Origin of the sequence: uncultured Thiodictyon sp. (assembly GCA_903837595.1) — a bacterium.
Classification (GTDB): domain Bacteria; phylum Pseudomonadota; class Gammaproteobacteria; order Chromatiales; family Chromatiaceae; genus Thiodictyon.
Map to the genome: position 1 here is coordinate 1 of CAILVI010000327.1, position 47,689 is coordinate 47,689.

A 47,689-nucleotide genomic window follows, 5' to 3' on the forward strand; every position below is an offset into this window, starting at 1 on the left:
ACATCCGTCCAGGTCCCGCCCGCCAGGTATTGCCAACGACCTTCGCTACCCGCATTGGCGCTGTTGCCCACGATCACCACACCCGCCAGGGCGTTGGCGCTGGAGCCGCCCGTACCGGCCGTCACCGTATCCGCCGTATCGACAAACTTGGCCGTGAACAGGCTGGCCACCGTGGCGCCCGGCGCCGCCGTCGACACATCCTCCAACACCGCCGCCAGACTCGCCGCCGTCGCATCGCTGCGCGTCGGCGCGTCATTGACTGCGGTAATCGACGTACGCAACCCAAGCGTATCCGCTGACCAATGCTGGGCGCCGCCGGTCAATCCGGAGAGGTCACTGCTGGCAGCATAGGTCACGATGGTGTCCGAGAAGCGAACGGTGAGGTCGCCCGGTATGCCGTTGTAGTTGCCCGCCGGCTGGAAGCGCAGCTTGGCGTTTGTCGGGAGCAGCACGGCGGTCAGATCGGAGATACCGGTGCCGATGCTGGTCCAATTTACTCCGTTGTCGGTCGAATAATCCCAGGTCCCTTGCGCGGCAGTCGCGGCATTACCGATGATAGCGACTCCACCGAATGCGCCGGCCGCATTGCCGCCGCCGGTGATGGCGCTCTGGTTGTCAGCGGCATCGCTGTAACGCCCACCAAAGAGCGAATTAACCGTGGCCCCCGAATTTGTCAGTACATCTTCGAGAACCGGACCCAGCGGCTGAGCGCCGCCAACGGTGATGGTCGGTGCGTCGTTCACGTTGGCCACGGCGGCAGTCAGGGTCAGCGGATTCTGTGCCCAAGACCCGGTCGCCGGCATTGCGCCAAGATTTTTCAAATCCGCCGCGTTGGTACTGGTTACCAGCGTCTGACTGTTGTCCGCCACGCGCACGGTCAGCGAACCAGGGGTGCCTTGGAAGTTGGCCGCCGGCACAAAATGCAGCTGGGCATTGGCTGAAATCAGGATGGCATTGGTATCGCTCAACAAACCCGAGGTGGGCACTGGTATCCAGCTCGAACCACCGTCCAGTGAGAACTCCCAGGTGCCCTGCCCCGCCACGGCCGCATTGCCGGTGATGGCGACATAGGTCAAGGCGGTCTCGGTATTGCCACCGCCAGCGGCACTCTGGTTATCGATCGAGTCGGTATAGCGAGCGTTTAACAGACCGATGAAGGTGGCGCCCGACGTGGTCGTGTCCTCAGTCACGGCGATGCCGATGGCCGAAGCATTATCGGCCGTCGGACGATCATTCACCGGCGTCACAGTAATGGCGACAGTACGGGTATCCGTATTGTCGACCGCGCTGCCCGACACCAGTCCCTGCGCCGTGTTGGGCGCGACATTGCCACGGTCATGCACGGTCACGGTCAACTGGTCGTTGCCGTGATAGTTGGCAGTCGGCGTGTATTTCAGCAGATCCAGTGCGGCATCAATGTCGGCCCGCGTACCTTGGACATGGACGGTCGCCGTGCCGTTCGTTGTCGAGTCGACAAAGGTCAGGCCCGCGACACTGCTGAAATTCAATGTGCCATGGGTCACCGACACATCCGCCTGCATAATGTAACCGGCGATATCCGGGTCGGTAATCGTAAAGGCGCCGACAGTGGAAAGGGTGCTGTCTTCCGCCACTGTGAGCGAAGCCGGCGCAGTAAGCACCGGGGGATTGTTGACGCCCGAGACGGTGAACTGTAGGGTCTTCGTATCCGTCAGGTTGACAGGCACCGTACCCACATTGCCATGGTCGTTGACCGTCGCGGTCAGGGTCTCAATACCGGAGAAATTGCTGCTGCCGGTGTAATTGAAATTGTTGGCGAGCGCCAACAACGCATTGATATCGGCAACCTTGCCTTGCACCACCACAGACGCTGAGTTGTTACCGCTGATGACCGCAGCAGTACCTGAACTGGTGGTAAAGAAGCGCAGGTTGCCGCTGGTGACGGACAGCGTCAGCGTGGTGGTGGCGGCCTCCGCAGCGTTACCACTGTCAGGGTCAGCGATACTGATGCCGGTGATGAACTCAAGCGTGTTTTCCGGAATAGCGGCGATGCTGGCCGGCAGGGTAACAGTGGGGGTGTCATTGACATTGACCACGCCCACGGTGGAGGTAATCGCGACCGTGGTCGTGTCCACACCGCTGTTCAGCACACCGCCACTGTCCTGGATCTGCGTCAGCGTAAAGACCCGGTTGCCGGCGCTCGGTGCGTCGACGTTCGTGTTCTGGTAGGTGATCCCATCGATGAGGCTGTTCACGTTCGCGGACGCGACGCCCGCACCCTTGGTCAGCGCCACCGTGGCGGTGCCACTGGCAATGCTCACCGTGTAAGTCATCCCATTGGTGGCCGTCGTACCCGTGCTATTGCCACCCAGCGTGATCGTCGTGCCATCCACCACCAGCGATTCATTCACACCGTCTTGCAAGCCGCTGACGGTGAAGGTCAGAGCGATGACGCTCTGGGCCGACTCGATGGTGCCCGCCGCGGCACTACTGAAGACCGCGACCGGGAGCGCCTGCGTGCCAACCCCCGCCGCCTCGGTAAAGGTCGGGTTGCGGCCCGTGGCCGTCAGCGTCGGCGCGTCATTCACCGGCGTGATGGTGATGATGCCAGTCAGGGTATTGGAGTCGAGCGCGGTGGGACCGCCCGCCAGGGCGTTGTTGTTGCCGTCATTGACCTTGATGCTGTAACTACGCGTGGCACTGAGCGCCGTCGGGTCTTCCGACGTGCTGCGGTAACGCAAGGCGCTGAGCACATCGCCCAGGTTGGTCTCGGTGGCACTGGCATTGAGGTCAATCACCAGCGGCTTGCTGCCAACGCCGTTGTTGGTGGCGTTGACGGTACCGACCGTGACCCAACTGGTGCCATTATGCCACTGCACGTTGCTGCCACTGAGCTGGACCGCATTGGCGGCCGGCGTGACACCGCTGGCCAGGTCCAGTACGTCACCGCTCGTGTAGGCCGCCAGACTCAGTGTGATACTACCGCCGCCGAAGCTGGCGCCGACAAAATCGACATCGCTGACGCCGCTACCGGAGAGCAGCGTCACCGCCGGGACACCCGTCCCCGGGGCCACGTTCTCCTGCACCGTCGGATTCGTGATCGTCGCCGTCAGTGTCGCGGCATCATTCAACTTGACCACGCCCACCGTCGAGATGCGCGTCACCGCGGTCGTATCCGCACCGCTGTTGAGTACGCCGCCGCTGTCCTTGATTTGCGTCAGCGTAAACACCCGGTTGCCGGTCGTCGGCGCGTCGACATTCGTGTTCTGATACGTGATCGCATTGATCAGGCTATTTACGTTCGCCGGCGCCACACCGGCACTGGTCAACACGACCGTCGCCGTACCGCCGCTCACGGTGACCGTATAAGTCATCGTGTTGGTGGTGGTCGTCCCACTGCTATTTCCACCCAACGTAATCGTCGTGCCATCCACCACCAACGACTCATTGACGCCGTCCAGCAGTCCGCTCACCGTGAAGGTCAGACCAGTGATGTTCTGTCCAGCCTCGATCGTCCCCGCCGCGGCACTGCTGAAGACCGCCACCGCCGCCCCCTGCGTGCCAACCCCCGCCCCCTCGGTAAAGGTCGGGTTGAGGCCCGTCGCCGTCAGCGTCGGCGCGTCGTTGACCTTCACCACATCGACCGTCGAGGCAATCCCCAGCACGGTCGTGTCCACCCCACCGTTGCTGGTCCCGCCGCTGTCCGTCACCTGCGTCAGCGTAAACAGCCGCCCGCCGGCCGTCGGATCGTCACGGTTGGTATTCTGGTAGGTGATCCCGTTCACCAGGGTATCGACCGCCGCCGCGGCAACGCCGCCGGCCTTCGTCAGCACCACCGTCGCCGTGCCGCCGGACAGGGTCACCGTATAACCCATACCATTGGTGGTCGTCGTGCCGGAACTGTTCGCACCCAGCGTGATCGTCTTGCCATCCACCACGATCGATTCACTGGCACCGTCTTGCAGACCGCTGACCGTGAACGTCAGACCGGTGATGGTCTGACTACTCTCAATCGTCCCGGTGCTGGCACCCGTGAAGACCGTCACCGCCGCCGCCTGCGCGTTCAACCCGGCCGCCTCGGTAAAGGTCGGATTCGCCCCCGTCGCCGTCAGCGTCGGCGCGTCATTCACCGGCGTGATGGTAATGGTACCGCTCAGGGTATTGGAGTCGAGCGCACTCGGACCACCGGCCAGCGCGTTGTTGTTGCCGTCATTGACCTTAATGCTGTAGCTGCGCGTGCCACTGACCGCCGTCGGGTCATCCGAGGTGCTACTGTAGCGCAGGGCGTTGAGCACATAGCCCAGGTTACTCGCACTCGCGCTGGCATTGAGGTCGATCACCAGCGGCTTACCGCCAACGCCGTTATTGGTGGCGTTAACGGCACCAATGACGGTCCAGCTCAAACCATCGCTGGAGTACTCCACCGCCGTGCCGTTCACTCGCACCGCGTTGGTCGCCAAGCCGGTACTTGTCGGCAGGTCCAGCACGTCGCCCGCACGATAGGTCGCCAGGCTCACCGTGATACTGCCGCCGCCAAAGCTCGCGTTGACAAAGTCCACATCGCTGACCGCGCTACCGGAGAGCAGCGCGACCGCCGGGACGCCCGTCCCAAGCCCCACGTTTTCCACCACCGTCGGACTCGCCACTGTCGCCGCCAACAACGGGGCATCGTTGACCTTCACCACGGTGACGGTGGCAGTAGCAACAGCGCTCGTCAATTTGCCATTCGCAACCACGCCGTCGTCGGTACCGGCGTCCGTGACGCTCACGGTCAGGGTGCGGTCGCCATTGGTCGGGTTGTCGGTGGCATTGTTGTAAGTGGCAGCCTGAAGCAGACTCTGGAAGCCGCTGACCGCAGCGAAGGTCACACCATTAGGGACAATGGTGAAGGTGCCAGTGGCGGCAACGTAGGTCACACGGTAACTACCGCCGACCAAGACACTGCCGACATCGGTGGCCAACGCGAAATCGGTGCCACCGATGTTGATCTTTTCGTTGTCGCCGTCCTGCACGCCGGTAACGACTAACGTCATTTGCGTCAGGTTGGTGTTGTCCGCGTCGCTCAGGGTAGCGCTCGGCGCGATGGCCACCGCAACGTGCGCCGTATTGGCGCCTTCGGTCCAGGTTACCGCGGTATCACTACCGAGCCCGGGGCCGTTCAGATCGACCACCGGGGCATCATTGAGTTGGCTGATCGTGATCAGGCCTGAAAGGCTGTTAGAGTCCAGCCCGGCGCCGCCGCCGGCCAAGCCGTTGTTGTTACCGTCGTTCAGGACGATGGAATACGCCCTGGTCGCATCGCTCCCATTCGCGGTCGGGTTGTCGCTGGTGCTCTTGTACTGGATCGACTCGAGGATTGCCGCCAGTACGGCGCCCGGGGTCGCCGAAGCATTGAGATTGATGACCAGCGGGCCCACGATGCCGCCGGATACCGAGGCGACACCGGTCGGCAGGCCGCTCAACAACAGGGTATCGCCAGCCCGATAGTGGTCCAGCGAGACGGTGATGGTGCCGCCCCCGAAGTTGGTCACCCCGGTCGTCGTACCGATATCCGGATCGGTCGCCCCGGCGGTCCCCGCATTGATGAGGATCGTGGTCGCCGTTCCCGTGCCAAGCCCACTCGCCTCTGAGATCGTCGGGCTTGCCGGAGTACCAGTGATGACTGGATTATCGTTGCGCTTGTCAATCTGCACATCCACATTGACACTGGCGGCGGACACCCGCGCCTCCACCGTATCGGTGGTCGTGTCATAGGTCTGCGGCGCGGCAAGATCGGTCGTCACGGCCACGACCGGGGCGGCGGCCGAGGACGCGCCGGAGGGAATGGCGTTCTCCACCGCAAAGACGACCAACCGCGGCGGGGTCCCCAGACCAGAGGTATTGGCATTGGTATTCGCGACAAACTCGATCTGGGTCGCGCTGGAGAGCACGAGCGCCTTGGCTGTTGAGATCCCACCACTGACCAGGGCATTGATATCAGAAAGCTTTACCCAGGTAGTGCCATACAGCGAGACTTTCCAGTCACCGAGGCCGGCATTGTCAAAGCCGCCAATGGCCACGCCGGCCATATTGCCGCTGAGACCGTCCGGGTCGGTGAAGTTGCTGCCGCCGAGCAGCGCGCCTAAGGTGGTGGGCGTGGCCGGAGTGGTCGCGATGCTGCCATTGGCGTTGAGGGTATCCTCAACACCGTTCAAGGTGGCGCCAGCGCTAAAGGTCGGCGCATCGTTGGACGGCTTCAGCGTGATATTCACAATGGCGGTGGTCGACAAGGCGCCACCAACACCCTGCGCATTGTTCGGCTGGGCGCCATTGCCGTCCATGAAGGTGATGGCAATCGCCTTGCTGCCGTCCGTCAAGGCATCCTTGTTGTTGGAGTAGGACAGGTTATGCAGAATCGCATTGACCGCGTCACCCGTGGCAGCGGTGTTGAACGTCAGCAACAGCCGTCCGCCCACGCTGTTATCGGTGATGGTGGCCACCGCCGTGCCGTTATAGGTTAGCGATGCACCGCTATCAAAGACCTTCAGACCCGAAACCAAATGAAAACCGCCGAGGATACCGATACCGTTGACCCCGTTCTGGATCACAAAGAAATCGTTGGCATCCTGACCCGCGTTATCCACTACTGTCAGGGTGGCACCATTGAAGCTGGTTTCCCCCGGGGTGGGGACCAACTCCACGTCCGCCAGGGATGCATCGGCAAAGTTGTCGAGCAGCAGGGCGGGAGGGGCCGAATTGACGCCAACCGCCTCGGTGAAAATAATACTGTCGCTATTCAGGTTAGAGATGATCGGTGCATCGTTGACCTTGGTCACGGTGGTCGAGAGCGTCACCGTCGCAGCCGTCCAGCCGCCGGTACCGCCAATACCAGCCGAAATATTCTTACCGCTGCCAGCCACAAAGGCCGTGCCATCGGATAGCCGAACCACCAAGGTACCTGGGGTACCATTATAGTTGGCCACGTCCGGGTTGAAGCGAATCTTGTCGCTGGTCGTCAATACCAGGGCATGAGCGTCGTCGAGACCGCCGTCAAGGCCACCGTTGGTCGTGGTCGGGGGGATGTTGACCCAAGCACCGCCGGTGTAATACTGCCAATGCCCCTGGGTGCCGGTCGCCGCATTGCCGACGATGGCAACCCCGGCCATCGTGAAATTGGTATTTTGCGAATCGACGTCGTGGAAGTTGGCGCCAAACAGATGGGCGACCGTGTCGCCCGTCGGCGCTGGATTGACGAAAAGCGCATTGGGAATAGGATAGGCCTGCCCCGCATCCTCGTTCACCGGCGCCAGCGTGGCGCTGCCCGTGGCCGTCGGCGCGTCGTTCAGTCGGCTGACAGCGACGCTGATCGAACCGCTGGCCGTCAGGGCCGTCGTCGTACCGGTGCCGTTATTGCCGAGGTCACTGAGCACCACTGAAATCACTTCGGTGGCAAGCGGATTGTTCCCGGCGGTGTAGGTAACGCCGTTCACGGCGTTCAGGGTATTGCGAACGTCAGTCAGCGTACCGGTGATCGTCACGCTCCCGGAGCCATTCCCACCAATGGATGCAGCACCGCTGGAGACGACGTTGATGATCCCGTCGGCATTGGCTAGGGTGACTTGGACCATGCCCTGGTAGGCGCCGGTCCCCTCGTTGCGGCTGGCCTCAATGTCGTCCAGGGTAAAGCCGGCCGTACTGAGGTCAATCGGGGTCCCTTCAGTCGCCGCAAATCCAGCGGTCGTGGCGATCGTCAAGCTCGGCGCATCATTGATCGCCGTGACGCTGGTACCCAGCGCGACTGCATTCGACCAGCCACCGGTGCCACCAATATTGCCAGTCAGTGGCAGTAGGTTTGTCACCGAAGTACTGGCGGTAAAGTTGGTGCCATCCGACAGGCGTACCGTCAGGCTCCCGGGCGTGCCGTTATAATTTGCGACGTTGGGGTTAAAGCGGATCAAGTCACTGGCCGCCAGGACCAGCGCATGGGCGTCGTCCAGCCCCCCATCAACACCACCGTCGGTAGTCGTCTTGGGGATGTTGACCCAAGCGCTACCGTTGTAATACTGCCAATGCCCGTTAGCCCCCACCTCGGCATTGGCGGTGATCGCCATTCCGGCCAATGGGGCACCGCTGGAGCCGCCGCTGACGGTGTCGGCGCTATCTGAATACTTAGTGCCGCTGAACAAGCTGCCCACAGTGGCGCCGGTGGGCGCAGCAAAGCCGCCGGAGTTGGGCGGATTGGCCGCGCCAGCGTCCTCATTGACCGCTGTCAGGGTAGACGTCGCTGCGACCGGCGCGTCATTCACCGCGTCGACTGTAATCGCAACGGTACTGGTCGCGGTCAAGGGGCCGCCGGTGCCGGTGTTGCCTTGGTCATTGGTGACCAGGGTCAGGGTGTCGGCGCCGTTGTAGTTGACCGTCGGGCTATAGACCAAGCCAAGGAGTGCGGCATTCACCTGGGCCGCGGTCCCGGCAATGGTCACACTGGCGGAATTGTTCGCGGTGATGGCCGCGCCGCCGCCAGTGACGGCCTGCAGCGTGCCATGCAGCACGCTGACCGTGGTACTGAGATAATCGACCCCGCCAACACTGGTATCGATGAGGTCGTTGACGCTGATCGTGTTGGCCGCGCCAAAGGTCAGCGTGCCGTCCTCGTTCACCGTCTGCGCCGCCGGCACCTGGTTGACCGGCGCATCGTTGATCGGCTGCACCGTGATGGTGACGGTCTTGATATCAAAAAGATTGTCGGCGCCGGGGGCCGCTGCCGTACCAGTGGTCACAATCCCGTCGCGGTTGACATCGCCGGCGTGGCCGAGGTCATCGGTGCGCACGGTCAAGGTATCCGTGCCGGCGTAGTTCAGGGCGCCCTGGTAACTCAAGGTCCCCAAGGCGGCATTGAGTGCGCCCAGGTTGCCGGTGACGGCGACCGTGGCGGCACCATTGGAGGTGCCATTGGCAAAGGTCAGTCCGGTCGTGCTGCCAAAGGTGACGGTGCCGTGGCCCACCGTCAGGGTCACCAACAGCGGGCCGAAATTGGGATCGACCGCCAGCGCGCGGTTCACGCTATCGGCGTCGGCTATGCTGATCCCGCCGATGGCCAGGGGCTGTTCCTCAACCGCAATACGTGCACCCGGCACCGTGATGACCGGCGGATCATTGACCGGGATAATCTCGATATTGAAGATGCCGGTCGGCTCCCCACCGCCACTGCCGTCGGACAGGGTAAAATTGAAGGCGTCGGCCGTCCCCTCCAACCCGTCATGCCGATAACTGACGCGATTATTATTGAGGTCGTCCTGGGTAAAGGCGCTGCCCACCCCGAGGATGGCGCCATTGAGCAGCAGTTGACCGTACTGCACATCCGTCGTGATACGGAACTGGATCTGTGGATCGGTATTATCCGGGTCGGTCCCCTTAAGGTCCGCCGCGGTAATGATCCGCGTGTCTCCCTCATAGAGGGCCTTAGCGCCGGTCAGGCCGGTATTGTTCAGAATCACCGGATCGAGGGTGCCCGGCACCACGTTCAGGGTCACGGTCCGCGGCGTACCGACGCTCAGTTGACCCGGGATGACAACGCCTTTACTGTCATCGGGGGTGAGCTGGAAGCTGTCGTGGAAATTATTGGTGCCGTTCTGAATATATCTAAAGTTGCCGGCCGCCAGATCGGCCTGGCTGACGAGCGTCGTGGCCATGTTGGTGGCGTCGATGGTCACCCATTGGGTGCCGTCAAAGCGCTGCAGCGTACCGTAGGCCGCCAGCGCGGTGACATGAAAACCGAGTTGCACGCTAGTGGATTGGTAAGCCAGGGCGCCGGTCTTGTCGCCGGTGCCATCGACATCGGTCAGGACGATGGCCAGGTTGCCCGCAGTGTTGAAGACATAGGTCGCACCCAGGCCCATGGTGCCGGCCGCGCTCACACTGGCGGTCGGGGTGTCGTTGACCGGGGTGGCGTCGATGCTGAAGATCGACTTGGTCAACACAGTGCCGCTGCCGTCGGTCAGCGTGAAGCTGAAGCCGGAAATGAAGTGCTCACTGCCGTCGTGGGTAAAGGTGATTCTGCCGGCGTCAATGTCGGCCTGGGTGAAGGTGCCGCCGAGGGTGAGTGCTACGCCACTCTTGTACAGCGTCCCATTGCTCGGCATGGTCCCGCTAAGGGTAAAACGGCAATCGGCAGCGGGAGCCTGCAGGATGGTATTGGTGATTGTCGCCGCCGTGCCTTCATTCAGCACCAGGGGCAGATTCTGGCCAAGTGGATTATTAGAACCCACCACATGTACAATTACCGTGCCGGTGGCTGTATGACCATTCGAATCGGTCACGGTGTAGTTGAAGCTGCCATCGCCGACAAACGCGTTTTCCGGCGTAAAGGTAATCGTGCCGTCGCCGTTAATCGTCGGCAGACCGTGTCCGGTCCCGGCAATGGGAGCCACCGCGGTAATGCTTAGGGTTCCCACGCCACTATCGTTGCTCAGCAACAGGGAGGGATAAACAGTGACTGCCGTATTCTTGTCGGTATACAACACATCGGCTATGGCAGCAGGGGGGTTACCGTCACCGCCGACGGTTACGGTACCGCCGCCGTAACCGGTATTGGTATTTCCGTTGCCACCTTGGGCACCCGTGTTCGAGGTCAAGCTGATGTCGACCTGGACCGGCCGAATGGCACCGCCCGCGTCGTAGACACCACCGGGCCGGTTCAACTGGATGTTGTAGGCGCCATCGCGCACCGTGACGACAAAACTGTCAGTCCCCGGGGGGCTGTTGAAGTAGTTTTGATAGGTTAGCGCGCCGCTGTTAATGTCGGCCTGGGTGAAGATCGAGCCGGTACCCAGCGGCGTACCATTCAGAAGCAGCCAGCCATAGGTGGGCCTGGACTCCAGGCGGTAGGTGATCGTGTCCAATTCAACATCGGTGGCCGACAATTGCGACACGGTAATGGAGGCGGTATAGACCCCGGCGCCCAGGGTCAGCGTGTTGGGCGTTGCCAACACCGGGTCGTCATTCACGGCGATGACGTCAATGCTGATGGTATTGAGGTTGCCGGAAATGGCCGACGAGCCGCCTTTGTCCGTCGTCCCGAGTGTCGCGCGCGTCTCGCCGCTGCCATCGCTGACCGAGACGCTGCCGAGATAGGTGTTGTCCAGCGCGCGCACCGACAGGGCGCCGGGATTGCCGTTATAGTTCAGTACCGGGACAAAGCGGACCAGTGCGCTTGGCGAGAGGACCAAACCGCCGCCGGCATCATCGACGGTGCCGATGGCCGCCCAGTGGGTGCCATCAGTAGAATACTGCCAGGTACCCTGGGTCGCCGCGTTGGCGCTGTTACCACCGACAATGGCAATGCCCTTGACTGAGGCACCTGGGTCCGTATCCACAAAGCTATAGCCGGAGAAATTGCGAATGGCGGTACCGGTATTGGCGGCGCCCGGGTCCTCGTAGATGCGGGCACTCAGGTTACCGATGCCGATGGGTGCCGTGTTGGGTATGCCGATCGTCAGATTGATCGTCGTCTTATTGACCAGCCCGCCCGCGCCGTCGCGCAAGGTCACGCTGAAGGTGTCACTCGACGCCGCGTCGTTGTTGTGGACATACTTCAAGCCGCCGAGTGCGGCATAGTTGAATACAGTGCCGATCCCGACCGCATTGCCGTTATAGGTCAGGGTCCCGTGCGTAGGGAGGGGCCCCTCGATGCGGAAAACCAGTTGTTCCGCGGTATTATCCGGGTCAGAGACCTGAATATTGCTGGTGGAAAAGGTGAGCGAACTCCCCTTCTGGACATTGGCGCTCAGGACCGAAAGGTCCGGGGCGGTCGCGCCAGGAACATACAATACCGGGGTGTCATTAACCGGGCTGACCTTGATGGTCAAGCTGCGGTTCGCCGAGGTGCCGGCGGCACCGCCCTCGGCCACGGTGTAAGACAGCGTTTGGTCGGAACCGCTGGGCTCGGCACCGTTGTGGACATAACGCAGGCGATTGTTATCGATATCGTCCTGGGTAAAGGTCGTGCCAACGCCGACGGTCGTCGCAAAGGTCGCGTCGTGGTTGCTGTCAAACTGCATCACCCCATTGCTGAAGCTGGTGCCGGTGATGGTGTAAACGATCGTGGCCGCCGTGGCCTCGACGTTGGTGATCTTGAGGATGCTGTTCGTCAAGACCGCCGTGGCGCCTTCATCGACCGCGAGGTAACGGTCGTTCACATAGACAAAGGGGTCGGCCACGGACGTAATGCTGGTGCCCAGTTGCACGCCAGTCGCCGCGATGTCGGTGCTGCCGCTGGCCACATTGGTGGTGGACCGGCTGACGCCGCTGGAATATGTGCGGCTCACGTTGTCACCGGCCACACCGCTGTTATCGATGGCATGGATGGTCAGACTGCCGGGGGTGCCGTTCCAGTTGGCCGTCGGCACAAACCGGAGCAGGGCCGCCGAATCCAAGAGCAGGGCCGTGCCGGGCGTGACGGTGCCCACGGCCTGCCAGGTGCTGGCCTGGTTGACCGAGTATTGCCAGATGCCTTGGCCGGCGCTGCTGGCGTCCAAGCTGATGGCGATACCGGCCAGGGTGTTGCCATCCACATCGGAGAAATGGCCGCTCATCAGGTTGGCAATGGTGGCGCCGGCCGGGTCGAGCGTGTCCTCATTCACCGCGAGCAGGGTCGCGTCGGTGGCCACCGGTGCGTCGGGGACCGGATTGACGGTCACGGTGATGGTCTTGGTGTCGGTCTTTGCCGACCCGCCGCTGTTGCCCAGGTCATCGACCACGACGGTAATGGTATCGGTCTTTGCAGACGTGGCATTCGGATAGTTCAAGTCGGGGCGATAGGTCAGGTTTGAACCTGCCAGTGCCGTGTTGATGGCGGCCAGCGTGCCCTGCACCGTTACACTGTGACTGTTGTCCGCGCCGGCCGTGACGGTCAGTCCGGTGATCGCGGTAAAATCGAGATTGCCGTGCGCCGCGCTCAAGGTCGCCTGGACCACCGCGGCGCCGGCGTCCGCGTCAGTGAAAGAGATGCCTGACAGGGTGAGGCTGGTGTCTTCGTTGACCGTCTGAGCGCCCGGCACGACCAGCACCGGGGCCATATTGACCGAGTTGACCGTGATGTCGACGGTGCTGCTCGGCGTACTGGGAGCCCCGGCCGCGTCGATCGCGTGGAAGGTAAAGGCGGTGGTACCGACGAAGTTGCTCGTCGGGGTAAAGGTCATCCCGGTGGCCTCGGCCACCGTCACGAAGTCGCCGGCCTTGAGTAAGGTACCGCTATGACTCTTCAACACGCCGTCGGCCGAGATCGTGTCGATTTGGTACTGGTTGACCCTCGCGTCGGTCGTGTTGTTGGTGCCGCCGTCCACATCGGACGACACTAGCGAAAAGGTCTGGGTCCCGTTCTTGTCCACCGCGATGGCGGCATTGACCGTGGTCGGGGCATCGTTGACCGGCGTCACATTGATGGTCATCGTCTTGGCCGACGGATCGGTATTGATACCACCATTGGCAATGCCGCCGTCGTCCTGGACCTGGAAGGTAAAGTTACCGTAGCCGGTGCCGTTAGCATTGGCGACCGGCGCGAACACCAGCTTACCGGCAGCGATGTTGGCCGCGCTGACGGCATCGCCCGCTGACAGCGCGATCCCGTTATTGGTCAGGGTGCCGTGCAGCGGCAGCGAGGTGATCACGACGCCGCTGAGTGCGTTGCCGTCTATCGCATCGCTGAAGCCAAACTCGGCCGCGGTAAAGGTGTGAGAGCCATCTTCGGCCACGATGACGGCATTATTGGCGCCGGCGGGGGCGTCATTGACCGCGGTGACAGTGATGGTGAACGCCGTGGGCAGGGTCTCATTGACGGACCCGGCGTAGCCGCCATTATAGCCATTGATCGTGACATCAATGGCGACCGTACCGTTATAGTTGGCCGCCCCCTGAAACTTGAGTTGATCCAGAAAGGTCTTGATGCCGGCGAGGTCGCCTTGATAGAGTATTGCGGGGCCGGTATAGCCGCTGGTGACCAGATTGCCACTGCCGGGCGTTTGAACGGTAACCACCGCTTCATACAAGGTACTGCCGCCACCACCGACAGTCCATCCATTGAAGGCAGGGCTGGTGACATCCTCAAGAATCAGCGGTGCCGTCGGCGGGGTGACGACTAGTGGTACCAGCAAGCCGTCATAGCCCGCCAGCGCGCTGTCCGCAAAGGCCAGTCGCGTGTCGATCAGGCCGGTGCTGACCTCCAGTACCCAATCGCCCCCCTTGGCGGCACTGCCGGTCGGGTCGGTGGACGCGGCCAGGTCCGCCTGGGTCAGCCGCGCGAACTGATTGATCAGCAGTGAGCCGTCCGTCCCCGCGCCGATGCCGCAACCATAGAGCAGGACGTCGGCATTCGCACTCAAGTGGTCCTGCCATTGCGTGAGCAGGCCCGCCTCGGCCAGCAGGTCTTGACCGCCCGCGCCATAGGCGGTGCCGTTGAGGATGATCTGACCGTCCAGGCCATGTGAGACCAAGTGCACGGCATCCAGGTTCTGGTGCCGGCTGATGACATCGGTCATTTGCTGCCAGGGGTCGCCCTGGGTGTCGAGCAGGACGATCTCGACCCCGGCGCGGGTGCCGGCGATCAGGGTTTGCTGGTCGACGACGGCACTGTCGATAAAGAGGATTTCATGTGCGTCAGGCACCGAACGCACCACGCCGCCGAGCGGTTCGACGCTGGTGGCGGCGGTGTCGGTGGCCACCGCGGTCAAGTCGCTCAACCTGGTGCCGTCCGCCACCGTGACGGTGCGCGGGTCGGCCGCCGCAAGGTCGGTGCCCGGCAATGGCGGCTGGTCGCTATTCGTCAGGCCGGTCAACACGGGGTGGTCGCCGGCGGGCGCATGGGTGTCGACGGCAGCGGGGGTAGCGGGGGTAGCGGGGGTAGCGGCGGCGCCCGCCGCGGCGGCCGGATCGCTGACGACGGGGGCGGCTGGGGTGGCCACGGCGCTCGGCGGCGGCCCGGCGTCGGTGGTCCGGTCGCTGCCCGCGGCTGGGGTCGCCGGGGCCGCGGCGTCGGCCGGGTGTGCACCGGTGTTGCTGGGCGGAGGCACGTCTTGGACGGGCGGCTGCGGGACCGGGGCCGGGGCCTCCGGCAGGGGCGCGGCGGCGGCCGGGGCAGCGCCATCAGTAGCGGCGTGCGGGGCGTCCGGTGCCGGGGCGGGAGCGGCGGCAGCCGCCGCCGCGCCGTCGGGTGCGTGGTTGAGGTCCGGCACGACGGCCTCCGCGCCCGCGACGGCGGCAGCACCGTCGAACATAAAGCGCGGTTCGAGCTTGAACATGCGCAGACGGGATGGCTGACGGGCGTTGCGGGTGCTGTGCGTGGCGGACATGATCTTCGACCTACCATCTTAGTGATTTGGGCGTAAGCATAGCCCATCACACTTTGCACGTTAAAGCCTCTTTACAAAATATTCTTGAGTTGTGTACTAGGACGTATCGGGCGCCCCCCCCGGCGCCGCGGCCGCCGCGCGGCTGGGTCATGTTCTTGGGCGGGCCGAGCAGCGGTTCGCGGCCGTGCTGTTGTCACTGTAAGGCGTAACGACTTGCCGGCAGGGCCAACTCGCTGCCGAGATAGGGCTCTTGCACCAGCAGCGTGATCAGTGCCTCAATCAAGGCCGCGCGTGCACCGGGGCGAGCCGTGCCTGCGCCACCCAGGCGAAACCGACGGCGTGACCGGCCGCGCAGAGTGTCGCCCAGGCCAGCTCACCGGCCGGCAGCCCGGCCAGCAGCGGTGCGGTCCAGGGTTGGCCGGCCGTCCAGGCCGCCGGCAACTCAGGGCGCAGCGCGAAGAGCAGCCACAGCCCCGGCAGGTAGATCAGCGCATAACCAACCGCACCGCTGGCGGCAAGGCCGAGCCGCCACGGCTGGCCGGCGCCGGCCACCAAGACCAGCAGGGCGGCGGCGTTGACCGTCGTCATCGGCGAGACGCCGGCTGATGCGGCAAGCAGCAGCGCCGCGAACATCGGCAAGGTCAGCGCCGCCGCACGCCGCAGCAAGGCCCCCGGGACCAGTACCAACGACAGCCGATGCCGCCAGGGCAGGCTGCCGGCCGTCCACACCACGACCCCCATCTGGGCATTGAACAGCACGTCCTCGAAGCCCCAGACACCGCCGGACAGACGCTCCGGGCTCCAGTAGCAGCCGGCGAAAAAGCCGCCAAAGAGACCCCAAGCGCCGAGCAGCGCCCCACTCCAGGCCGCCGCCCGCCGCTGCGTCCCGGCCAGCGCCAGCACCAGCAGGGTGACCGGGATGCCGGCCAGGATGCCGGCCGTGTAGGCAGGCAGGTCCGCCATCATCGGGCCAGCCGCACCCAACACAGCACCGACCCCATGGCACTCAACCCCGCCGCATGGCCGCGGCCGGGCTGATGCGGGTCGCGCGCCAGGCTGGCCACAGGGCGCCCAGTACCCCGGCCAGGAGCCCGAAGCCCAAGGCCGCCGCGAGCACGCCGGGGCCACTGACCGCGCGGGTACCGCCCCCCGCCAGGACCAGCCGGTTGAGCACCGTCAGCGCCACCTGCCCGAGTACCGCGCCCAGCACCCCGCCCGCCGCCGACAGCACCGCGCCCTCGCCCAGGATCAGTCGCAGGATGCGCCCGCGCGACCACCCGATGGCGGCCAGTACACCGATCTCGCGGGTGCGCTCCTCCACCGACATGGCCAGGGTATTGAGCACCGAGAGCCCCGCCAGCACCAAGGCCGCCAGCGCCAGCGCATCGGCGAGCGCGTTGAGCATCGCCACCGAGCGGTTGCCGCTCAACACCTCGTCGCTGGTCACCACCGCCAGATCGCGCCGCAGCGCCTGGATGGCGGTGCGTACCGCGGCCTCCGCGGCCCGGTCGCCCGGTCGCTCGATACGCAGGTGGAACAGGGTCACCTGGCCGTCGCGGCCGAGCAGCCGCTGGAGTTCCGGCAGGGGCAGCATCGCCATGCCGCGGTTGAGCGCCGCGCCGAAGCCGGCGATCCCCAGCACCGGGAAGGACTCCAGGTTGAGTTCCACCACGGCGCCGACATCGGCGTGCAGCGCCTCGGCCAGGGCCTCGCCCAGCACCAGGCCGTGTTCGCCCGGATCGGGTAGACGCCCGCGCAGCAGGGTGAGGCGCTCCCACTGGAAGCCGCCCGCCGGCCAACCCGCCACCAGTGCGTGGGTATCCTCACCGATCGGCAGCAGGTTACTGAGCTCAGGCGAGACCGCGACGACACCGGGAATGGCGGCGATCCGCTCGCCGAGCGTCTGCGGCAGGATGGCGGAGAAAAACTCCACCGAACCGCGCCGGATCACCAGCAGATGCACGCCCCGCTCGTCCAAGCTCTCGCGCGCCGCCAACTGCATGCCGCGCGCCAGCCCGGTCAGGGCAATGAAGCTCGCGAGCGCGATGGTCACCCCCAGCAGGGTGAAGAACGAGCGCCCCGGCCGCCGCCACAGGTTACGCAACGCCGGGCCGAACCAGTTCATGGCTCACCCGCCGGGCCGAGTTGCCCGTCGGCGAGCCGCAGCCGCCGCGTGAAACGGCCCAGCAACCCGCGGTCGTGGCTGACGACCACCAGCGCCATCCCACGCTCGGCGTGCAGACGCAGCAGCAGTTCAATGGTGGCGGCGGCGCTGACGCTGTCGAGATTCGCCGTCGGCTCGTCGGCAAGCAGCAGCGCGGGGGCATTGGCGAGCGCGCGGGCGATGCCGACGCGGCGCCGCTCACCACCCGACAACTCGGCCGGCCGCCGGGCGGCGCAGTCGGCCACGCCGACCTCGGCCAAGCGCTCCCGGGCACGCCGGCGGCGCTGCGCGGTGCCCGGCACCTGTCCGAACATCGCCAACTCAACGTTCTCCACCGCGGTCAGGGTCGGCACCAGTGCATAGTCCTGGAACACGATACCGATGCGCGCCGCGCGCAGCCGGGTCCAGGCCGCGGCATCCGGCACGTCCTGGCCGTCGAAGCGCACGCGGCCGCACGACGGGCGGTCGAGCCCGGCCATCAGCCCGAGCAGGGTGGTCTTGCCGCCGCCGCTCGGCCCCTCGATCGCCAGCCCCTCGCCGGGGGCCAGCTCCAGGCTGACGTCGCGCAGCACCACGATGTGACCGCCATCGAAGCTGTGCCCGACACACTCCAGGGTGAGCAGGGGTGGGCAGCGCGGCACGGCGCGGCCGGAGGGCGTGTTCATGGCCTGGCCGCCCCCTCAAGCACCGCCGTTTCTTCCGCCACGAGCGCCGCCTCCAGCCCGGAGCTACGCACCAGCGAGGCGAACTCCGCACGCCGGGCGCGCATCCCGGACACCCCGTCGCGCAGCAAGTCGACGATCCGCGCGCCGCCCTCGCCCGCGCGGACCCGCCAGGAGAGAACCTGGGCGTCGCCCTGCGGGTCCGCTATCCGGGTCAGCACGAGCCAGTCACCGGGTCCGAGCACCCGGTCTTCGATCCAGGTCATGGTCGGCGGCAGCGGCGGGCGGCGGCGCAACTCGCGTTGCAGCCGCCGCCCGAGCGCGGCGGCGAGGCGCGCCTCGGCCTGTGCGTCGGCCCCCGGCAGCCCAGCCAGGATGGCGTGCGCGGTGCGCCGCAGATCGAAGCAGTCGGCGATCAGGCGCGCCAGCGCCGCGTCGTCCGGCGCCGCCGCCAACCCCGCCTGCAATTGCACCAGGGGCGCGCGGGGCCCCTGCGCCCCGGGCGCCGCCGGCGCCAGTGACCAGGCAAAGACCAGGGCGAGACCGGCCACGGCCAGGCGCCGGCCGGTCACGGAAAGGTCCAGGAACGCGCGTGCGGCGCCAGTCATCTGGGATCTCCAAGCTGATCTGAAGCAGGCGCCAGCCGCGGGCGCAGCGCGCATGGCCATCGCCCACCGCGAATAATCGTGATGATCGTGCGCCGGCTGGAGCTGGAGCCCGGCGTCGCTGGCGGATGTTAGCCGCGCCGGGGGTTACGGGCAACTGCCTGACGCGTCATCACCCCCATCCCCCAGCGCGCGCGCAAACGCGTCCAGATCGAAGTTGTAGGCCCAGGTTGCCAGCACGGCATGCAGCGGCGGGTCCTGGTCGCGGACCCGCTCCGCCAGAGCGGTGATCAGCGTGAAATCACCCAGTTTCAAGGCGGCTTGCAACTCGCTGCGCCACCCGCTGGGGCAGGCGGCCAGGCGGGCCACCACCGTGGCGCCAGCGAGCGCGCACAGCGGCTCCCGAGGGTCCGCGCGATCGTCCACGATCAGAACGCGGCAGACCGGTTGGCCCGGCGCCAGACGCAGGACCGGGCGCACGGTCTGATCGGAAGCCGGTGCGGCCGTGTCGAGCGGCGGCAGCGCCAGGGTGAACGAGAAGCGGCTGCCCGCGCCGGGCGTGCTGTCCGCCGTCAGTTCACCACCCATGAGTCGGACGAACTGGCGGCACAGGGCCAGACCGAGGCCGGTGCCCTCCTGCACCGCACGGCCGCTGGCGGTCTGGGTAAAGGGCTCGAAGAGCCTCGCCATTTCGTCCGCTGCGATGCCCATCCCGGTGTCCGTGACGTCAAACCGGACGTCAGCCCCGTCGCTGGCCGCGACCCGGAGTGTCACCGCACCCTGAGGGGTGAATTTCACCGCGTTACCGACCAAGTTGATCAGTACCTGCCGCAGTTTCATCGCATCACCGGACACCAGCCGCGGCAGCCCAGCCGCGTGGACGCTCAGGACGAGTCCGCCATCGCGCGCACGCTGCCGGAACAATGACGCCACGTCGTCGATCAGCCGCGGCAGGTCGAAAGGTGCGGTCTGGGAGGTCATCCGCCCCGCCTCGATCTTGGCCAGGTCGAGGACGCCGTTGATGAGTGTGAGCAGGTGCTCGCCGCTGCGTTTGATGGTCGCCAAACCGTCGCGCTGCGACGCAGTGGCGGCGGGATCGCGCTCCAGCACCTGGCTGAACCCCAGGATCGCGTTCAGCGGGGTGCGGATTTCGTGGCTCATGTTGGCCAGGAAGATCGATTTGGCGCGGTTGGCCGCTTCCGCCCGCTCTTTGGCGAGGCGAAAGCGCGACTCGCTCGCGGCCAGTTGCACGGCATGTTGCTCGGCTAGGTCCCGCGCCTGTTTCAACTCGGACGTCCGCTCCAGGACACGCTGCTCCAGCCGGGTGCGCTCCTGCGCCAGGGCACCGAGCGCGCTATTGCGCTGGCGCATGACCGTGATCAGTACCGCGATCAGGATCGTCTCCAGCGCCAGGACGATGAGCGTGGCAGTGATCTCCCAACGGTAGATGTCCCACACCGATGCGGGACGATTGATGACGACACTCCCGCGCGGCAGAGCCGTATGCGCAATACCAAACCGCTGCATCACCCGATAGTCAAAGATATCGCTGGCCGGGGAGGTCATGACGACCGGCAGGTCGGCGACCGGCGTCCCGCCGAGGATACGCAGCGCGAGGCTCCCCGCCGCCCGCCCCTGGTCGGCACCGGTCAGGATATGCCCACCCAGCACACCGGTGGCGAGATGAAAGTTCCAGAAGGTATAGACCGGAAAGGGGCTGGCGGACGCAATCAGGCGCCCGTTCTCCTCCGGTGTCAGGGCACGACCCTCGCCCTGATCCCGGGTCTGACCGGCCAGAAAGACGACAGTCGCGCGTGGGAGTGGCACCAGGCCGGCGCGAATTTCGGCCAGTGAGGCGTCCTTCAGGGTCACCAGGTCAAAGCGGCCACGGTAGCGGGGCGCGACTTCCGCGTCGGCGATCTCGGCGATGCGCTTACTGCTGGCGTCTCCGGTGGAGGTGATGAAAACCAGGGTGCGGGTCGCGGGCTGCACCCGCAGCGCGAGATCGACGGTCGCGCTCATGTCGGTCTCCTCATTGACCCCCGTGACATCGGCGCTGCCGCGCAGCACCGCCGGGCGGAAATTGTTATAACCGCAGAACACGATGGGGCGGCCGGGGAACAGCCGTTGCCGCTGACTGAGGGCGAAATCGAAGGCCGCGTTGTCGGAGACGATGACCAGGTCTGGCCGATAGGCGTGGTACTTGGCGGCCATGGCAGTGGCCAGCGCGTCGGTGATGGCTGGGTCAGTAAAGCGGCGACTGTCGAGGTATTCAACCGACAGCTCGATGGCCCGGTCCGGGTCCGCCAGCCGTTCCCGCAGCCCCAGCTCCACATCATCGCTCCAGGAGTAGCCACGATGGTAAGAGTTGATATAAAGGACGCGGGCCGTCCGCTCGCTGGCGGTCGCGGCACTCGCCCCGACGGCGAAGCAAGACGCCAGCATGATCGTCATGAACAGGCAATACCCACGACGGGGAATGGCGTGCCGCTCGGCCACCCTCACCGCAACACCTCACGCGGTGCGCCGTTGGCGGTTTTCACCATCTGGTGCTCAGTCACCGGCACTCAGAACCGGGGCCGAATACCGAGCCCGGCCAGGACCGAGTCGGTGTCGGAGAGATCGCCGATGACGCGGCGCACCGGCAGGGGCCAGCGGCGGATCAAGGTCGGGTTCGCCATAATCTGGTACTGCTCGGCGCGGTCCGGGCTTTCCAGCACGTCGATGACCTCGACCCGATAGCGTCCATGAAGCCTGTCATCGCAGAGCTTCTTGAGGTTTATGACGGCGTCCAACGAGCGTGCCGTATGCCCCAGTATATAGAGCTGCAAATCCCAGAACTCGCCTGGGTCGTCGCCACACCCGGCGACCTCTTCGCGCAGACCATTGACTGCCATGGTTTCCTCTGCTGGATGATGCGAGTCTCACGCCCGCTCAAACGCGGGGCCGGGTGCGCTGATACTGTTCGGCAAGCAAGCCGATACCCACTATCAATGAGGGGCAAAAAGCTCCGCGTCAGTCCTCCAAGACCCCGGGCTTGGGTAGACCGGGCCTGAGGTCGATATCCAACGCACGCCCCAGTGCTGCCAGGGTTTCCTGGGCGCAGTCCCACTCGAAACCGTCGATCTGGTGCTCCAATTGGGCCACCAGGGGGGACCAGGCGCCGGCTCCCAGTGTAACCTTAAGACCGGCGAGGCACGGCGCGGCCGTCATGTCACAGTGACGCAGCAGCGTCGCCAGTTGACGCAGGACCGGCCCGAGGCGACCGGGGCTCAAGACCTTGGGGGCGTCCGCCACGGGTGCGGACGGCAGCCGGGCCAGCCCGGCCAGGACCGGCGTCAGGGCGGACTCCAAGGCCTCCAGGCGGGTGGGTATAAGGTCCCGCGCCTCCCGCTTCAGCACCTCCTCCAGCGCCGCCGCGGCGCGCGTCACCGCGGCCATCGCCCGGGCGATGCCGCCAATGTCCGCGACGGCGCCGGACCCGAGGGCTCCCGCGTTGGGGTCGAGCAGTTCGGTCAGGGTAGCGATCAGGGTTGGTTCATTGACTGGTTTGATGAGAACGCCGTCGACCCGGGCGTCCCCGGCCAAGGTCATGGCATCTTCCCGGTCATGGGCCGTAACCATGACGACGACCGGGGTCTGCGCCAGCCGGCTGTCGGCCTTGAGCCACCCGGCCAACTCGATGCCGTCCAGGCCCGGCACCCGCCAATCGGTGAGGACCAGATCGAAGGGGGTGTCACGCGCGGCCGCCGCGGCCAGCACGTGCCGGGCCGCCGTGCTGGAGGGCACCGCCACGGCGGCTACATCATGGGCGCCGAGCATGGCGGTCAAGGCCTTGCGGATCGCCTGGTCGGCGACCACCACCAGCACCCAGGTGCCGGCCAGCGGCCTTAGTCCCAGGCGCACCGCCGGGCCGTCCACCGCAGCGATCCCCAAGGGCACGGTGAGGGTCACGGTACTACCCCGCGCGGGCGCGGTCTCCAACTCGACCCCCCCCCCCCATCAGCTGCGCCAGCTGCCGGCAGATGGCCAGCCCCAGACCGGTCCCGCCGTAAGGGCGGGTGAGCGAGCCGTCGGCCTGGGAGAAGGCCTGGAACAGCTGCTCAACCTGTTCCGGAACCATGCCGATGCCGGTATCACTGACCGCGAGCCGCAACCGCACCGTCCCCGCCGCCACCACGGCCGGCGCCACGCGCACGACGATCTCACCTTGCTCGGTAAATTTCACCGCATTGGCGGTCAGTTTCATGAGAATCTGGCCCAGTCGCAGGGCGTCTCCCACCAGGAAGCGGGGCGTCTGCGGGGCCACGCAGACGCGAAAGGCCAGACCTTTCTGTTCGGCCTTCAGCGCCATGACATCGGTGAGATCCGCCAGCAGCGCATCCAGTGAAAAGGGTGCCGGTTCCAGTGCCAGGGTGCCGGCCTCGATCCGCGAGAAGTCCAGGATGTCGTTGATGATGCCCAGCAGCGCACGGGAGGCGGCGTCGATCCTGGCCAGATAGTCTCGCTGTTTGGCGCTCAGTTCGGTGCGCAGGGTGAGGTAGGTCATCCCCATGATCGCATTCATAGGGGTGCGGATCTCATGGCTCATGTTGGCGATAAACTCGCCCTTGGCGCGATTGGCAACCTCGGCCTGCTCCTTGGCGATGGCCAATGCGTCCTGGAGTTGCTGGCGTTGCGTTCGCAAGCGTTGCTCGGCCGCCCGCCACCGTTGGTCATGGCGCCGATTCAACCACAGCACCGCACCAGCGGCCCCCATCAGCAAGCACAGCAATTGCAGAACCATCATGCTACCCACATCACAGTCAACCGAAATCAGACCCTATTCAGCGCATCGGCTGATCCCACCCGTCGGCCAGGCCGATCAGGGCCACGAAGGCATCCAGATCAAAATTGTACGCCCAGGCCGCAAGCGCCGTGTGCAGCACCGCATCAGCGTCGCCGAGCTGCGCCGCCAGGGCGCCGATGCGACCGAAATCGCCCAGCATGACCGCTTCACTGAGACTTGCGCGCCATTCTGCGGGCAGCGCGATCAAGCGGGATGCCATTTCTTCTGCGGACACCGCAACCGCGGCTGCCGGGGTGTCCCCGGCGCGAATGAACCGCAAACCGGCCCGGTGCTCCAGGATCGCGAACAATTCTTCGGCGCGCCACGGTTTGCCGGCGAAGTCGTCGCAACCGCAGGAGAGGAAGCGGTCGCGGTGTTCATTGAAGGCACTGGCGGTGAGCGCCACGATGATGGTGCCCACCGCCCCGGGACGGACCGCCATGCGCGCCCTGATCTCCCGGGTCGCCTCCTCTCCCGACATGACCGGCATTCGCATATCCATGAAGACGACGTGCGGTTGCCAGTCTTCCCAGAGTGCCACGGCCTCCCGGCCGTCGGCCGCCTCCCGCAACGCAAGCACCGGCGGTTGCGGATTGAGCCCCTCCAGCAACGAGCGCAGCGGCGCCCGGTTGTCCGCCAGGTCGTCCACGATGAGAATCCGGCAAACCGGTTGGCCCGGCACCAGGCCAACCACCGGGAGTTCGGTAGCCTCGGCCTTTGGTGCGACGGCATCGGTCGCCGGGAGTGACAGGGTGAAGGAGAAGCAACTCCCCTGCCCGAGCCGGCTTTCCGCGATCAGTTCCCCGCCCATGAGCTGCACAAACCGGCTGCTCAGCGCCAGGCCGAGGCCGGTCCCGCCCCGCACTTGCCGGCCGCTGGCGGTCTGACTGAAGGGCTCGAACAGCCGCGCCATCTCGTGCGGAGCAATCCCCATCCCCGTATCGATAACGCTGAAGGCAATCGCGTCATCCCCAGCCGGCGCCACCCGAATCATCACCGACCCGGAGGCGGTGAACTTGACTGCATTGCCGATCAGGTTGATGAGGACTTGGCGCAATTTCACCTCATCGCCTGACACCATCCGGGGCAGGGCCGACAGCTCCTCGCCCAGAGCGAGCCCCCGCTCACGGGCGCGTTGCCGGAAAAATGCCTGCACCTCCGTCACCAGCGCGATGAGATTAAAAGGGGCGACTCTAACGGTCATCCGGCCGGCCTCGATCTTGGCCATGTCGAGGATGTCGTTGATGAGGGTCAGCAGGTGTTCGCCGCTGCGCTGGATGGTGGTCAGGCTGTCGCGCTGGGTGGCATTCAGGCCGGGATCACGGCCCAGCACCTGGGCAAAGCCGAGAATGGCGTTCAACGGAGTGCGAATCTCGTGGCTCATGTTGGCCAGGAATTCGCTCTTGGCCTGGCTGGCCGCGGCGAGCTGGGCGGTGCGCTCCGCCACTTTCTGCTCCAAGCTGGCGTTGAGCTCGCGCACCGCCTGCTCCGCCTGTTTGCGCAAGGTGATATCGCGTGCCGCGGCGAACACGCCGGCGATCTCACCCGCGTCATCGCGATAAACGCTGGCGTTGTAGAGGACGTCGGTCACATGGCCATCGGCATGACGGATCGCCAGCGGATAATCGGTGACATAGCCTTCCGAGAAAACCTGACGGTAGCCAGCGGCAGCCCGCTCCGGCTCCGTGAAATAGTCGGAAACATCGCTGCCGATCAACTGCTCACGGGGACGACCGGTGACCGTTTCGGTCGCGGCGTTGACATCCATGATCCGCCCATCGGGACTGATCGTCACCAACGGATCGAGGCTGGCCTCGATCAGCCGCCGGGAGTAATTCGACAACGCGCGCAACTCGTTCTCGGCCCGCTTGCGCAGGGTGATATCGCGCGCCGCGGCGAATACGCCGGCGATCTCACCCGCATCATCCCGATAGACGCTGGCGTTGTAGAGCACGTCGGTGACATGGCCATCGGCATGACGGATCGCCAGCGGATAATCGGTCACATAGCCTTCCGAGAAGACCTGCCGGTAGCCGGCTGCGGCCTGCTCCGGCTCCGTAAAGTAGTCCGAAAAATCGCTGCCGATCAGCTGTTCACGGGGACGACCGGTGACCTTTTCGGTCGCGGCGTTGACATCCATGATCCGCCCATCAACACTGATGGTGACCAGGGGGTCCAGGCTGGCCTCGATCAGCCGCCGCGAGTAATTCGATAAGCTGCGCAGTTCGTGCTCCAGATCAGTCGTGTTAACGGTCACTGCCACTGCTCCAGATAACTATCATGACGTCAACCCGTGCTCCGACGTGCCCGCGACGTTGCGCTGGAGCAGAGAGACAAAGGCCTCCACATCGTAATTGTAGGCCCACTGCTCCAGTGCCGCGCGAAGGGCCGCGTCACCGTCACCGAGCTGTTCCACGAGCGCGGTGATCCGACCACAATCACCCAGATCGACCGCGTCACTTAGGGCGGTACGCCATTGCTCAGGACGGGCGGCCAAACGGCCGGCCAGTTCATCCGCAGAGAGAGACAGACGGGGCGGCGGCACTGCTGCGGCACGGACGAACCGCAGCCCGGCGCGGCGCGCCAAAAGATCGAACAGCGCGTCGGCCAGGAACGGTTTACAAACGCATTCGTCACAACCACAGGCCAGAAAATCGTCGCGATTTTCATCGAATGCGCTGGCGGTGAGCGCCACCACCAGTGAGCGCACCGTCGCGGGCCGGGCCGCCATCTGCGCCTTGATCCGGCGGGTCGCATCCTGCCCTGACATCACCGGCATCCGCATGTCCATGAGCACGACATGGGGCTGCCAGACCTCCCAGAGCGCGACCGCCTCCCGACCGTCGGCCGCCTCGCGGACTTCAAGCACCGGCGGCTGCGGATTAACCCGCTCCAGCAGCGCCCGCAGCGGCGCCCGGTTGTCCGGCAAGTCATCGACGATGAGGACCCGGCACACCGGCTGCCCGGGCTCCAGGGCGACCGTGGGAAAGACGCCCCGATCGGTCTGCGGCGCACCCGCGGTCACTGACGGTAGTGGTAGGGTAAAGGAGAAGCAACTGCCCTCGCCCGGCGTACTCTGTGCAGTCAATACGCCGCCCATGAGCCGGACAAACTGGTGGCTCAAGGCCAGGCCGAGACCGGTTCCACCCGCCACCGCCCGACCACTGAGGGTCTGACTGAACGGCTTGAAGAGCCGGGCCATCTCCGCCGGGCTGATCCCTACGCCGGTGTCACTGACGCTGAACCGGATCGCCGCTGCGGCAAACGGCTCGACCCGCAGCGCCACGCGCCCGGCTAAGGTGAACTTGACTGCATTGCCGACCAGATTGATGAGGACCTGCCGCAATTTCATCTCGTCCCCCGCTACCGTCCGCGGAAGTCCCGACGCCTCAACGCTCAGGGCCAGCCCCCGGTCGCACGCGGGCTTGCCGAAAAACGCCTCGGTCTCGGCGATCAAGCGATGAAGATCAAAGGGGGACTCCGCAAGCGTCATCCGCCCGGCCTCGATCTTGGACATGTCGAGGATGTCGTTGATGAGGGTCAGCAGATGCTCGCCGCTGCGCGCAATCGTGGTCAGGCTGTTACGCTGGGCGCCCTTCAGGTCGGGGTCGCGCGCCAGGACCTGGGTGAAGCCGAGAATGGCGTTCATGGGGGTGCGAATCTCGTGGCTCATATTGGCCAGGAACATCGATTTGGCCCGATTGGCGGCCTCGGCCGCCTCCTTGGCCGCAGCGAGTTTCTCTTCCGCTTGTTTGCGCTCGGTGAGGTCCCGGGTGACGCCGCGCACCTCGACCTGGCCGGTCCGCTCATTGCGGCAATAGGTGGTGATGACTTCAGTCCAAACCGTGGTCCCGTCTTTGCGCGGTTGCTCGACCTCGTCGATATAGAAATGGTCAGCCGCTTGCTGACCGGACAAGAGCGCCGCGGCGCGGTCGCGCAGGAGCGCCTTAAGACTATCGGCCGCCGCCGGAGTCAAGGCCGCGTCCACCGGCTCGGCCATGACTTCTTCCGGGGTAAAGCCCCGCAGCCCTGTCACTGATGGGCTACAATAGAGGAAACGCATGGTGGCGATATCGAGCGCCCAGACCACGTCCTTCATGCTTTCGGTGAGCAGGCGATATTTCTGCTCGCTCTCCCGCAGTGATTGTTCGCGTTGGGCAATGGCTTGTGCCATCGAGCGAAAGCGATTGTGGATACTGATCAATTCCGCGAAGCGGACGTTCTGGTCATCGTCTTGCCCCGGCCATCGGCCCTGTTCGAGGTCACCCATTTTTTCGGCGAAGGCGGCCATGGGTTGCATGACCAGTCGGTTCAGTCGACGATTCTTGACGACCACCAGGAGGATCAGGCCGCCCAGAAAGGCGCCCATGAAGATCAGCAGCGCGTTACGCTGGGTATCCAGCAGCTCGGTAGGGATGAGGATGGCGATTTTGGCCCCGATCGTGTCGACTGCGACAATCATCGGTATCCAGCGCCGGTTTCCCGCTGACAGGGTGCTGCCACTGTTGGGTGTCTCCTCCCAGTACTTGAGATCGAGCGTTGGAATGTGCAGTGTGGGGTCGCCGGAGAGCATCACGAACCCGTCTTTCGCCACCAGCATCAATGGCGTCCCGGAGAAGCGTGAAAACTGCGTCAGGAAATTCTGAACATAGGACAGGTCCAGACGCCCCAGGTACAGTATGCCAGCTGAGCGGATGGCGAAATAGACGCTGGGCGCATCGTTTTCGTGACCACGCATGATTTCGGACAGGTCGTTGCGTTGGCCGACCGATGTCAGATAGCCGCCCAGTTTCCCCCCCGAAAAGGCATAGCCGACAAACACCTTGCTGCCCGGCGCGGCCTTATAGATACGCTGCACACGAAGCTCCGGGTCAAGCCGGTAAATGTCCGAAAAGGCTGAAAAGAGACTCAACACGGCCGGCGTGCATTCGGCCTCGGGCAGGTCAGCGAACGCCGCAAGACTGGCGCGTGCGGCATCCAGGTGGCTGGCCAAGAAGAGATGGACCCGGGCCGCGTCGGCCCGGCGCAGGTCCAGATATTTCCCGTTCATCCCGGAGAGGGTGAACCAGACGGCCACGAACAGGATAGCGGTCGTCAGTGTCAGTGACGCAATCTCCAGAAAGAGGGTGTAATGCCAAAAGGTGGTCCGGCGCAACCAGGTCATTGGAGTTCTTGCTTGAGATCCTGAATAAAATAAAAGGTCCGAGAGACATCGCCGTTGGGGTCAAAGGCGATGGGCCCCAGACTGGTCTGGTAGATCGGCAGCGACAGCAGGTAGTGTTTGACTTGCGCGGGTGTGTCATACCCCCTGCTGAAGGATTGGTCAAGCAGTTCGAGTGCCTGCCATACCCCAATGGTCATGGCGTGTGGTTGATAGCCAAAGCGGGCATGGAATCGCCGGAAATAGGCGTCAATCGCCGGGGCGTCGCGGCGTGCCGGATATTGGCTGGGGAGGATGATCCGGTCGATGGCGGGGCCGGCGGTTTCAAGAATGGCCGGGGAGCGCGCCCAAGGCGTCAGGAGGATGGGAGCGGCGGGATGGAGATGGTGAAAAAGCTGGGCGATGTTACCGATGGCGGCCTGAAAGCTGCCGGCCAGGATATAGAGCGCGTCGTACGGCTCTGCCATGATGGAATGGAACTCATCGGGATTGAAGTTGGCGACCATCAGCGGCCGATGGACGATCTGCCACTGGCCCCGGGACTGCAGCTCGGCAGAAAACGCCTGGAACGCCGGATCGGTGTAGGGCAGATTGCCTTCGTCCTGCAACACCAGGATGCGGGTGCCGGGCAGCTGATCGACATAGCGGGCAATGGCACGCTGCTCCTGCGGCGCATCAGCCACAATGCGCAGGAAGTAGTCGTCCTTACCCGTCAGCGCCGGGCTGGTTGACGCGGTATTGATGAGGAGCGCGCGGGAGTCCGCGAACAGCTGGATGCTCGCCACCGCGCACTTGGACGGGTGGGTGGAGACGAAAAAGCGCACCCCTTCCCCCATGGCCGCGGCAATGGCAGGAACGGTCTTGTCTGCCTGCCACTGGTCGTCCACGGGTCGCACTCGGATGCGGCTGAGCGGATGCTCCTCCAGGAAGAGATCGGCGGCATTCATTTCGCTGGAACCGACCACCGCGGCGGAGGCCAGCCAGGCGACCACCCCCACCGGGATGGGCGGTGGCAGACGCCACTGCCGCCACAGCAGCAGAGACGCGGCCAGGATGGCCAATAGCGCCGACCACAGCGCAATCTTTTTCATGTTCTTATCCCGCCCCAGCCAATGCCCTTGAAAATACATCCAGGTCATAATTGTAGGCCGACCGTGCCAGCACCGCGTAAAGCGCGGCGTCGGTATCGGCAAGGGGCTCCAGCAGGGCGGTGATGCGGCCGAAGTCGCCCAACTCCACCGCGCGAGTCAGATCGGCTCGCCACGCGGCGGGGCAGGCAGCCAGGCGCACTGCCGCATCTTGCAGGGACAACCAGGCATCGCCGCTCGGCCGTCCACCGGCGCGGACGAACGCAAGAGCGGCGCGGCGCTCCAGGATGGCAAACAGCTCCTCGGCCAGAAAGGGCTTGCGGGCGAATTCGTCGCAACCGCAGGCCAGAAAGCGTTCGCGGTGCTCGTCGAAGGCGCTGGCGCTGAGCGCCACGATGATGGTCTGCACCGCGCCGGGCCGCGCCGCGATGAGCGCCTTGATCTGGCGGGTCGCTTCCTCGCCCGACATGACCGGCATGCGCATGTCCATGAAGACGACGTGTGGCTGCCACGCCTCCCACACCGCCACCGCCTCGCGGCCGTCGGCCGCCTCGCGGACCTCCAGCACCGGCGGTTGCGGGTTCAGCCCGGTGAGCAGCGCCCGCAACGGCTCCCGATTGTTTGGAATGTCATCGGCGATCAGGACCCGGCAGGGCGGCTGCCCCGGCGCCAGACCGACCACCGGGAGTTGCAGCTGGACCTCGACCGGCGCGTCGTCGCCACCTGCCGGGCGCAGCGGGATGGTGAATGAAAAGCAACTTCCCTCACCGACGGCACTTTCCGCAGTCAGGGTCCCACCCATCAACCGGGCATATTGGGTACAGAGCGCCAGGCCGAGCCCGGTACCACCCGGCACCTGCCGGCCGCGCTCCGTCTGGCTGAAGGGTATGAAGAGCCGCGCCAGCTCCTCCGGGGCGATCCCCATCCCGGTGTCCGCGACGCTGAAGCGGATGCCCGCCCCGGCGGCGGCCTCCACCCGCAGCACCACTGCCCCGGCCGCGGTGAACTTGACCGCGTTGCCCACTAGATTGATGAGGACTTGGCGCAGGCGCAGCTTGTCTCCGGCGACCAACCGCGGAATCGGCGACTGCTCGACGGTCAGCGCCAGTCCGCGGTCGCGGGCGCGCTGCCGGAAAAAGGCCTCCGTTTCGGTGATCAGCTGGTGTAGATCGAAGGGGGCGACCTGGCAGGTCATGCGTCCGGCCTCAATCTTGGCCATATCGAGGATCTCGTTGATGAGGGTCAGGAGGTGCTCTCCGCTGCGCTGGATGGTGGCCAGGCCATCGCGCTGGGGAACCTTCAGATCGGTGTCGCGGGCCAACACTTGGGCAAAGCCGAGGATGGCATTCAGTGGGGTGCGGATTTCATGGCTCATGTTGGCCAAGAAAATCGACTTGGCCCGATTGGCCGCCTCCGCCTGCTCCTTGGCGCCAATCAACGCGGCCGCCCCCTGCTGCTGTTCGGTCAAGGCGCGCACCAACGCGATGTTGCTGTGGCTCAACCGGGAAATCATCTGCGCGAACTGCATATAAAAGTGCATCACCAGGGTCACTTTTTCCCGGCTCCAGCGGGGCACCCGATCATAGGCATCCAGATAGGCAGCTTCGTCAAAACCATAGCGGCGTGCCTGCTCCCGGAAGGCTTCCCGATCCGGCACTTCATCATCGAAAAAGAACTGGCCGAGGAATAGATTACCGACATGCCGTCCCGCCACCATGATCGGCGTGACCACGTCCAACATGCCGTTCTTACAGCGGTAGGTGCGAAAGCTGCCAGGCGCCACCCCGCGCGAAAGAAGCGTATCGCTTTCCAGGCAGTTACGACAGGTTTGCGGATGGACGCGATGGAACTTTGTGCAGATCTCCTGCCAGCCGGTAGCCACCAGGACCCGGCCATTGAGATCCAACAAGGCGACCGCGAGATTGGTGAGCCGGAAGAAATTTTCCATCACCTGCTGCATTTCACTGCAGTCAATGATGTCGGCGAGATCCAGCACCTCCAGGTTTCCGCTCGGCGTGAGCAGCGCGTCCAGCTTGGCGCGGACGCGCCCTTCGCTGTCGGCCAGTTCGCGCGTGCGGCTTGCCAGTGCCCGGTTCGCCCGCCCGGCCTCAGCCAAGGCGGCGGTGATTCGCAGGTGATTGTGTGCGAGGGCGAATGCGATGAATGCCAGCGCCAAGGTCAAGAGGGTGCCGGCAGCCATGACCGTGCGGCTGTTTTCGGCTCCATGCTCACTGCTCAGATACGCCGGCAGGGCCGTGACCTGCATGGTCCAGTCGGCGCCCATAAAGCTGATCCGGCGCACGCTTTCGAGATGACCGGACGTGGTGCCGGTGGGCGACTGTGAGGCATAGAGCAAGGTATCAGGGGCACGGGATTCATGGGCATAGATCGCGAGCCCCAGTCGCTTGATCAGCTCACTGTATTCGGTACCCAGAGACGCGTCTACCACATCCTGGACGCGCAGCGCCGCATAGACCCAGCCGCGCAGCGCCGCGCGTCGGTCGCCGACGCTCGCGAGCGGGAGATCGGTGCGATACACCGGCACGAAGATGAGGACCCCTGCCTGCACGCCCTGGTCGGTTTCCTGTTTGAGCGTCAACCGGCCGGACATGACCGCCTGGTTGTCGTCGCGCGCGCGTGCCGCAGCCGCAGAGCGTACCGGCTCGGTGAACAGGTCGAAACCGATGGCCCGCTGGTTACGCCAGTCAACGGGCTCCACATAAATGACAGCCGAGTAGGGATCGCGCTCACCCGGCGGCCTGATGTCGTAGTCGGGGAATCCCTGGGCGCGCATGGCGGTGACATGACGCGCCTTCTGCGCGCTCGGCACCAGGGCGGCGTAACCGATCGCCTGGATCCCGGGATAAAACTCGGGGAGCCGCAAGCGCTCGACATAGCGATGAAACGCGTCACGACTGACCTCCTCGCCGCCCATGAAGAGCCCGGCCACCCCGCGCAGGATCTGCGCGTTGGCCGTGATCCGGTGCTGGAGGCCGCTGACCAACTCGGCTACGCGCAGTTCGAACTCCGAGCGCTCCATCGCGCTCTCGCGACTGCGGATCTGTGCCGCCAGCAGCCAGGTCAGGACCAGACCGCCGGCCAGGATCAGCCAGGGCAGCACGTGAAAAATGCGGCGCACGGAGCCCGGATCGGTATCATTAGTCGGCATTGGCCACACCCACCGCGTTCGGACAGATCTGAATCCCACGCCCACGATGGGTTAGAATATGACAAACGAGCACACAATGAATCATGCTGGAACACCCACCCGGGGCTGGTCATGCGCATACTGATCGTAGACGATGTCCCGGACAACATCCGCGTGTTGAGCACGATGCTAGCCGATGATGGGCACCAGATCTCTGCCGCCACCAACGGCCGGGCGGCCCTGAAGCTCGCCGCGTCGTGCGCCCCAGACCTGATTCTGCTCGACGTGATGATGCCTGAGATGGACGGCTACGAGGCATGCGAAGCGCTCAAGGCCGACCCGCTGCTCAAATCGATCCCAGTCATCTTCATCACCGCGCTGGCCGATGTCGAGGACGAGACGCGGGGGCTCGCACTGGGGGCGGTTGACTATATTACCAAGCCGTTCAAGGAGGCGATCGTACGGTTGCGGGTCAAGACCCAACTGGAACTCAAGCGCCAGCATGACATCCTTGCGCAACTCTCCCACATCGACGGCCTGACGGGAATCCCCAACCGTCGGGCGTTCGACGAACGCCTCGACCGGGACTGGCGACGCGCCCTGCGTTCCGGTGAACCGATAGCGGCGGCGATGGTCGACATCGACCATTTCAAGGAATACAACGACGCCTACGGCCATCTGGCCGGTGACGACTGTCTGCGCCGGGTGGCCGGCAGCCTGGCGGATGGACTCAAACGGGCAGGTGATTTCGTTGGCCGCTATGGCGGGGAGGAGTTCATCTGCCTGCTCAATGGGCTGGATGCCCACGGGCTGGCGGTGGTGGCCGAGAAGCTCCGCACCGGTATTGAGGCGCTGCAGATCCCCCACAACGCCTCCCCGGTTTCACCCTGGGTGACCGTGAGCATCGGCGCCGCAATCGGCCGGCTGGGGCCGGAGACAGCGGCGTCCGAGCTCGTTGAGGCGGCCGATCTCCAACTCTTTGCGGCCAAGCGACTCGGCCGCAACCAGGTCAGTCTGGCCCGCTAGAACGAGAGGTCTGCGCGCCCTGCCCCAGCAGGCGAATGCGGCGCAGGGCTATCATTCCTCAACGTTGACCCGGTTTCGGCCCGCGGCCTTCGCCTGATAGAGCGCACGGTCGGCGCGCGCCAGCAACCGATCCAGCGCGTTGTCATCAGACGCCAGACTGGCGAGGCCGGCGGTAATGGTGATCGCCACCGGGACGCCGAGCAGCTCGACCGGCCGTGCCGTCATCGCGTGGCGAATGCGCTCAACGACCAGATAGCCGTCGTGAGCCGCTGTTTCAGTGAGCGCCAAGACGAATTCGTCGCCGCCGAAACGGGCAAAAATATCCACCTCCCGGATCGTCTCGCGACAGGTTCGCGTCAGCGCCAGCAGCGCCTGGTCCCCCACCGGATGCCCGTAGCGATCGTTGATCTGTTTGAAATGATCCAGATCGATCATGGCGAGCGTCATCGGATGGTTGAACCGCCGGGCACGCTTCAGTTCGGCATCGGCCAGACTGAGAAAATGGCGACGATTGGTGATGCCCGTGAGCTCATCAGTGGTCGCCTGTTGTTGCAGCTCATGCTCCAGGCGCTTGCGTTCCGTAATATCGGTCGAGATGCCACACAGCGCCGTGATCGCGCCATCCTTATCCCGCAATGGAAACTTGATTGAGATAAAATAGTGTTTCCCCCGCGCGCCCGCGAGCCACTCCTCCTTTTCCATGATTTCGCCAGACAACAGCACCTGACGATCAAACTCACTGAAATTGCGCCCGATCTCGCCCGGAAACAGCTCCTCATCCGTTTTGCCCGCCACCCTCTCGCGGATCAATCCGGTCATTTCTTCCCATTTTCGGTTGACCAGTTGATACCGGCCGTCAGGACTCTTGACATAAATCAGCGCACCGTTGTTTTCAATGATGTCCGAGAGGTGTTGCTGACTCTCGATCAGTGCGGCCTGCGCGCGTTTGATCGGGGTGATATCACGGATACTCTCAATCGCGCCGATCGTTTCGCCGGAAGCGTCATGGAGCGGGGAAGCCTTGGCGAAAATCCAGGCGCCGCGATGATTGAAGAGTGCGCTGCAGAAGGCCTCCGCGCTGAGTGAGCGGCCGTCACGGCGGACATGGCTATAGCGGGACTCGATCTCCTGATGATCCAGAAAGACCAAATCCGTCAACGACTGGCGCGCCTCGCCATAAAAGGGGATGGTATAGGCGTAGCCGCCTTTGCCGATCATCTGAGTGGCGGCAATGCCGGTCATGGTTTCAATCGCCTTGTTCCAGATAATCACACGCTTTTCCCGGTCAATGGCAAAGGTGGCATCCGGCAGAAAGTCAATGATGTCCTTGAGATTCTCCCGCGCCTCCCGATTCTCGGCATGCCAGCGCTGGCTCATGAGCATAAGGAACCCATAGGTCCACAGGATCGTGACGAATAGGGTACTCAGATAGGTTATCGTTTGCGTCAGCGAGGGTGTAAACAGATCGCCGACCGGTCCGGCGAGAAATGGCGTCAAAGCACGCAGTACAAAAACTATACCGTTGAAAACAAAAACGAACGCAAGCAACACCGCCGACGTCTCGATATCCCGGGGCTTATATCGTAACAGCGCACGCGCAATCACAAACGAGACAATCGCGACGGCAAGCGAAACAATCACACGGCCGGCGATTAAACTATTGTCTAGAAACGTAAAGAAAGCGACAATGAGAACAAAAACCAACAAGAATCCCAGCAACGGCGAACGGCGCTCGCGCCGCCCCAGGAAACGCAGCACCCCGATGTAGAGAAATACCATGCCAGAGACGAAGAACAGATGATTGAGGAGAACCGCTGCCAATCCCAGGCTCGATGACGCTTCCCGTATGAAATCAAACACAAAGCCCAACCCTAGAGAGGCGATGCCGAGCGCCCACCACCCAGTTCCGTTGTCGCTGACATGGTCGGCTTTATCTACCCGATACTGGACCAAGAGGACCATGACTTGGGCAAGATTGGCGAGACACAGGGCAATGGCTAGCGTGCGAATATCGATGAGTATGACCTCGCTTATTCCGGCCGCTGGGATTAGAGAAAAATTGAGCTACGTCCGATGACGACAGGCAATCCGATAGCCGCGACCCTAACTGCCTCAGCAGCCGCCGCTGCCGGGATAGTGCAACAACATAGCAGCCGTTTGTCAACTGACTCTCCCACTACGCCATTAGTGCGTCGGCGCGAGATCGCCACCGCGCGCGTTGAATCTGCCGGTTGCTGTGCGGTGAAAATCTCCAGCTTCTTGGAGCACGCTGTCGGCGGCGCGGGAAATTAATTCGGCATGGCGTACACGAACTTGGACCAACGCACAACAGTAAGCGCGCACGCCGGATAGGGCGCGTGGCGCGCGATGTCGGTCCGTCGTTTAGTACGATGCTGGCCGGAAAGGACGAGACGACCTTGCACGCAACGACGCGCGAGGCGCAGAGGGCAGAGCGCAGAACACATGCACGACACCGCTTCAACGGTGTCGCGCGAGGGAGAATAGACGGTGTGACATGGCCGGGATGACGAGCAAGACCCGCGGAAGCGGGCACGCGTATCCACGGAAAATCGTTACCCGACCCGAGAGCTTGGCAGCCTGCGAACAAACCAATCAAGCGTGCGCGTGCTCGAACCCCGATCACCGCACGGTGGTCGGCCGCGCACGCCGGATACGGCTTAGCGCACGGTCGGCGTCTTGCGCTGCACGGCGGCCCGCTGCTCCATGTCGTTGAGCACCGCCTCATAGGACTGGCGACCGAGCACCTGACCGAGCATGGACAGCGGGTCCGCGGCGCCGGGCTTAGCGGCCGCCTCAACCGGGCCGTCCTCGACCTTGGTGACACGTACGATGGCGGCGTCGCCGTCTTCCAAGACGGCAGTACCGACGCTCGCGGCACCTACCGCGGGAACCGGCAGCGTGAAGGCAACCTTAGCGACAGCTGCGGGAATATTAGGGTCACTGCGACTCACCATCCCGGCCTCATCCACCTTTGACTCACCGGCGACGGCCGCCCAGTCGACGCCGCCGCGCAGCTTCTGCGCACCAGCGGTCGCCGCCGCGGTGGCAGCCTGCTGCGCCCGCTCCTTGCGCAGTGCCGTGACGATCTCGGGCCGCACCTCGTCAAGTGGGCGGGTGGACGCCTCACGGTGGTCAATCACCCGCAACACCACCGACTGCAAGACATCCTTCTCGGGCTCGATCAGATCGCTGTTGCGGTGCTCGTTCAGCACCTCGTCGCTGAAGGCGGCTGCGGTCACCTTGGGGTGCCGGAGCATGCCTTCGCCCCCGGCGCGACCGATCCAGTCAGTGTGCTGGATCTGGAGGCCAAGCTCCTTGGCCGCCGGCGCCAGACTGTCGGAGGATTCGTAGACCAGATTGGCCAGGCGCTCACCCTGGTCGTAGAAGAGTGCCTCGGCCTTTTGTTTGGCCAATTCGCCCCGCAACTGCTCGCGCGCCTGATCGAAGGGCTTGACCGCAGCGGGGGTAATGGACTGCACCTGAATCAGGTGATAACCGAATTTGGTGCGCACCGGCTCGCTGATTTCGCCGACCGGCAGGCTGAAGGCGGACTGCTCGAAGGCGGGGTCCATAATGCCCTTATTGATCTCGCCCAAAGACCCACCCTGGCTCGCACTCCCAGGGTCCTTGGAGACGGCCTTGGCGAGCGCCTCAAAGGACTCGCCGGCCTGGATACGCTGGCGAATGCCCACAATCTCGGCAAGCACCGCCTGGGCGGTCGCCGCCTCGGCATCCGCAGGGACGGTGAGGAGGATGTGCCTGACGGTGCGCCGCTCGGGCTGACCGAAACGGGCCTGATCGGTGTCGTAGACCCGGCGCATGTCGTCCTCGGCGACGCTGCTCTTGGCCGCGAGGCCAGCCACGTCGAGGACCAGATAATCGAGCTTAACCTGCTCGGGGACCTGAAAGCGCGCGGGGTGGCCCTCGTAATAGGCCTTGATCGCCTGATCATCAATGGGCTCGTCGCCGATGAATCCGGCGACCGGCACCCGCAGCCAGCTGAGTTCACGGCGTTGGCCGAGCAGACGCTGGTACTGTTCACGCTCCACCTTGGTCACCAACTCGCTGCCGGCGACCGCCCGCACCAGTTGGCTGCCAACCATGCGCTGGCGCAGTTGCGCCTCGAACTGCGAGGGCGAGAGTCCTTGATACTTAAGCGCCTGTTCGTAAGCCGTGGTATCGAAACGCCCGCCCTGCTGGAAGGCTGGCTCCGCCACGATCTGGCCACGCAACACCGCATCCGCGACCCGCAGACCCATGCGATTGCCGGCGTCGACCACCAGGGTCTCACGGATCATCGCATCCAGCACCTCTTGGCGCAGACGCTTGTCATCGAACTGGGCCGGGTCGAAGGTGGCGCCCATTTCCTCGCGCCGCTGGATACGCTCGGTCTGCAGGCGTTGATCGAGCTCACGTTCGCTGATCTCATGCCCGTTCACGAGGCCCGCCACCGGCTCACCGCCCCCGCCTATGTAGGACTGAATGCCCCACAACGCGAACGGTATACTGATCATAATGATAATCAGCCAGGCGAACCACCCCTTGGCACGATCATGGATTTGCTGCAGCATGTCTCGATACTCGGACGGGACCGGGAAAGAAAGTTCCTAAGGCACAAACAAAAACGGGGTACCCTTGACGGATACCCCGCTTCAGCGGATTGGCGGAGCGGACGGGGCTCGAACCCGCGACCCCCGGCGTGACAGGCCGGTATTCTAACCAACTGAACTACCGCTCCAAATTGCGCACCTGATCGCGCTTCCTTGGTATTTTCCGCAGGCCTGGTTCCTGTCGCAGGCACTTGGTGGGTGCTGCAGGGATCGAACCTGCGACCCTCGCCTTGTAAGGGCGATGCTCTCCCAGCTGAGCTAAGCACCCTTTTTTGGGCACCTGCTGCGGCCACTGTCACCGATGGCCACCCGGTGTCGGGAACCCTTTGCAGGGCGCCCTAACAACGAACCGCTATTGTATCGCGTCCTTCAGCGCTTTTCCAGCTTTGAAACCCGGAGTTTTCGATGCCCCGATCTCAATCGCCGCGCCCGTCTGGGGATTGCGCCCCGTGCGGGCGGCGCGTTCCTTGACGGAGAAGGTCCCGAAGCCGATGACGGAGACCGTGTCTCCGCTCTTCAGGGCAAGTGCGATGGCGTCAGTCAAGGCATCCAACGCCCGACCGGCAGCCGCCTTTGGGATATCACCCGCCTCAGCCATCGCCTCGATCAGATCCGATTTGTTCATTTTTCCCCCAAATATCCTGGCCACTGTTGCGCGAGTACACAATTACCGGCAGCATCGTCGGTCACCCTGGCCGCCGTCGAGGCGGGCCGGTGACCGCCACCGGGCGCGATTTCCGCACCCTCGAATGCTAAAGCGGAGTCCGCGGCGGGGCAACCCGGTTTTTCCCCGTCGCGCGAACAAATCCTCAAAAAAACCTCAGTGACGGGTCCGCACTGGCTGGTCGCGCGCCGGATCGACGACCTTCTCCGGGACATCATCCTTCGGACTGGCGCCCTCGCCGCCCTGCGCCGCGGTCGCGACCAGCTCCGGCCGACGGGTCAGCGCGATATCCAGGACCTCGTCGATCCAACGCACCGGGCGAATATCCAGGTTTTGCTGAATGTTTTTCGGGATCTCGGTCAGGTCCCGCTCGTTGTCCCGCGGGATGATGACGGTGTCGATCCCGCCGCGGTGGGCCGCCAGCAGTTTCTCCTTGAGCCCCCCGATCGGCAGGACCTCACCACGCAGGGTAATCTCGCCGGTCATGGCCACATTCGAACGCACCGGGATCTTGGTCAGGGCCGAGACCAGCGCGGTACACATCGCCACACCGGCACTAGGGCCATCCTTGGGCGTCGCGCCCTCGGGGACATGGATGTGCATGTCAAAGATGTTATGAAAGTCCGGCGCGATCCCCAGGGCGTCGGCGCGTGCCCGCACCACCGTCATAGCGGCCTGGATCGACTCCTGCATCACGTCCCCCAGTTGGCCGGTGTAGGTGAATTTACCCTTCCCAGGGACCAAGGCGGACTCGATGCGCAGCAACTCCCCGCCCACCTCGGTCCAGGCGAGCCCGGTCACTTGGCCGATCTGGTCCCGCTCATCCGCCCGACCGAAGCGGAAACGCTGGACACCGAGATATTTTTCCAGTGACTTGGCGTTGACGGTGGTCGCGGTGTCGCGCTTCTTCAGCAGCACCTCCTTCACCACCTTGCGACAGATCTTGGACACCTCCCGCTCCAGGTTGCGGACCCCGGCTTCGCGCGTGTAATAGCGCACGATATCGCGCAGGGCCGACTCGCGAATCACCAGCTCCCCGGACTTGAGCCCGTTGTTCTTGATCTGCTTGGGAATCAGATAACGCTCGGCGATCGCGACCTTTTCATCCTCCGTGTAGCCCGAGAGCCGGATCACCTCCATGCGATCCAGCAGCGCTGGGGGAATGTTCAGCGTATTGGCGGTGGCCACGAACATGACCTCGGAGAGGTCGAAGTCCACCTCCAGGTAATGATCGTTGAAGGTGTGATTCTGTTCCGGGTCTAGGACCTCCAACAGGGCGGAGGCCGGATCACCCCGGAAGTCCATCGCCATCTTGTCGATCTCATCAAGCAGGAAGAAGGCGTTTCGGGAACCGGCCTTGGACAGGTTCTGGATGATCTTGCCCGGCAGCGCGCCGATGTAGGTCCGCCGGTGGCCACGGATCTCGGCCTCGTCACGCACCCCGCCCAATGACATACGCACAAATTTGCGGTTGGTGGCACGCGCAATGGACTGACCCAGCGAGGTCTTGCCGACCCCGGGCGGACCGACCAGACAGAGGATCGGGCCCTTGAGCTTACGCACCCGCTGCTGGACCGCCAGGTATTCGAGGATGCGCTCCTTGACCCGCTCTAATCCGTAGTGGTCCTTATCCAGCACCTGCTCAGCGACGCGGATATCGTTGCGAATGCGCGTACGCGCCCTCCACGGCACATTCACGAGGGTGTCGACATAGTTCCGCACCACGCTCGCCTCGGCGGACATGGGCGACATGAGCTTCAGCTTGTTGAGCTCCGCCTGGGCCTTGGTCTTGACCTCCTTGGGCATCCCGGCGTTTTCGATCCGCTTGGCCAGTTCCTCGATCTCGTTGGGCACCTCGTCGAGTTCGCCCAATTCCTTCTGGATCGCCTTCATCTGTTCGTTGAGATAATACTCACGCTGATTCTTCTCCATCTGGCGCTTGACCCGACCACGAATGCGCTTCTCCATCTGGAGCAGGTCACTCTCGGACTCCATCAGCCCCATCAGATGCTCGATCCGCGCCTGGATATCGGTCATCTCCAGGACGCGCTGCTTCTCGTCGAGCTTGAGCGACATATGCGCCGCCATGGTGTCGGCCAAGCGGCCGGCCTCGTCGATGCCGGCCAGCGAGGTCAGCACCTCGGGCGGCACCTTCTTATTCAGCTTGACATACTGATCGAACAGGGTGACGGCAGAACGGATCAACACCTCCTGCTCGCGCTCGTCGGCGTCCAGGGTCTCGGGCAAGGGCGCGATCAGGGCCGAGAAAGAATCATCGGTGGTGACAAAGCGCGTGATGCGCGCCCGCTGATTACCCTCCACCAGGACCTTGACCGTCCCGTCCGGGAGCTTCAGGAGTTGCAGGATGCTGGCGAGCGTACCAATCTGGTGCAGGTCCTTGACGTCCGGGTCGTCCACGTCCGCGCTCTTCTGCGCGACCAGCAGGATCTGCTTGTCGTGGGCCATGGCCCCGTCGAGGGCGCGGATCGACTTGTCGCGGCCGACGAACAACGGGATGACCATGTGCGGATAGACCACTACGTCGCGCAGCGGCAGGACCGGCACCTCGGGTGAACCGGTGAGTGATCGCGAAGATTCTTGCTGTGCCATTGACACTCTCTGTGCTGGAACGCTCGTGGGGTGGGCGACAAGCCCCCGGACAACGCGTCAGGGTCGGGGGCCAAATGCCGGCGGAGCGGTCCGCGGCTGGCTTAATCACTAAAGAATAGGGGCCGATCGGGCCGGATTCAATGAATTGCCCTCAACCAGTCGACCACCGAGGCCACCGCCAGGGGCTGATCGACCCCGCTAGCGGCGCCCCGGGGCAGGGACATCGCAGGGATCAATCCCCGGAGGCGACTTGTTTTTCGAGGCCTTCGTAGATGAGGAAGGGGCGGTTTTCACCCATGATGACCGAGCCGTCCAGCACCACCTTGCACACGCTCTTCATGGAAGGTAGGTCATACATGGTGTCCAACAGCACCTGCTCCATGATGGTCCGCAAGCCGCGCGCCCCGGTCTTGCGCTCCATGGCCTTCTTGGCAATGCAGCGCATGGCGTCATCACGCAACTCCAGTTCCACGCCCTCCATCTCGAACAGGCGTGCATACTGTTTGACCAAGGCGTTCTTGGGCTCGGTCAAGATACGCATGAGGGCCGCCTCGTCGAGTTCCTCCAGCGTCGCCATCACCGGCAGACGACCGACGAACTCCGGAATAAGACCGTAGCGGATCAGGTCCTCGGGCTCCACCGCGGCCAGCAGTTCACCGATCTGACGCTTGTCGTCCTTGCTGTGGACGTCCGCGTTGAAACCGATCCCGCCCTTGCGGGAGCGCTGCTGGATGACCTTATCGAGCCCCGCAAAGGCCCCACCGACAATGAACAGGATGTTCGAGGTGTCGACCTGCAGGAACTCCTGCTGGGGGTGCTTACGTCCGCCCTGGGGTGGCACCGAGGCGACGGTCCCCTCGATCAGCTTGAGCAGCGCCTGCTGGACACCCTCGCCGGAGACGTCACGCGTGATCGACGGGTTGTCGGACTTGCGTGAGATCTTGTCGATCTCGTCGATATAGACAATCCCGCTCTGCGCCTTCTCGACGTCGTAGTCGCACTTCTGGAGCAACTTCTGGATGATGTTCTCGACGTCCTCCCCGACATAACCGGCCTCGGTCAGGGTGGTGGCGTCGGCGATGGTGAAGGGGACATTCAGCAGGCGCGCCAGGGTCTCCGCCAGCAGGGTCTTACCCGAACCGGTGGGACCGATCAGCAGGATGTTGCTCTTGGCGATCTCGATCTCTTCCTTGGCCTCCGAGACTTCCAACCGCTTGTAATGGTTGTAGACGGCGACCGCCAGCACCCGCTTAGCGTACTCTTGGCCGATCACGAACTCGTCTAAGCTCTCCTTGATCTCACGCGGCTTGGGCAGCTTGCTGGTGGCATCCCCCACCCCTTCCTGCATCTCCTCGCGGATAATGTCGTTGCAAAGCTCAACACACTCGTCGCAGATAAACACGGAGGGGCCGGCGATGAGCTTGCGGACTTCATGCTGGCTCTTGCCGCAGAACGAGCAGTAGAGGAGTTTGCCCTCGTCGCTCTTGCCGTGGTTACTTCCACTCATCGGGGATGACACTCCGGGGGTCAGTTGGCGACAGGAACCGGGGGGGCCCTGTCGAAGCGGTATCAATCATAACGGTTTGCGCCCGGATGGCAAGACGGTGACCAGCACGCCGACAGCAACTGGCCGCCGCCGGGCGCACCTCGACGACGCCGCCGGACCGGGCTGGACGCTGGGTCGACTTAAGCCTTACCCAGTGCCGGCCCTCGCTCGGTCAATACCTTGTCGATCAGGCCATAGGCCTGGGCCTCGTCGCCACCCAGGAAGCGATCACGCTCGGTGTCGTCGGCGATCTTCTCGATCGGCTGACCGGTATGGTGGGCCAGGATGCCATTGAGCCGATCACGCAGCAGGAGGATCTCGCGGGCATGGATGTCGATGTCGGTCGCCTGGCCCTGAAAACCGCCCAACGGCTGATGGATCATCATCCGCGAGTTGGGCAGGCAGTGGCGCTTGCCGGCCGTCCCGCCGGCCAACAGGAGCGCGCCCATGCTCGCCGCCTGACCGATACACAAGGTGCTCACATCCGGACGAACGAAACACATGGTGTCGTAGATGGCCAACCCGGCGGTGACTGAACCACCCGGCGAGTTGATATAGAGATGGATGTCCTTGTCCGGGTTTTCGGACTCCAAAAAGAGCATCTGGGCGACCACCAGATTGGCCATGTAGTCCTCGACCGGCCCCACCAGGAAGATCACCCGCTCTTTCAGGAGCCGCGAGTAGATATCGAAAGAGCGCTCGCCGCGCGCCGTCTGCTCGATGACGATCGGCACCAGCCCCAGACCCTCGGGCATCCACTGCGTGCGATTCACGGGCTTGATCATGCTATCTGCTCATCTCTCATCTGCACTGTCGATCCGACCGTACCGGCGTCCGGGACGCCGCGAACATCGGGCTAACTCCCCGCGTTACCCACCGACGCCGGGTCGGTCAACTGCGCGAAGCTCATCTGTTCGTCCTCGACGCTCACCTGCTCCAGGACCCACTCCACCACCCGCTCCTCCATGACCATGGACTCGACCGGGGCCAGTCGCTTGCGATCGGCATAATAATAGTCGATGACCTCCTGGGGGTCCTCGTAGGTGGACGCCAAGGTCTCGATCGCGGCGCGAACCCGGGCCGGCTCGGCCTTGATGGCGTGGCGCTTGATGATCTCGCCGATGATCAGCCCCAGGGCCACCCGCCGCCGGGCCGGCTCCTCGAACAGCGCATCGGGCAAGTCCACGGAGCTTGCCGCACCAATGCGCTCACGCATCTGCCCCTTGAGTCCCTGAACCTCCTCTGCCAAAAGCACCGCGGGGATTGCAAGTTCGTGAGACGCGACCAGCACGTCCATCACAGCCTCCTTTGTGCGGGCACTGATGCGCTGTTTCAATTCACGGTCCATGTTCGCCCGCACCTCGGCGCGGAAACGCTCCAGATCGCCGTCGGGTACCCCGAAGCCGCCGATGAACTCCGCGTCGAGCACGGGCAGAAACGGCTCGGTGACGGCCTCAATACTGACCTCGAAGCGCACCGCCTGTCCCGACAGGTCGGCGCGGTGATAACCCTCTGGGAAACTCAGGTCCAGCACGCGGGTGTCCCCGGCACTGGCCCCAACGAGCCCGTCCTCGAACCCGGGGAGCATGCGTCCGGAGCCGATCTCCACCGGGATCGCGGTGGCCGAACCGCCCTCGAAGGGCACGCCGTCGAGGGTGCCGACGAAGGAGACGGTCAGCCGATCCCCGGCCTGCGCCGGACGCTCAACCGGGACCCAGCTCTTGTGTTGTTCACGCAACCGCTCGATCACCATCTCCAGGTCGGCGTCCGTCACCTCGGCCACCGGGCGCTTGACGACCTGACCGGCCAAGGAGGCGATCTCGACCTCGGGCATCACCTCGAAGGTGGCGGTAAAGGCATAGTGCTGCGCGGCCGGCTCGAGCTCGGGCGCAATCTGCGGCGCGCCGGCCAGATGCAGGGAGTGCTCTGCGACGGCCGTGCCAAAGCTCGACTGGACCAGTTCACCCAAGACCTCCTGCTCGACATGAGCGCCGAAGCGCTGACGCAACAGCGTGACCGGCACCTTGCCCGGCCGGAACCCCGGGAGCTTGACGGTGCGCACGAGCTTCTGCAGCCGCTTTTCGACCTCGCCACGAACCTGTTCGAATGGCAACTCGATGCGCATCCGCCGCTCAAGGCCTTCGCCCGTCTCCACCGATACTTGCATGCTTCTCGTCTCCCGCTTCAGCAGGGCCGGGCGCGACCCCGACGCCATCCAAATGGTTGTTCGATGACCGGACAGGCACGCGCCGACCAGTCGCCAAAAGTCGGATAGTATAGCCCGTTGGGCACCCCGGGGCCAAGGGTGCTGTCAGACCGCCGCGTCGGGAGGCGCCGCCGACGGCGGCTCGGAACGCACCACCCCGCGCTCCACCTCACCGGCGCGGCGCAGTTCCCGCTTGAGGACCTTGCCGGCGGCATTGCGCGGCAGCGCCTCGTGGAACACATAACGGCGCGGCAGTTCGTGACGGCCCAGCCGGCCCCGGCACCAGTCCCGCAGTTGCGCAACGGACACCGCAACGTCCGGTTTCAACGCCAGGTGCGCCACCGCGACCTCGCCATGGCGACTGTCCGGGTCCCCGACCACCGCCACCTCCATGACTCCCGGATGGGCGTACAGCACCTCTTCGATGACGCGCGGATAGACATTCATCCCGTTGACGATGATCAGGTCCTTGATCCGGTCGACCAGATAAAAATAGCCGTCCGCGTCCCGTGTCCCCAGATCGCCGGTGCGGAACCAGTCACCGAAGAAGGCTGCGGCCGTGGCCTCCGGCAGGTTGAAATAGCCCTTCATGACATTCGGGCCGCAGACACAGACTTCGCCCGGGATGTCGTCGGCCACCGCGCGGCCGTCCGCGTCCAGGATGCACATCGCCACCCCCGGCACCGCCAGCCCGACCGAACCCGGCTTGCGCACGCCGACCAGTGGATTGACACAGGTCACCGGCGAGCATTCGGTCGGCCCATCCCCCTCCAGCACCGGCACCCCAAAACGCGCCTCGAAGGCCGCCATCACGGCCGCCGGCATGGCCGCGCCCCCGCTGACGCAGACCCGCACCCCGCCCCAGGCGGGGAGCGCCGCATCGTCGAGCCGCAGCAACACCTGGTACATGCTCGGCACCCCGAGAAAGATCGTCGCGCCATGGGTCGCGATGGCCTGGGTGACGGCCTTGGGGTCAAAGCGGGGGACCGGGACCAGCGCGCAACCCTGCACCATGGGGGCCAGCATCCCGACCGTCGCGGCGAAGGCATGAAACATCGGTAGCACCACTAGGACCCGATCGTCGGGACAGAACTCCAGTGCCTGGGCGATACTCGCGGCATTGCTGAGCAGATTGCAGTGGGTCAGCATGGCCCCCTTGGGGTGGCCGGTGGTCCCGGAGGTATAGAGGATAGCCGCGACCGACTCCCCCGGGTCGGCGACCACAGACGGCGGCCCGCCGGGGCGCTGGCTCCCCGCGCTGATCAGCGCGTCGAAGGACAGTGCCCCCGAGCCAGCATCCTCGCCAATGCGCACCCGCAGTCCCAAATCGAGCCCCGCAGAGGCTTCACTCGCCGCCCCGTCAAAGGTGTGGTGGTGGATGAGACCGCGGGCACCGCTATCGGCCAGGATATAACCCAGCTCGCGCGGATTGAGCAGCAGGTTGAGCGGCACCACGGTCGCGCCGGCCTTGAGGATACCCAGATAGGCGATCACGAAGTCGGCACCGTTGATACACAAGAGCCCCATGCGGTCAGCCGGTTGCAGGCCCCGCGCCGCGAGCGCGGCGGCGAGCCCATCGGAGGCGCGGTCCAAGTCGGCGAAGCTCAGGTTGCCGGTGTCGGCGAAGACACAGATGGCATCGCCCCGCGCGGCGGCGACGCGGCGCAAGCGCTCGGGGATCAGGTCGGCGGGGGTATATGTCATAAAGCTATCTCAACTCCGGCCACGCGGCCGCTCGTGACACCGCCCGAGCGGTGTCACGCATGTGTTGGGCGCTGTGCGCCCCGATGCCCGCGGCCGGAACAATGACCAATGCCTGATCGCCCTTGCCGCATCTAACCCGAGGCTCCAGCCTCACTAACGCGATAACACTTTGATTCTCCTATTTCTTTTGGAAAATCGCCGTGCAAGCGTCTGGCTACAAGTGGATCGCTTTGATCAAATCGAGTGCCGCAAGCTGCTTGGCATTCGGGGTCGTGTCGATCGTGAAGGTGTTCTCGCCAGCGCTGGCTTTTTTGCGCCGACAGGTATTGCGGATGATCGTCGCC

The 47,689-nt window shown here is 64.4% G+C and carries 22 protein-coding genes and 2 tRNA genes; 1 reads left to right on the forward strand and 23 read right to left on the reverse strand.

Translation table 11 applies throughout. The features are described 5' to 3' along the window. The 13 genes from QZY44_RS18140 to QZY44_RS18200 form a co-directional block, all read right to left on the reverse strand. A partial coding sequence (locus QZY44_RS18140; RefSeq protein ID WP_295449369.1) for a cadherin-like domain-containing protein occupies window positions 1–15,302 on the reverse strand: 15,302 nt, incomplete at its 3' end. Window positions 15,303–15,581: 279 nt separating this feature from the next. Next, the gene (locus QZY44_RS18145) at window positions 15,582–16,268 is read right to left on the reverse strand and encodes a hypothetical protein (RefSeq protein WP_295449372.1); all 687 of its coding nucleotides are present in this window, start codon (window positions 16,266–16,268) and stop codon (window positions 15,582–15,584) included. A 40-nt stretch (window positions 16,269–16,308) separates the two neighbouring features. Continuing rightward, window positions 16,309–17,427, reverse strand: a complete 1,119-nt coding sequence (locus QZY44_RS18150) for an ABC transporter permease (RefSeq protein WP_295449375.1) — start codon at window positions 17,425–17,427, stop codon at window positions 16,309–16,311. Then, window positions 17,424–18,131 carry an ATP-binding cassette domain-containing protein gene (locus QZY44_RS18155; RefSeq protein WP_295449378.1) on the reverse strand — a complete coding sequence of 236 codons (708 nt, stop codon included), beginning with the start codon at window positions 18,129–18,131 and terminating at the stop codon, window positions 17,424–17,426. The genes QZY44_RS18150 and QZY44_RS18155 overlap by 4 nt, the downstream gene beginning before the upstream one ends. Continuing rightward, the gene (locus QZY44_RS18160; protein WP_295449382.1) at window positions 18,128–18,736 is read right to left on the reverse strand and encodes an ABC transporter substrate-binding protein; all 609 of its coding nucleotides are present in this window, start codon (window positions 18,734–18,736) and stop codon (window positions 18,128–18,130) included. The genes QZY44_RS18155 and QZY44_RS18160 overlap by 4 nt, the downstream gene beginning before the upstream one ends. A gap of 144 nt (window positions 18,737–18,880) precedes the next feature. Continuing rightward, on the reverse strand, window positions 18,881–21,232 hold the full coding sequence (locus tag QZY44_RS18165; protein ID WP_295449384.1) for an ABC transporter substrate binding protein: 2,352 nt from the start codon (window positions 21,230–21,232) through the stop codon (window positions 18,881–18,883). 68 nt (window positions 21,233–21,300) lie between these two features. Next, on the reverse strand, window positions 21,301–21,630 hold the full coding sequence (locus tag QZY44_RS18170; protein WP_295449387.1) for a circadian clock KaiB family protein: 330 nt from the start codon (window positions 21,628–21,630) through the stop codon (window positions 21,301–21,303). 118 nt (window positions 21,631–21,748) lie between these two features. After that, complete coding sequence (locus tag QZY44_RS18175) at window positions 21,749–22,687, reverse strand: response regulator (RefSeq protein WP_295449390.1); 939 nt, start codon at window positions 22,685–22,687, stop codon at window positions 21,749–21,751. Between the two features lie 4 nt (window positions 22,688–22,691). Continuing rightward, window positions 22,692–23,522 carry an ATP-binding protein gene (locus tag QZY44_RS18180; RefSeq protein ID WP_295449393.1) on the reverse strand — a complete coding sequence of 277 codons (831 nt, stop codon included), beginning with the start codon at window positions 23,520–23,522 and terminating at the stop codon, window positions 22,692–22,694. 37 nt (window positions 23,523–23,559) lie between these two features. Beyond that, entirely contained in the window at window positions 23,560–25,818 is a 2,259-nt protein-coding gene (locus QZY44_RS18185; protein WP_295449396.1) for a PAS domain-containing hybrid sensor histidine kinase/response regulator, read from the reverse strand. 21 nt (window positions 25,819–25,839) lie between these two features. Further along, on the reverse strand, window positions 25,840–28,725 hold the full coding sequence (locus QZY44_RS18190) for an ATP-binding protein (protein ID WP_295449399.1): 2,886 nt from the start codon (window positions 28,723–28,725) through the stop codon (window positions 25,840–25,842). Further along, window positions 28,722–29,813: an ABC transporter substrate-binding protein gene (locus QZY44_RS18195; protein WP_295449402.1), complete on the reverse strand. Its 1,092-nt coding sequence runs from the start codon at window positions 29,811–29,813 to the stop codon at window positions 28,722–28,724. The genes QZY44_RS18190 and QZY44_RS18195 overlap by 4 nt, the downstream gene beginning before the upstream one ends. A 4-nt stretch (window positions 29,814–29,817) precedes the next feature. Then, the gene (locus QZY44_RS18200) at window positions 29,818–32,979 is read right to left on the reverse strand and encodes a CHASE domain-containing protein (protein ID WP_295449405.1); all 3,162 of its coding nucleotides are present in this window, start codon (window positions 32,977–32,979) and stop codon (window positions 29,818–29,820) included. Between the two features lie 111 nt (window positions 32,980–33,090). On the opposite strand from QZY44_RS18200, the gene QZY44_RS18205 reads away from it, so the two are divergent. Continuing rightward, on the forward strand, window positions 33,091–33,984 hold the full coding sequence (locus QZY44_RS18205) for a diguanylate cyclase (protein WP_295449408.1): 894 nt from the start codon (window positions 33,091–33,093) through the stop codon (window positions 33,982–33,984). Window positions 33,985–34,035: 51 nt separating this feature from the next. Here QZY44_RS18205 and QZY44_RS18210 read toward each other — a convergent pair whose 3' ends face one another. The 10 genes from QZY44_RS18210 to QZY44_RS18255 all read right to left on the reverse strand — a co-directional run bounded on the left by QZY44_RS18210 (window position 34,036) and on the right by QZY44_RS18255 (window position 47,345). After that, window positions 34,036–35,946: a diguanylate cyclase gene (locus QZY44_RS18210; protein ID WP_295449412.1), complete on the reverse strand. Its 1,911-nt coding sequence runs from the start codon at window positions 35,944–35,946 to the stop codon at window positions 34,036–34,038. A gap of 716 nt (window positions 35,947–36,662) precedes the next feature. Then, on the reverse strand, window positions 36,663–38,576 hold the full coding sequence (locus tag QZY44_RS18215) for a SurA N-terminal domain-containing protein (RefSeq protein ID WP_295449415.1): 1,914 nt from the start codon (window positions 38,574–38,576) through the stop codon (window positions 36,663–36,665). 90 nt (window positions 38,577–38,666) lie between these two features. Next, window positions 38,667–38,743 (reverse strand) — tRNA-Asp (locus QZY44_RS18220). 64 nt (window positions 38,744–38,807) lie between these two features. Then, a tRNA-Val gene (locus QZY44_RS18225) sits at window positions 38,808–38,883 on the reverse strand. Between the two features lie 84 nt (window positions 38,884–38,967). Next, entirely contained in the window at window positions 38,968–39,240 is a 273-nt protein-coding gene (locus QZY44_RS18230) for an HU family DNA-binding protein (RefSeq protein WP_295449420.1), read from the reverse strand. A gap of 195 nt (window positions 39,241–39,435) precedes the next feature. Beyond that, a complete protein-coding gene (lon, locus tag QZY44_RS18235; RefSeq protein WP_295449423.1) occupies window positions 39,436–41,889 on the reverse strand; it encodes an endopeptidase La in 2,454 nt (817 codons plus the stop codon). A 232-nt stretch (window positions 41,890–42,121) separates the two neighbouring features. Continuing rightward, the gene (gene clpX, locus QZY44_RS18240; RefSeq protein WP_295388799.1) at window positions 42,122–43,396 is read right to left on the reverse strand and encodes an ATP-dependent Clp protease ATP-binding subunit ClpX; all 1,275 of its coding nucleotides are present in this window, start codon (window positions 43,394–43,396) and stop codon (window positions 42,122–42,124) included. A gap of 179 nt (window positions 43,397–43,575) precedes the next feature. Next, window positions 43,576–44,220 (reverse strand): ATP-dependent Clp endopeptidase proteolytic subunit ClpP, encoded by a 645-nt coding sequence (gene clpP / locus QZY44_RS18245; protein WP_295449426.1) that lies wholly within the window; start codon window positions 44,218–44,220, stop codon window positions 43,576–43,578. Between the two features lie 71 nt (window positions 44,221–44,291). After that, window positions 44,292–45,602, reverse strand: a complete 1,311-nt coding sequence (gene tig / locus QZY44_RS18250; RefSeq protein WP_295449430.1) for a trigger factor — start codon at window positions 45,600–45,602, stop codon at window positions 44,292–44,294. 144 nt (window positions 45,603–45,746) lie between these two features. Further along, a complete protein-coding gene (locus QZY44_RS18255) occupies window positions 45,747–47,345 on the reverse strand; it encodes a long-chain fatty acid--CoA ligase (RefSeq protein WP_295449433.1) in 1,599 nt (532 codons plus the stop codon). Between the last annotated feature and the right edge of the window lie 344 nt (window positions 47,346–47,689).

What these genes read in the sequence shown, in the direction of transcription:
- QZY44_RS18170 (WP_295449387.1), bottom strand. Translation starts at nt 21,630, where the DNA reads ATGGCAGTCAATGGTCTGCGCGAAGAGGTCGCCGGGTGTGGCGACGAC.
- tig (WP_295449430.1), bottom strand. Translation starts at nt 45,602, where the DNA reads ATGCAAGTATCGGTGGAGACGGGCGAAGGCCTTGAGCGGCGGATGCGC.
- lon (WP_295449423.1), bottom strand. Translation starts at nt 41,889, where the DNA reads ATGGCACAGCAAGAATCTTCGCGATCACTCACCGGTTCACCCGAGGTG.
- QZY44_RS18230 (WP_295449420.1), bottom strand. Translation starts at nt 39,240, where the DNA reads ATGAACAAATCGGATCTGATCGAGGCGATGGCTGAGGCGGGTGATATC.
- QZY44_RS18145 (WP_295449372.1), bottom strand. Translation starts at nt 16,268, where the DNA reads ATGATGGCGGACCTGCCTGCCTACACGGCCGGCATCCTGGCCGGCATC.
- clpX (WP_295388799.1), bottom strand. Translation starts at nt 43,396, where the DNA reads ATGAGTGGAAGTAACCACGGCAAGAGCGACGAGGGCAAACTCCTCTAC.
- QZY44_RS18205 (WP_295449408.1), top strand. Translation starts at nt 33,091, where the DNA reads ATGCGCATACTGATCGTAGACGATGTCCCGGACAACATCCGCGTGTTG.
- QZY44_RS18210 (WP_295449412.1), bottom strand. Translation starts at nt 35,946, where the DNA reads ATGGTCCTCTTGGTCCAGTATCGGGTAGATAAAGCCGACCATGTCAGC.
- QZY44_RS18255 (WP_295449433.1), bottom strand. Translation starts at nt 47,345, where the DNA reads ATGACATATACCCCCGCCGACCTGATCCCCGAGCGCTTGCGCCGCGTC.
- QZY44_RS18215 (WP_295449415.1), bottom strand. Translation starts at nt 38,576, where the DNA reads ATGCTGCAGCAAATCCATGATCGTGCCAAGGGGTGGTTCGCCTGGCTG.
- QZY44_RS18160 (WP_295449382.1), bottom strand. Translation starts at nt 18,736, where the DNA reads ATGACTGGCGCCGCACGCGCGTTCCTGGACCTTTCCGTGACCGGCCGG.
- QZY44_RS18190 (WP_295449399.1), bottom strand. Translation starts at nt 28,725, where the DNA reads ATGACCTGGTTGCGCCGGACCACCTTTTGGCATTACACCCTCTTTCTG.
- QZY44_RS18195 (WP_295449402.1), bottom strand. Translation starts at nt 29,813, where the DNA reads ATGAAAAAGATTGCGCTGTGGTCGGCGCTATTGGCCATCCTGGCCGCG.
- clpP (WP_295449426.1), bottom strand. Translation starts at nt 44,220, where the DNA reads ATGATCAAGCCCGTGAATCGCACGCAGTGGATGCCCGAGGGTCTGGGG.
- QZY44_RS18180 (WP_295449393.1), bottom strand. Translation starts at nt 23,522, where the DNA reads ATGATGGTTCTGCAATTGCTGTGCTTGCTGATGGGGGCCGCTGGTGCG.
- QZY44_RS18155 (WP_295449378.1), bottom strand. Translation starts at nt 18,131, where the DNA reads ATGAACACGCCCTCCGGCCGCGCCGTGCCGCGCTGCCCACCCCTGCTC.
- QZY44_RS18150 (WP_295449375.1), bottom strand. Translation starts at nt 17,427, where the DNA reads ATGAACTGGTTCGGCCCGGCGTTGCGTAACCTGTGGCGGCGGCCGGGG.
- QZY44_RS18200 (WP_295449405.1), bottom strand. Translation starts at nt 32,979, where the DNA reads ATGCCGACTAATGATACCGATCCGGGCTCCGTGCGCCGCATTTTTCAC.